Raw genomic sequence first — 57,671 nt, 5'->3', positions numbered from 1 at the left:
GGGTTTTTTATCACTTATTTTACGGTTTACAGGAAAACAAAGCATATGTAGATTCGTTTGCAAATGAGAAGTTTGGGGGAAGGCAAGGTGCCGATTAACGGTTTGCTTTATAAAGAATGGAAGCAGCGGCAGACGCTGCTGCTGCTTACAGCGGGGTTCTTATCTATATTAGGCCCTTTGGCAATTATAAATGAGTATTTTCACTATAAAGATTGTTTGGGTGCGCTTCATCAATATTCAGGTTCAGTTTGTACATTCAGCATGAATTACAGCAATCAGAATTTGATTGGGCTGCACTTCATTCCTCCGGTTATATTGGGGCTTTTTCTGACAAGAGCGGGACGGGCTGAAAACATGTTCACATTGAGTCTGCCGTATTCGAGAAGCCGGATATTCCATACTAAGTTTTTGTTGGGAGCATCCGTGTTAGCCGGCTCGCAGCTTGTTTCTTACGGATTATCTGACATATTGTTTCTTGCGCTTAAACCTGACGCTGTAGATCATTTTCACTCATTCAGCGCCGGGATGCTGGTCATCAGCTTGATGATTTATGCATTAGTGACAGCCGCCGGCACGATAACAGGCAATTTAGCAGCACAGCTGATCACAGCGTTCATGGTCTCCGTTTTTCCGATCGTTGTCTTGATCATTTACCTGTTAAATGCTGAGTTCCTTTTTGGCAGCCAGTCTGTGCAGAATATTGATTTTCCTTGGAGCGGATTTCTGATCTATTTCATGCCTGCCGCTTACATCCATACACCATGGATGTATTACACGAAACATGCCTTGCTTATATCTGCCTTAATGGGATTTTGTTTCTATCTTTTCGGCTATGTGAATTTCCTGAAAATGCCGAGTGAGCGAAGCGGACATTTTATCTTAAACAAACATACAGAACGCATGATCCAAGGGCTGGTCATGGCGCTTAGTATGCTGGGAAGTGCGGGTGTATGCGGATATGCTTATAACGGTAACGGTTCATATACCGGTTACATATTCGGCATGCTGATCGGCGCGGTGATCGGGTTTTTCATCAGTTATTACTTCATCTATAAAAAAACGAAACAAATATAAAGGGGAGTGGTGTACGTGATAGAGGTACAGCATATCGATCATTCATTTAAAATCGGCAGGAAAGGCAGAGAGAGTCAGGTTCCGGTGCTGAAAGACGTCTCTTTGACGGTTGAAAAAGGGGAAATCGCCTGTATCGTCGGGCGAAGCGGTTCCGGAAAATCGACGCTTCTGAATTTAATTTCCGGCTACATAGCGCCGACGAAGGGGCGTATCGTCATTAACGGCACTGATGTGACGGGCTTCAGTGAAAAGGAGTGGGCTCAGTTCCGCCTCGGGCATTTCGGCTTTATTTTTCAAAGCTTCCAGCTCATTCCGAGTCTGACAACCTATGAAAATGTTGAAATGCCGCTTGCCCTAAAAGGAGTTAAACCGTCTGAACGGAAGCAGAAAGTCGCGGACATGCTGAAACGGGTCGGGCTTGAGAATCATGCGAATCATTATCCGAATGAGCTGTCAGGCGGCCAGCAGCAGCGTGTCAGCATCGCAAGAGCGCTGATTTTAAATCCGTCGATCATTTTAGCAGATGAGCCGACGGGAAGCCTTGATTCGGAAACGGAGCTTGAGGTGCTTGCATTAATTCAGCAGTTGAACCGGGAGCGCGGGATTACTTTTGTCATCATCACGCATGACGATGAAGTCGCTTCGATTGCGCACTCAAAATTCCAGCTGCATGACGGCGTATTAAAAGGGGGCGTTACTGTTGAGATTTAAGGATCAGGTTCACTTTATCAGAAGAAATATGAAGAAAAACCGCCTGCGTGTTTTCATGACTGTGCTTGCAACAACGATGGCATGTGCATTTTTGGTTGTGCTGGCCTCCGTCGGATTCGGCATACAAAAAACGATAACAGACATAACTATGAGCCAGCAGATCGTAACGGAAATAAGAGTGCTCGGCCAAGAGAACGGAAAAGCCGTGAAGAAATCAGACTTGGAAAAATATAAGAATGTCAAGTCTGTCGTTGAAAGAACCGAAGTATATGAACCGAATAAAGCGTCATTGGATAACAGGACAAACGAAGGTTCAACGGTCGTGTTAACGAACATGAAAGATGAAGTAAAAGCCAATATGGAGCTTGATCAGGGAAGAGTAGCCAAATCAGAAAATGAAATTGTGGTCGGTTATGATTTCGCGAAAAACCTATGGACGAAAAAAGAAGCTGAGGCTTACAACAAGGACTTAAAGGATCATCAAGACGATGTCTCGGATGTGAAAAAGCCAAAAGGCTATACGAAGGATCTGCTGAATAAAACCATACAGCTGAGCATTTCTAAAACGAACAATGATAGCGGAAAAACGGAAGGAACCAAAACATACGACTTTAAAATTGTCGGGATTACAAAAAAACCGTCCCAAGATTGGATGGAGGACACAAATATTTTTATCAGTGATCAATTCAAAAAGGATTTTTCGAAATTCTTAGATTTTAAAGGCGGAAATGCTGAAAAAAGCATAAAAGTCTACGCTGACAAATTTGACAATGTTGAACAGTTAACAAATGATTTGAGTGATGACGGTTATCAAGTCATGTCCGTCACAACCGAGCTGCAAGGCGTCAACACGTTTTTCCTCGTCTTTAAAATCGGTCTGATCTTTGTCGGCTTTATCGCCGTCGTCATTTCTGCCATCGGTATTTTCAATACGATGACGATGGCGGTTACGGAAAGAACGCAGGAAATCGGGATTATGAAAGCGATCGGCGCAAGCCCGTCCATCATCCGCAGAATGTTCCTGATGGAAAGCGCCTATATCGGGATACTAGGTTCTGTCATTGGTATTATCATTTCTTACGGAGTGAGTTTTGCCGTCAATCTGGCTGTGCCGGTTATCTTGAAAGCGGTAGGGGGAAATACCGGAGCTGAAGATCTTCATTATACCTTCTCTTATATTCCGCTCAGCCTCGTGGTGATCGCAGTGGTCATTTGTGCGGGGGTCGCGGTGATCTCCGGTATGAATCCGGCACGGAAAGCGACAAAAACCAACGTTCTGACCGCATTAAGAAGAGAATTGTAAAGAGAAAAAACCGGCTGTACGCAACAGCCGGTTTTTCATCTATTAATCAGAAAAGGGTGAATACAAATGTTTCACATTTTGTTAATAGAAGATGATAACACTTTGTTTCACGAGATGAAAGAAAGATTAACGGGCTGGTCATTTGCGGTGCACGGAATAAAGGATTTCAGCCGGGTCATTCAGGAGTTTTCACAAATCAAGCCTGATTTGGTAATCATTGATGTACAGCTGCCGAAATTTGACGGCTTTCACTGGTGCAGAATGATACGCTCTCAATCAAACGTACCGATTCTGTTTTTGTCCTCGCGTGACCATCCGGCAGATATGGTCATGTCGATGCAGCTCGGGGCGGATGATTTTATACAGAAGCCTTTTCACTTTGATGTGTTAATCGCGAAAATCCAGGCGGTATTCCGCCGCGTGCACCAATACGGCACAGAACCGGTGCTGATGAAAAGATGGTGCGGGGCGGTCATTGACACAGAAACCGGCACAGTCAGCCATAAAAACGGTTCGGTCGAACTGACCAAAAACGAAATGCTGATTTTAAAGCTGCTGGCCGAGCAGAAAAATAAAATCGTCAGCCGCGAAGAACTCATCAGAAGCCTATGGAACGATGAACGTTTCGTCAGCGATAACACGCTGACGGTGAATGTCAACCGGCTGCGGAAAAAGCTCGATCATTTAGGTATCGGGAAAATGATTGAGACCAAAGTGGGACAGGGGTATATCGCGAAGGAGGAAGACGGTCTTTATGATTAAATCATTTCTGCTCGAAAGAAAAAGCTGGATCGCGATGTTTCTTTTTCAGCAGGCCGTACTCCTTTTCGCGGCATATATTGATCCGTCCATTCCATTTTTATCGGCGCTGTATTTTATTTATTTGTCACTTCTCGCCTTTCTCGTTTTTCTCTTGTTCCGCTATCGGAAAGAGACCGCTTTTTATAAAAGCTTAAAAGATTGGGACGCTGATTTAGATATTTCCGGTCTAAAAGCGCCCGACAGTCCGTTTGAGTTGATCATTGAAGAAAGCATTGAAGAACAGACAGAGCGATTAAGAAATAGCTCACTTCATATGCAGGCGGCGTCAGAGCATGAGAAGGATGAGCTGATGTCGTGGATTCACGAAGTCAAAACACCGCTGACAGCGATGCATCTCATGATCGAGCGCCTTGATGAACAGCCGCTGAAAGCCCCTTTGCATTATGAATGGCTGCGGATTCACCATCTCCTCGACCAGCAGCTTCATCAGAAACGATTGTCCTTTATCGAAAATGATTTATCGTTCCAGCGCATTCAGCTCCGCCCGCTCGTTTTCAAAGAAATTAAAAATCTGCAATCATGGTGTATACAAAAAGGAATCGGGTTTGACATACAGCTTGAGGCACAGGACGTTCTCAGTGACGGAAAATGGCTTTCTTTCATCATCAGACAGCTGTTAAGCAATGCCGTCAAATACAGCGAAGCGGATGATATAACCGTAAAAAGCTATGAACTAAACGGCCGGGTGCATGTGGATATCAAAGACCGCGGCATCGGCATCAAGCCTAAAGATCTTCCGCGCATTTTTGAAAAGGGGTTTACCTCCACGCGGATGAGCCGTGATCACGCGTCAACGGGAATGGGCCTGTATTTGGCTCGAAAAGCTGCGGCTCCGCTTCACATCCAGATCAGCGTGCGATCAGAGCCGAAACGAGGCACGGTTTTTATCTTGGTATTTCCGAAACAAAACGACGCCGTCAGCATGTTCAGCGTGTGACAAAAGTGTCACATGCTTTTCTCTTTTGTTCGCTTAATCAAACGAAAAAAACGGCTTTTGTTTTTAAAATGAAGATAACCAATGTAAAAGGAGAATCGTAACGTAATGATCTTAGAAGCAGGCAATATTCGAAAAAACTACGGAAATAAGCTGAATAAGCAGGAGGTGCTGAAAGGAATTGATCTTCAGATCCAAAAAGGGGAATTCGTCAGCATTATGGGCCCGTCAGGATCAGGGAAAACCACTCTTTTGAATGTGCTTTCTTCCATTGATAAAGTGAGCGCGGGCACGATCAGACTGAATGAGACGGAGATCACATCCATGAAAGAAAAACAGCTTGCCGAATTCAGAAAACGGCACCTCGGTTTTATCTTTCAGGATTATAATTTATTGGATACGCTGACCGTGAAAGAAAACATACTCCTGCCGTTATCCATTACGAAAATGCCTAAAAAAGAGGCGGACCGGCGTTTTGCCGAGACGGCAGAGGAGCTTGGCATCTATGAGTTGAGAGATAAGTATCCGAGTGAAATTTCCGGCGGACAAAAACAGCGGACGTCTGCCGCGAGAGCTGTTATTCACGAGCCGGGGATTATTTTTGCTGATGAGCCGACGGGAGCGCTTGATTCTAAAGCCGCTTCGGATTTGCTGAATAAACTCAGCCGTTTGAATCAGAAGCGCCGCGCCACCATTGTGATGGTGACGCATGATCCGGTTGCCGCCAGTTATTCCGGACGTGTGGTTTTCATTAAAGACGGCCGCGTGTATACACAGCTGAATAAAGGCGGCCAGGACAGACCGGACTTTTTTCAGGATATTATGAAAACGCAAGGTGTATTGGGCGGAGTTCAGGCATGAGCATTCATCATTTGATCTTCCAGAACCTGAAAAAGAATATGAAAAACTATTACCTTTACGTGTTTGCGCTGGTGTTCAGCGCCGCCCTTTATTTCGCGTTTGTCACGATGCAATACGATCCGGCGCTTGATGAAATGAAAAGCTCCATAAAAGGAGCGGCGGCAATTCGGGCCGCCTCTATTCTGCTTGTGGCGATCGTGTCGGTATTTCTTTTATACGCCAACACCATTTTTATCAAACGCCGCGGCCGGGAAATCGGCTTATTCCGATTAATCGGCATGACGAAAATGCACATTTTCCGCATACTCAGCACAGAAAACTTCATTTTGTATTTCGGATCGATATGGATCGGTATTTTTGCCGGCTTTTCTCTCTCGAAATTATGTATGATGATGCTGTTTCATACAGTCGGTGTGAAAGCCTCTGTCTCACTGTTTTTTTCAAGCAAGGCGCTCGTTCAGACGTTAATTGTGTTCGGGGCCATTTATGTGCTGATTATGATGATGAATTACTTATTTATTAAACGGCAAAGCATTTTGTCTTTATTTAAAACCGCGTCATCGTCAGAAAGCGGCATAAGGCGGCTCTCTTGGGTGCAGATGACAATCGGCGTCATCGGTATCGCGGCCATTATCGCCGGCTATGCCGTGTCCGCAGATTTATTCGGAGGCCATTTTACAACCATGAATGAACTGTTTTCGGCAATGGTGTTTATTCTTGGATCGGTCATTATCGGAACGTATCTGTTTTTTAAAGGTTCAGTCAGTTTTTTGGCAAACCTCATCCGGAAATCAAAAGGCGGGTATCTGAATGTCAGTGAAGTGCTGTCTTTGTCATCCATTATGTTCCGGATGAAGTCTAACGCCGTCCTGCTGACAATTATTACGACGCTGTCGGCGCTGTCCATCGGTTTGCTGTCTTTAAGCTATATATCGTACTACTCCGCGGAAAAATCGGCTGAGCAAAATACAGCGGCGGACTTTGCGTTTGATAACCAAAAGGAGGCAGACTCATTTACCGCCTTATTGAAGAAGAACGGTATTGAATATCAAGTGAAAACAATCAAGACCATTCAAGCCGGTGTCAATGTGAAGAACATCGTAAACGGCGATATGAAAAGCTTCGCACAGGACCCGTCCAGCTTGGCGCTGCCGGTTGTCAGCGAGAAAGACGCAGAAGGCGTGTCACTCTCCGACGGAGAAGCCGTGTTTACCGGATATAATGATATGATGAAAAGATTTCTCGACTTGAAAACGTCGGGTTCCATTGATATAAACGGCAAAACGGATAAAATACCGCTGGCGTATAAGGGCTTGAAGAACGACTTCATCCTGTCATATCCATTTACAAGCGGAGGGCTGCCGACCGTGATCGTCACACAGCATGTATTTGACAGGATCGAGAAAGATATCGACCCGTCCATTCAGGGAAAATCAAATCGGTTTTTCGGCATTACACTCAAACATGAAGAGGACGTCCAAAAAGCTGATGACCTGTTTCAGGCACAGCATTATTCAGACGGCGCCCTTTCACAGTTTGAAACGGCTGACACCCAAAAGAAAAATATGGGGCTGATCATGTTTATTGTCGGATTTTTAGGCTTAACTTTTCTGATCACCTCGGGCTGTATCCTTTATTTTAAACAAATGGGCGAGTGTGAGGATGAGAAGGCTGATTACACGATATTGCGGAAGCTCGGCTTCACAACGGGAGATCTGCTGAAAGGCATCCGCCGGAAGCAGGCGTATCATTTCGGCATTCCGCTCGTTCTCGGGCTGTTCCACAGCTATTTTGCCGTTCAGTCAGGATGGTTTTTGTTCGGAACGGAAGTATGGACGCCGATGATCATCGTCATGGCGCTGTACACGCTGCTGTACTCCATCTTCGGCATGCTGTCGGTGCTTTATTATAAAAAGGTCATTCGGTCCGCATTGTAAAACAAGTTGAGGAGCCCCGCACAGCGGGGCTTTTTTTTGCATGAATAGAAAAAAGCGATTTTTAAAAGAATAGACATACGTCATTTTTTCGCACGGGGGAGCCTTATGCAGAAGTATTTTCAATTGAAATCTGAAACAGGGGCTTTTCATCTTTTTTCCAAGGAACACATTTTCACGCTGCTGATCATCGGATTGCTGGGGGCGGGCGTGATCGTATTTCGGAAAAAGCTCCATCACGGCCGGCCGAATCGCGTTTTCCGATATGTGCTGTTCATTCTTCTAGCCGTGTCGCAGATCAGCTATCATATATGGCTGCTTAGCCAACATGTCTGGTCGCTGAAAACATCTCTGCCGCTGCAGCTGAGCGACCTTTCCGTCTATTTGGCGATGCTGATGGTCATGACAAAAAGCAAAAAGCTGTTCGCCTTTCTCTATTTTGCCGGCTTGGGCAGCGCCATACAAGCGATGGCCACACCTGATTTAGGGGCGTATTCTTTCCCTCATTTTCGGTACATCGTATTTTTCATCTCGCACGGCTGTGTGTTTCTAGCCTGTCTGTTTATGGCCGGAGCGGAAAAGTACAGACCGTCGGTGCGTGCGCTCTGGGTGTCATTGCTGATCGTAAATCTGTACGGGGCGTGTGTCTTTTTGATTGACCGTGTGCTGAATGCAAACTACCTCTATTTAATGAAAAAACCGAAGACCGCTTCGCTTCTAAATGTTCTCGGCCCTTGGCCGTGGTATCTTCTTTCAATGGAAGCGGCGGTTGTGCTGAGCTTTTTCATTCTGTATATTCCGTTTTGGCTTCTGAGGAAAAGAGCATAAAGCCCGCTTATGTTTGTGAAGCCGATCATTTGTAATTTTTTCAACATTCCGGCATTATTTTTTTCAGATTCTGATGTTGTAAAAAGGCGTCCGCGGCGATAAAATGAATCTGCTATGATAACGTGATCGATACGGAGCTGCAGCTTGCGGTTTCCGTTTTTTCATGGGGTTTTTTATAGAGAAAGGGGGATCGGTATGCCGCGCGCTTTGAAGATATTAATTATCGGAATGTTTATCAATGTGACGGGCGCATCTTTTTTGTGGCCGCTGAATACGATCTATATTCATAATCATTTAGGAAAATCGCTGACTGTCGCGGGGATTGTGCTGATGCTGAATTCCGGAGCCAGTGTGGCGGGGAATTTATGCGGCGGATTTTTGTTTGATAAAATCGGCGGATTCAAATCCATTATGCTGGGCATTATCATCACCTTGGCAAGTCTTCTCGGACTCGTTCTGTTTCACCAGTGGCCCGTTTATATTTGGCTGCTCATCGTTGTCGGGTTCGGTTCCGGCATCGTGTTTCCGGCCAGCTACGCCATGGCGGGAGCAGTCTGGAAAGAGGGCGGACGGAAAGCTTTTAATGCAATTTATGTAGCTCAGAACGCAGGTGTCGCGGTCGGTTCAGCACTCGGCGGAATGGTTGCGGCGTACTCGTTTACGTACGTGTTTTTAGCCAATGCTTTGCTGTATGTGCTGTTTTTCCTTATCGTATTTTTCGGGTTTCGAAATATTAAAACCGGAAATGCGGGCCAGGTCTCTGTACTGGACTACGAGCCTGTCAGCAGCAGAACGAAATTTACGGCGCTTCTTATACTGAGCGGCGGGTATGTTCTCGGGTGGATTGCCTATTCGCAGTGGTCCACAACCATTGCGTCACATACTCAAAGCATCGGTATGCCGCTTTCATTATACAGTGTGCTCTGGACCGTAAACGGAATCCTGATTGTCGCCGGACAGCCGCTTATAGGTGCTGTTCTGAAAAAATGGTCCGGTGCGTTAAAAACGCAGATGGTCATCGGCTTTTGTATTTTTATCGTCTCGTTCGGCGTGCTCCTTGGCGCCAAGCACTTTCCGATGTACCTTACCGCGATGGTGATTTTAACAATCGGAGAAATGCTTGTCTGGCCTGCCGTGCCTACTATTGCCGATCAGCTTGCGCCTAAGGGGAAAGAAGGGTTTTACCAAGGGTTCGTCAACAGTGCGGCGACGGGCGGCAGAATGATCGGGCCGCTCCTTGGCGGCGTGCTGGTTGATCAATACGGCATGAGCGTGCTGCTCTTGATCCTGATGGCGCTTCTTGTCGTCAGCATCCTAGCGACGGTGCTGTATGACAAACGTCTGAAAACCGTTAATAAACAAAACGTCCAAGTGCGTTAACGACATGAAAAATCCCGCTGTTTCGGCGGGATTTTTTGTTTATAAGACCGGAAGCACGTTGACCGCGTCCTTAACATTTAAATACGTCTTTAATGAAGTAAAGCTTGCATCAAGCTGATTCATTCTCATGGCGAGGGAAGGCTTGATCCCGGTGATGATCAATTCTGTGCCGATTAAATTAAGCAGATGATGCAATTTGAAAATCCGGTCTGCGGTCTGTTCGTTTACCTCAGCCAAACCTGATAAGTCTATAATTAAGTAATCATCTTTAGATGCGGTTAATATGTCTGTCAAAGTTGTCACGATGGAATCAAATCGTTCTTCTGTTAAATTCCCCACTAACGGCATGGCGGAGATCCCGTTTCGAATCGGAACGATCGGCGTTGACAGCGTCGCAATTTCTCCGAGGGAATCCTCAAGAAGCTTTTCGTACTCTTTCTGCTCTGTGATGTCTTTTTGAAAACCGACAAAATAGAGCTTGTCTTCAACATAAAGAGGATCAATATTGAGTTCATTCCAAAACGGGGTGCCGTCTTTTTTGACATTTTTCAGCCGCACCGTGATCTTTTCTTTATGTTTTAGGCCTTTTCTTATTTTCGCGACTTGTTTTCGGTCGGTTTCTTTTCCTTGCAGAAATCTGCAGTTCTTACCTAATATCTCTTCGGAAGAATAGCCTGTCATATCCATAAATCCCTGATTCGTATAAATGATGGGATTGTCCTCAAGAGAGGGGTCTGTAATCACCACGCCGATGCGTGCGTGATCAAGCGCCTTTTTGATAAGCTCCAGCTGCTCCAGTTTTCCGAGTACATTTGAGTCAGCCATATAAAACCCCCTTTTGGCCGTAAAGCTGTGCACTTTTTTCAGCCATTGTTTCTCCCCTTTTTAAATGAATCTACAGTAACCGTAGCATAACACATGTTCTGTTTCAAGCAGCCGCAGTTTGCAATTTGTCATTCGGGCTTGTCTTCATATACACTGAATATATAAGGGGAAGGCACATCATTGCTAAGTAAGTGACTAGGTCATTGTCACTGGGTGAAAAATGAATCTAATGCATCAAGCTTACCGATCATGTGTTCACATATAATGGAAGAAACAAGCTTTTTACTTTCCTGCTCATTCGCCGGTATGTAGATATCGAAAATCATCGTATTCGTAAGGGGGCTGGATGGCCTGAAGTCGCTTTACTAAATAAGGGCTTTAGGAAGGTGATGAAGATGCTGCATCAGGTAATTATTGCTTGTGTAATTGGAGGAATCATGGGGGTTCTCGGTCATGTGAAAAAGAGAGGCAGGCTGGAGAAACCCAGAATGACAAAGCGGTTTATCTATCTCGGTTTTTTGGAAGATGGTTTTATCGGAATGGCTGCTTCCATCTTACTTGTCTTATCCGCTAACCCCGATTCAGGAATTCAACTCGTCATCTTATCCATAATCGCAGGCTACGGCGGAGAAGCTGTTCTCAGGAGCTTTGATTTTGTCAGGGAGCAAAACAGTGATTCGGCCGAAGCAAAACCACACCAGCAAAAAAATCCTCCATCAAAATAATATCCCCGCTCATGACCCGTTCTGGGTACATTCCCATTGTATACAAACCTGCTTGCACTTATGAACAGAATTCTATAAAATACAGGTAAGATTACGGTAGCGATAAGAACAGTGAAGAGGAGCAGTAAGAAGCAGATTTTGCAGTCAGAGAGTTGACGGCCGGTGCAAGTCAATCAAGTCTGTTTCCGAACTCGCCTCAGAGTTGCAGCGGCAAAACCGCTGACGCATAACTGCGTTAAAAGTATCAAGTGAGTGCGGCTTAAAACCGCGCTAACGAGGGTGGTACCGCGGGAAACAAAAATCTCTCGTCCCTTTTTGGGATGAGGGAGTTTTTTTTAGTTTTAGAATAATCTGAATATCATCTTCCTTATCCCGTCAATACTTGGACTACATACGCCGTATTCAATCAGAAGGAGGTTTTTGCGTTGAGTTTTCAGCACGAAAAAATAGAAAAGAAATGGCAGAATTACTGGTTGGAGCATAAAACGTTCGCCGTCAGCGAAGAGAGTGACAAGCCGAAGTTTTACGCGCTTGACATGTTCCCGTATCCTTCAGGAGCCGGCCTTCATGTCGGGCATCCGGAAGGCTATACGGCAACCGACATTCTTTCACGCATGAGACGCATGCAAGGGTACAACGTGCTTCATCCGATGGGATGGGACGCGTTCGGGCTTCCCGCCGAGCAATACGCGCTTGACACGGGGAATGATCCGGCTGAGTTTACGAAACACAATATCGATAATTTCCGCCGCCAGATCCAATCGCTCGGTTTTTCATATGATTGGGATCGTGAAATCAATACGACTGATCCCGACTACTACAAGTGGACGCAGTGGATCTTCACCAAGCTGTATGAAAAAGGTCTCGCTTATGTAGACGAAGTGCCGGTCAACTGGTGCCCAGCACTCGGAACGGTGCTTGCGAACGAAGAAGTCATTGACGGCAAAAGCGAGCGGGGCGGCCATCCGGTTGAACGCCGCCCGATGAGACAATGGATGCTGAAAATCACTGCTTATGCGGACAGGCTTCTTGAAGATTTAGAAGAGCTTGACTGGCCTGAAAGCATTAAAGACATGCAGCGCAACTGGATCGGACGCTCAGAAGGCGCAAACGTCCATTTCGCGATCGACGGCACTGACGACACATTCACGGTGTTTACGACAAGACCGGACACGCTGTTCGGCGCGGCTTATGCCGTGCTGGCTCCAGAGCATGAGCTTGTGGAGGCCATCACGACGGCTGAACAAAAAGAAGCGGTAGACGCTTATATTAAAGAAGTTCAGGCGAAAAGTGACCTGGAACGGACGGATCTTGCGAAAACAAAAACGGGCGTCTTCACGGGCGCATATGCGGTAAACCCGGCAAACGGGGAAAAGCTGCCGATCTGGATAGCTGATTATGTCCTCGCTTCTTACGGAACGGGTGCTGTAATGGCCGTGCCGGCGCATGATGAACGCGATTTTGAATTCGCCAAAGTGTTCAGCCTGCCTGTCAAAGAAGTCGTAAAAGGCGGAAACACGGAAGAGGAAGCGTACACGGGAGACGGAGAACATATCAATTCCGGCTTTCTGAACGGACTGAATCAAGCGGAAGCGATTGAAAAAATGATCGCCTGGCTTGAAGAAACGAAAAACGGTGAGAAAAAAGTGACATACCGTCTGCGTGATTGGCTGTTCAGCCGCCAGCGCTATTGGGGCGAGCCGATTCCGGTCATTCATTGGGAAGACGGCACTTCAACAGCCGTTCCGGCAGAAGAGCTGCCGCTGATTCTGCCGAAAACCGATGAGATCAAACCGAGCGGAACAGGTGAATCACCGCTTGCCAACATTAAAGAGTGGGTAGAGGTCACTGATCCTGAAACGGGCAGAAAAGGCAGAAGAGAAACGAATACGATGCCGCAATGGGCGGGAAGCTGCTGGTATTTTCTTCGCTTTATCGACCCGAAAAATCCGGATCAGCTCGCTTCACCTGAGAAACTGGATAAATGGCTGCCTGTCGATATTTACATCGGAGGAGCGGAGCATGCCGTGCTTCACCTTCTGTACGCGCGTTTCTGGCATAAATTCCTCTATGATATCGGTGTCGTACCGACGAAAGAACCGTTCCAAAAGCTGTATAACCAAGGAATGATTCTCGGGGAAAATAATGAAAAAATGAGTAAATCCCGCGGAAACGTCGTTAATCCGGATGAAATTGTGGCGTCTCACGGAGCAGATACGCTCCGCCTGTACGAAATGTTTATGGGGCCGCTTGACGCCTCTATCGCCTGGTCTGAATCAGGTCTTGACGGAGCGCGCCGCTTCCTTGACCGTGTATGGCGTTTGTTTATCGAGGAAAACGGCGAGCTGACGGGCAAAGTGACAGAAGGCGCGGGCGAAACTCTTGAGCGCGTCTATCATGAAACGGTTATGAAAGTGACAGAAAACTTCGAAGCGCTTCGCTTTAATACGGGCATCTCTCAGCTGATGGTCTTCATTAATGAAGCCTACAAAGCGAATGAACTTCCGAGAGAATATGTCGAAGGCTTTGTGAAGCTGCTTTCTCCTGTTGCGCCGCATTTGGCGGAAGAACTGTGGGAAAAACTCGGCCACGAAGGTTCAATTGCATACGAAGCCTGGCCTGCTTATGACGAATCAAAACTGGTGGATGATGAAGTGGAAATCGTCGTCCAGCTGAACGGAAAAGTAAAAGCGAAATTAATGGTTCCGGCTGATGCTGATAAAGCAGCATTAGAACAGCTCGCACAAGCTGACGAAAAAGTAAAAGAGCAGCTTGAAGGAAAAACGATCCGAAAAATCATTGCCGTACCGGGCAAGCTTGTCAATATCGTGGCAAACTGACCGGACGAAGCCCCTCTCCTACTGAGAGGGGCTTTTTTATCAGGCCTCTATCATAGAAATTGCACCGCGGGCTTTGGTATACTTACACCATAAAGATGAATGGGAGTGTCACAAATTGAAAATAAATGAAATCAGCACAGCCGCACTTGAAGAAAAATTAAAAGCGGGAGAAGAGCTGTATCTGATTGATGTCAGAGAAGATGAAGAAGTAGCCGAAGGAATGATTCCGCAGGCTGTTCATATCCGCATGGGGGACATCCCAGAAAAGATGGATGCGTTAGACAAGGAAAAGGAATATGTATTTATCTGCCGTTCCGGAAAAAGAAGCATGAACGTTTGTATGTATTTACATGAGCAGGGCTTCCGTACGGTTAATGTTGAAGGCGGAATGCTGGAATGGGAAGGCGAAACAAAGCCGAAGAAATAACGTTGTGAAGTGAAAGAAGAAAAGGGATGCACGTCTTTTCTTCTTTTTTTATAGAAAAAACGGGAGGCGATCAGGTGAAACCGGTCATACGCGCTATGAAAGCAAGTGATATCAAACAGGTCCGGCAAATCGCGGAACGAAGCTGGCATCATACGTATGAAGGGATTATCCCCAGACACATTCAGGATCAGTTTCTCGAATCTGCCTATCATGATGAGATGATGGAACGCCGGCTTCGTCATTCACTGTTCCTTGTGGCAGAAGAAAAAGAGGGAAGACATCTCGGTTTTGCAAATGCCACCCCGGTTCAAAAAGACGGGAAAGCGGAGCTCGCCGCCATTTATATTGATCCGGATTGTCAGGGAAGCGGGATAGGCACGGCACTTCTTAACGAATGCATCAGACAGTCCGGCGGGATAAAAGAGCTTTATGTCCATGCAGAAAAAGAGAACCGCCCCGCCTTGTCCTTTTATCAGGCTAAAGGATTTCAATGGGTATGTGAATTTGAAGAAGACTTTAAAGGACACACCTTACAGACGGTCAAACTGGTGCTGAACATATAAAGCGTCCGGCCCCCTCAAGGGCCGGATCGCGTAGATCAATGATAAGCCGGAAGCCAGTCTTTGTGCGCTTCAAATAAGTCATCGCACAAAGATATGATGTCATTTATGGAAAGCTCGGCGTTCGTATGCGGATCAAGCATCGCCGCCTGATAGATAGCTTCCTTTTTTAAAGTGACGGCCGCTTCAATGGTTAAAAGCTGTGTGTTGATGTTCGTTCTGTTGAGCGCCGCGAGCTGTTCCGGAAGTTCGCCTGAATAGCACGGCATCATTTGATTTTTGACGGCGGCGCACGGCACTTCTGCGATCGCTTTCGCCGGCAGATTCTATCAGCCCCGTATTTAGCACATTGCCGCCGAACATAAACGGATGCCCCGTCTCCATCGCTTCTATCATTCTCGAACCATATTCTTTCGAGCGTTCATGCGTGAGGTTTTGATTGTTGGTGATGCCGTCTTTCATCGTTTCCCAATTTTTGATTTGTTCAGTGCATCTCCTCGGATATTCATCAAGCGGGATTTAGAGTTCGTCTATCAGCTCCGTCACATTTTTGCGAGCGTTTTCAATAACTATTTTCGGTTGTTTTTAGTAAAGATCAGTAAAAAATAAAAACTTGTTTATTCTCTATCATAATTCATTTCTGACGGAATAAATTGATAGGGAAAGGAGAGGATGACGTGCTGAAGATAGCTGTGTTTGATGAGGAGCATGAGAAGGATTTGCAGACTGAAGTCAATTCATTTTTAAAGGGGATTTCTGAAGAACAGCTCGTTGATATCAAATATACGGTAGCGGCAGCCTGTGATCCTGAGGGTGAGCAGCTTTATTGTTTTTCCGCTCTCATTTTATATCGGAAATAAAGAAGCCCGGACGAATGGCCGGGCTTCACTGTGCATTATGCTTTTTTGACGCGGGGACTTCTCGGCTTTTGGTATTTCTCCGCTTGTTTGATTCCTTTTCTTTCACTCGCTAATGACTTGTACAGAGACACGATCATCAGAAGGATTACGACTGAAAACGGAACCGCAGCGAGAATGGCTGTGTTTTGCAGTGCGGCAAGGCCGCCGGAATATAATAAAACTGCTGCCACGGCAGACTGGATAATGCCCCAGGTGACTTTCACCCGGTTTGAAGGGTCCAACGAGCCGTAAGTCGTCTGCATTCCAAGCACAAATGTCGCTGAATCGGCTGATGTAATAAAAAATACAGCGATCAGAACAAGCGTCAACACGGATGTCACCATTGTGAGCGGATAGTGGCTGAGAGCGCCGAACAGCATCGTATCCGTCGACAATCCGGCGACATTGAAGACGCCTTTCTGCTGGAGATCCATTGCAGATACGCCGAAAATCGCAAACCATAAAAAGGCCAATATACAAGGTGTCACTAACACACCGATTAAAAATTCCCGGATGGTCCGGCCCCTTGATACACGGGCGATAAAAATGCCGACAAACGGAGACCAGGAAATCCACCAGGCCCAATAGAAAATGGTCCAGCTGTTAATCCATTCGCGTTTTTGGGGATCATTCGGTGACAAGCGGAAGCTCATCTGCACGATATTTTGGATGTACTGCCCGATAGAATCGGTAAATGAGTTCATAATCAGCACCGTCGGGCCTGCAATGAGCATGAAAAGCATTAATATACCCGCGAGCACCATGTTGGTATTGCTTAAGTATTTAATTCCCTTGCCGATTCCGCTCCACGCAGAAATTAAGAAAAGCACGGTCACGACAACGATCAAGATCAGCTGAATGGAAAATGTCTTCGGAATGCCGAATAAATAATGCAGACCGCCGTTGATCTGAGTCGCGCCGAGCCCCAAGCTTGTCGCCACACCGACAACCGTTGCAAATACGGCGATACAGTCAATCGTCTTGCCGATCGGACCGTTCACTTTATCGCCTAAAATCGGTGTCAGTGTGCTGCTGATCAAACCGGGGGCATCTTTTCTGAATTGAAAATATGCGATACATAAAGCGACGACGGCGTATATGGCCCAAGCGTGCAGCCCCCAATGGAAAAACGTATACCGGAGCGCATCACGAAAAGCTTGGGGCGTTTCTGTTTCACCTGAGGGAGAGCTGATCGCGTAATGGCTGATCGGTTCCGCAGCCCCGTAAAATACAAGGCCGATTCCCATGCCTGCGCTGAATAGCATGGCAAACCATGATAATAAGCCGAATTCCGGTTTTTCCCCGGGTTTTCCGAGTTTTATTTTGCCGATCGGACTCACGATGAGAAAGAGACAGAAACCGACAAATATTGAAACGGCCAGCAGATAATACCAGCCGAAAGAATCCGTAACAAAACGTTGTGCCGTATCTGTCACTTGCTGCAGGCTGTCAGGTGAAATAACTCCCCATAAAACCGTAGCGGCTGTGATAACGATCACAATCCAAAAAACACTGGAGATATTCTTTTTCTTCAACCGTTCTCACCCTCTGACTATTTTTTCAATACGCCATTTGCTTTAGTATGATCGTACGATTGCAGATCATCCTTTTCTTCCTATTCCCTCAATCAGGTGAAACAAAACGCAGAAAACTCTATCATGTTTTTGGTGGGGCGCTCAGGTTAATGTGCTTAAAACCATTTTACAGCGAGTGTGAGTAACGTCCTGCATTCAAGCCGGCGAGACGGCCCGTAACAAGGGCTGACGTGATATTATAGCCTCCGGTGTAGCCGTGAATGTCAAGGATTTCCCCGCAAAAATATAAGCCCTCCATTTTTTTAGACGCCATTTGTTTCGGTTCAATCTCTTTTACGGAAACACCGCCGCCCGTGACAAACGCTTTGTCCAAAGAAAGCGTTCCGTCTGCTGAAACCGTAAATTGTTTGCAGTCTTTGACAAACGCCCTGAATTGATCCTTCGGCAGCTCCGTGAAGCTGATCTGAGGATCAAGGCCGTTCCGCTCCAGAAGGAAAAGCAGGTACCGTTCCTGCATCCATGGTCTGAGCGCGTTTTTGAGCGCTTTTTTCGGCGTGTCTTTCAGCTCCTTGTGCATCCGCTGAAACAACTCTTCCTCGGTGATACCGGGAAACAGATCAATGCGGAGCTTGACCTCTGGCTGCTTTTTCAGTTCTTTGACGACAAACTGGCTGCAGCGGAGAATGGCGGGGCCTGACAAGCCGAAATGGGTAAACAGCATGTCCATCACATGTGTGACGACAGGTTTGCCTTTTTTATTCAGGACGCTGACGGCCGTGTTTCTAAGAGACAGCCCCTGAAGGGTTTTTTGCTTAATAAACGGTTCTGACGATGTAACCGGCACTTCTGTCGGAAAGAGTTCAGTCACGGTGTGCCCGGCCGCTTCCGCCCAGGCATAGCCGTCTCCGGTGCTGCCTGTATGGGGGACTGATTTTCCGCCGACCGCGATAATGACGGCGCGTGCGTTAATGTGTTCGTCATTGTTTGTCGTAATGCCCGCTGTTCTGCCATTCTCGTACCGCACTTCTTTTATTTTTTCATTTGTGCGGATGGTGACATTCAGTTCTTTTAAACGGTTCAAAAGCGCATCGACAACGCTTTGCGCTTTGTCTGTCACCGGGAACATGCGCCCGTGGTCTTCTTCTTTCAGCTGAATGCCGAGGTTTTCAAAAAAGGCGATGATATCTTCATTATTAAATTCGGAAAATGCGCTGTATAAAAAGCGGCCGTTGCCGGGAATATGTTTGATAATCTCTTCAACAGGGAGGCGGTTGGTCACGTTGCAGCGCCCGCCGCCGGAAATCGCCAGCTTCCGTCCCAGCTTGTTTCCTTTATCAATTAATAGAACATCTGCCCCTTTTTCACCTGCGGCAATGGCAGCCATTAAACCGGACGGGCCGCCGCCGATCACAATCACGTCATAATGTTTCATATTTCATCAACAACTTTCTTTTTCGCGTATAATAGGCGGAAATGTCCGCTTCCTGCTATTATAGCGAAAGAAGGGGAATCCTTAAACGTGTTTTGTTTTTTTAGAGCTTCCCAAAAAGTTTCCCGCTGTAATTATTACCGTCTATTTGCCCAGTTGTGTTAAAATAGAAAAGTTGAATCTTCGTAGAAAATGGTGATGAGGAAACATGTCAAGCAAATTGTTAAGGGGCACGTTCGTGCTGACGCTCGGCACCTATATATCGCGGATTTTAGGGATGATTTATCTGATCCCGTTCGGAGCGATGGTCGGAGCGACGGGCGGAGCTTTGTTTCAATACGGATATAATCAATATACACTGTTTTTAAACATTGCCACGATGGGATTTCCCGCCGCGGTTTCAAAGTTTGTCTCGAAATATAATTCCAAAGGAGACTATGAGACGAGCAGGCGGATGCTGAGAGCGGGAATGTCGGTTATGCTCGTTACCGGGATGATCGCTTTTTCGATTCTTTATATTTCGGCGCCGTTTTTTGCGGAAACATCTCTCGGCGGCGCAAGTAACAACGGGCTTACGATTGACCACGTCGTTTATGTCATCCGGATGGTCAGTCTGGCACTTTTGGTCGTGCCGATTATGAGTCTTGTACGCGGTTTTTTCCAAGGCCACCAGATGATGGGGCCGACAGCCGTTTCTCAGGTTGTGGAACAGCTTGCCCGGATCATCTTCTTATTGGGCGCAACATATTTGATTTTAAGAGTGATTAACGGCGGCCTTGTCATCGCAGTCGGATATGCGACTTTCGCAGCGCTGATCGGATCATTCGGAGGGCTTGTCGTCCTTTATATTTACTGGAATAAGCGGAAGGGCGATCTTCTGGCGATGAAGCCGAACCTTGTCCCGTCAGCGAACTTAAGCTATAAAAAAATGTTTATTGAGCTTTTCAGCTATGCCGCTCCTTACGTTTTTGTCGGACTGGCGATTCCTTTGTATTCTTATATCGATACGAATACGTTTAATAAAGCGATGATTGCGGCGGGCCATAAGGACATCAGCCAGGACATGCTGGCGATTGTCACCCTCTATGTGCCGAAGCTTGTGATGATCCCGGTTTCTCTGGCGACCGCTTTCGGTCTGACGCTGATTCCGACGATTACTGAATCGTTTACGAGCAGGAATTATAAGCTTTTGAACCAGCAGATTAACCAGACGATGCAAATCATTCTGTTTTTGGTTATTCCCGCCGTTGTCGGGATGTCCGTGTTATCGGGGCCGGCCTATACGTTCTTCTACGGTTCTGAAAGCCTTCGTCCGGATATCGGACAGGATATTTTGTTCTGGTACGCGCCTGTTGCGATTTTGTTTTCTCTGTTTACAGTAAACGCCGCGATCCTGCAAGGGATTAATAAGCAGAAATTTGCGGTCGTGAGCCTTTTTATCGGCGTCATTATAAAAGTGGTGCTGAACGTGCCGCTGATCAAACTGTTTCAGGGAGACGGCGCCATATTGGCAACGGCGCTCGGTTATATTGCTTCTCTTCTGTACGGTTTTATTATGATTAAGCGCCATGCGGGCTATTCGTATACGGTGCTTATGAAGCGGGTCATTTTAATTGCGGTCTTATCCGTTGTAATGGGAGTCGCGGTCAAGCTGACTCAATGGCTGCTCAGTTTCTTCGTAACGTACCAAAGCGGCCAGCTGCATGCGGCGATTGTCGTCTTTGTCTGTGCCGCTGTCGGCGGTGCGGTGTACATGTTTGCCGCGTACCGCATCGGATTTTTGCAGAAAATGTTTGGAAACCGTCTGCCGCGGGTTTTAAGAAGAGGCAGGCATTCCGCCCATTGAGGAATAATGAACAGTCCGCTTATTGCGGGCTTTTCTTTTTAAAGGAGAGGATCAGGATGAGACTTGATAAGCTGCTTTCAAACAGCGGATTCGGCTCAAGAAAAGATGTGAAAAAAATCGTCAAGGCAGGGGCTGTCATGATTGACGGAGAGCCGGCGAAAGATGTGAAAACCCATGTCGATCCGGATAAACAGGACATCACGGTATACGGAGAGCCGGCAGACTACCGGGAATTTATTTATGTCATGATGAATAAGCCGCAAGGAGTGCTGTCCGCTACAGAAGACAGCCGCCAGCAAACGGTCGTTGATCTGCTGACGCCCGAAGAACAGAGATTCGAACCGTTTCCGGCGGGACGTCTTGATAAGGATACCGAAGGATTTCTGCTTCTGACCAATGACGGGCAGCTCGCTCATCGTCTGCTTTCTCCGAAAAAGCACGTGCCTAAAACATACGAGGTCCGGTTAATATCACCTCTGTCACCGGAAGACATCATCAATCTGGAAAAGGGCGTCGTCATTGAAGGGGGCTATAAGACGAAGCCGGCCGCCGTTGAAATCATCACTGAAAGCCCGGATGAAACGGTCATTCATTTGACCATTACAGAAGGCAAATATCATCAGGTGAAGCTGATGGCAAAGGCTGTCGGAAATGAAGTGGCTTATTTAAAACGGCTTTCGATGGGGGCTGTTTCTCTTGATCCGGAGCTTAAGCCGGGAGAGTTTCGCGAGCTGACTGAAGAAGAGCTCGCAGCGCTGAAAGATACTGAAGTGTAATCGATATCAGAAAAGCCCAAAACAAATTTGTTTTGGGCTTTTTATATAGAGGAACAAAAAACAACAAGGCAAAGACGCTGCTTTGCCTTGCAGCATGTCAGGCCGAAAAGGGCCTTATGTAATTGTTCGCTTAAGATGTAATTTTTACTTTTTTTCGTGTTGTCTCCCACTTGCCTCGGCTAGGACTATGAACAAGATCATTGTATGCTAACACATTTAAGTCTCGCTGAATGGTTCTAGGTGTAATGCCGAATTCATCAACCAGTTCCTGTGTCGTCACAAGACCTTTTTCCTGGATGAACATGTAAACTGATTTAATCCGAGTCAGCATACGATTTGTTGAAGGTTTCAAAAAACCACTCCCTATCATAAGATCGGATGGACTTGATATACCACAACTTTCGACTCTAAAACTTCGTACGAATAAGCAACAAAGGCAGACATTCTGTTTTTTTCTCTTTTAACTGCCTCCATTATACACGATATGGCGGACATGAATCTAGGAATAAGCGCAGATAATTTTTTCCAATTGAGCGCCGCCTTGGTGCATTACTATGCCCGGCCCGCTTTTATTATTATGGAAACTGAAACTTTTTTTATACGTGTTCGTATGAAAACGGGGGAGGGAGAAAGCTTGGGAGACTTATTGAATGCAAATATCCTCTGCGCCGGTTATGCTGACAGGCCGAAGGTGATCTCGAATATATCTCTGTCGGTCAGCGCGGGGGAAATCGCCGGGTTAATCGGGGCAAACGGAGCGGGGAAAAGTACGGTGATTAAGGCGATTCTCGGGCTGTGCAGGGATATAGAAGGCGGAATTGAATGGAATGATTCATCTTATGCTTACATACCGGAGCGTCCGAGTTTTTATGAAGAACTGACGCTTTGGGAGCATCTTGAACTCACAGGGTCATTGCGGGGGATAGAAGCCGGAGAGTGCCGTGAGCGGGCCGGGGAGCTGCTTGATGAATTTTCATTGACGGCGGTAAAACACGAATTGCCTTCCGGTTTTTCAAAAGGGATGCAGCAAAAATTGATGCTCATACAGGCGTTTTTGGCGAAGCCGGATATTTACATCATTGATGAGCCGTTTATCGGGCTTGATCCGATCTCAACGAAGCTGTTTACCGACATGCTGATTGCTGAGAAGGAAAGGGGCGCGGGTATTCTGATGTGCACCCATGTTTTGGATACCGCCGAAAAAATCTGCGACCGGTTTTATTTGCTGGATCAGGGCGCTCTGCTTCTTCAAGGCACGTTAGCGGAGCTTCAAGAAAATACGGGGAGCCGTTCATTGTTAGATTGCTTTTATTCAGCGGTTCGGAGCAGTCAGCGATGACCGGGCGGGCTTTGTTTTTTCAAAGGCTGTTTCATTTTTGGCGGTATCAATGGAAGGTGTTTCAGACGGTCATTGATTGGACGGTCGCGCTGTATATCGTTCTTCCTGCTGCCGCATTTGCCGTTTATCAATATGCTGAATGGCTGAACGGCAGGGGGCTTCTTAATGGAGCGGCAGGAGTATTAGGCTGGGGCTGGCTGTATGTCTTCAGTATCCTGCTGTTGTGCACCGGTTTTATTCATACCTTTTTGCTGGAAGCGGATCACGTGTTTTTGGTGCATGCAAAATATTTGATGAAAAAGCTGAAACGGTACGCGCTTTTGTATTCGATGTTCCTTTCACTTATCAAATGGGGCGTGCTTGCCGTACTGTTATTTCCCTTATGGCGCCAGTACGGTGACTGCATCTTTTCGGCATATTCAGGCATTTTTTGCTGTCTGTCCGGCTTTCATGCCGCGATATTGGCAGTGCATCGGCAAAGAAAAATCAGACGGCAGACATTCGGAAATCAGGCGGCAGGCTGGCTGAAAGCGGCGGTTCTGTTGGCGGGCGCGTGTTTCATGATCCGGTTTGCCGCCGAGTGGTACTGGCTTTGGCCGGCAGGATGTATATTGTTCATCTGCTCCGTTGTTTTGACTTGGAAAGAAGCGGAGTCTTTATCGGCTTTTGAGGAAGAAGTGCTTGAGGAGAACAGGCGCAAGCTTTCATTCGCCGCCTTTGTTTTGATGCTCAGCCATGATGTGCAGCTGCCGAATGTGAAAAAGAAAGGGCGGAGCAAGCCGTTTTTATATCCCGGCTCAAAGCACATCTTTACAAAACGGTCGGCGTATACGGCGTGGAAAGAATTGTTTTTTAAAGTGCTGATCCGAAACGGCGGTTATCTCCGGCAGTTTTACCTTTTAACCGCGGCTTTTACGGCTCTTATTCTCGTTCTTCCGCTTTTGCTGAAGCCGGCAGCCCTCATTTTATTTACACTGGTCAGCCGATATGCCGCGTCGCTTCTCTTTGACCGGATCACGGACAAACCGGTTTTAAGCGGTATCGAAAAAGACAGTGATGACTATTTCCGGGCAAGAAACAGCGTATTAACCCTCATTCAAATCATCTGTTCCGGATGGTGCCTCATTGCTGCGGTTTTTTCCGCCCTCTATATGTGAAAAATCCCTTTCCGAAAAAGGAAAGGGATTTTTTTAATGTCCGTTCAAAATAAAAAGCTGAATAAAAAACAGCACCGCAAAGATGATGACTAAAGGATGGATTTCGCGCCATTTTTTCTTAGCGAGCTTCACAAGCGGGTATGAAATGAAGCCGAGCGCGATTCCGGTTGAAATACTGGATGTCAAAGGCATCGCCAAAATGACGAGAAAGGCCGGGAATGCTTCATCAAGCTCATTCCAGCGGATATTCGACACCGCCCCCATCATCAGGCTGCCGACAATAATCAGAGCCGGTGACGTAATGGCTGACACTTCTGATAAGACGCTGACAAGCGGACTGAAAAACATGGAAACGGCAAACATAACGGCAATCGTCAGCGCCGTCAGGCCCGTTCTTCCGCCGGCGGCCACCCCTGCTGAAGATTCAACGAACGCGGTCGTCGGGCTGGTGCCGAAGATGCTTCCGACCGTCGTAGCGGTCGAATCAGCTAACAGCGCTCTTCTCGCATTCGGCAGCTGATTGTTTTTGATCAATCCCGCCTGTTCGGCGACACCGATCATGGTGCCGGTCGTGTCAAAAATCGTAACGAGAAGAAAAGAAAACACAACGGCGTACAGACCGTGGTGCACGACATCCCCGAGGGCTCCGAACGGATTTGTTATTAAAAGTCCCTCAGGCAGGTGCGGGAAGGACATGAACCCTTTTGTAAAATGAATCTGACCGGTCAAAAAGGCAATGATAGCGGTCAGCGCCATACCGATGAACAGAGCTCCGTTTACATTCAGCACCATCAGCACGATACTGATGATAAGCCCGATAAGCGTTAAAATGACGGCAGGCGAATGAAGATCGCCGAGTGCGACTAAATTAGATTTATCAGCCGTGATGATACCGGATTGGCGCAAGCCGATAAACGCGATAAATAAGCCGATGCCGGTCGTAATGCCGTATTTTAAATTGTCCGGAATGGCTTCTATTAGTTGTTTTCTTAAAGGCGTTAACGATAAAATGATAAAGATGACTCCCGCGATAAATACGGCGCTGAAAGCCGTCTGATACGAAATGCCGCTGCCTGCGCCGACGACATGAAAGGCGAGATACGCGTTTAAGCCCATGCCGGGGGCAATGGCGATTGGAAAATTCGCAGCGAGAGCCATCCATAAAGTTCCGACAATGGAAGCGATAATCGTGGCGGTGAACACCTGGTCAAACGGAATTCCCGCATTTGAAAGGATCACCGGGTTGACGACAATGATATACACCATTGTAAAGAAGGTGGTCAGTCCCGCGGTAATTTCTCTTTTTATTGTCGTTTGATGCTTGTCGAGATGAAACATAAGTACCTCCAATGACGAACATTTTTTCAAAACATCATCTATATTATTCGTTTTATGAACATTTTGCAAGTCTTTATCAAGAAAGGGGATTTGTGATGAATTGGGAAGTTGAAGTTATCCGAAACAAAGAAGATCTCGTCCGTGACACGCAGAAGTTTTTACAGATCAACAGCGTGATGGACGAATCAACAGCCGGCCCCGGCCGGCCGTTTGGAGAAGGCGTCAATGCCAGCCTGACTTCACTGCTGGAATTCGGCGAAAAAGAAGGCTTCACCGTCAAAAATCTTGACGGCTATGCGGGCCATATTGAGTGGGGAACGGGTGACGAAATTGTCGGCGTTCTGTGCCACGTCGATGTCGTTCCGCCCGGAGACGGCTGGACGAGCGATCCGTTTTCAGCCGAAATCAGGGACGGCCGGATATATGCCAGAGGCGCCATTGATGATAAAGGGCCGACAATGGCGGCGTTTTACGCGCTGAAAATCGTCAAAGACATGCAGCTGCCTTTATCCAAACGCGTGAGAATCATCATCGGAACAGATGAAGAGAGTGATTGGAGATGCGTGGACCACTATTTCAAACACGAAAAAATGCCTGACATCGGATTTGCCCCTGACGCCGATTTTCCGATCATTAACGCGGAAAAAGGAATGATAGATGCGTCACTGCGTATTGCAAAAAGAACTTCTGACAAAGACGCAAAAAACGGGCTTCTGTCATTCCGTTCAGGGCTGCGCTTGAACATGGTGCCGGATGCGGCTGAAGCGGTCATTGAAGGGGCCGGTCTGGATGCCGTGCACGCATATTTCAGCAACTGGCTGGAGCAGTCAAAAACACAAGGTGAAGCGGTTTCGGAAAACGGAAAACTGACGCTTCGGGTGTTCGGAAAATCATGCCACGCGATGGAACCGAATAATGGTATCAATGCCGGCTTAAAGCTTGCTGAATGCCTTAACGGAACGGAACTGGATGAAGCCGGAAAACACTTTGTCAAAACTGTCAGTGACTATTTTTCAAATGATACACGGGGCAAAAAGCTGAAGATTGATTGCAGGGATGACATCAGCGGAGAGCTTACATTGAATGTCGGCACCTTTACATACAAAAAGGGTGAGGGCGGAGAACTCGGCATCAACATCCGTTATCCCGTCACTTCGGACAGCCAAGCGGTTCGTGATGCCTTTATGTCCGCTGCTGAATTCCGGCTTGAAGAATTTAAAGACAGCAAACCGCACCACGTATCTGCCGATCATCCGCTCGTAAAGACGCTTCAAAAGGTTTACGAAGGACAGACGGGAAAGAAAGCGGATTTGATTTCAATCGGCGGAGGAACGTATGCGAGATCCCTTGCGGCGGGCGTGGCGTTCGGGCCGCTGTTTCCCGGCCGGCCTGACAGCGCGCATCAAAAGGATGAGTACATCGAAATTGATGACCTTCTCCGGTCAACCGCTTTATACGCCGAAGCCATTTATGAGCTTGCCAAGTGATCACAAAAAGGGACGCCGAAAGCGGCATCCCTTTTTTATCATTCAAATGACCATAAATCCGTTGATAAATAACGTTCTCCCGTATCGGCCGTCATACAGATGACGATCTGTTCGGAAGGGAGGCGTTTTGCGGTTTCAATGGCGGCAAAGCAGGCGGCGCCTGAAGACGGGCCGACGAGTATACCTTCTTCCCGGGCCAGGCGCCGGGTTGTCGTATACGCATCTTCATCAGATATTTTCATGATTTCATCGTAAACGTCCTGATTCAATATGCCGGGAATAAATCCGGGGCTTGTCCCGACCAGCTTATGAGCGCCGGGTTTTCCGCCGGACAGTACCGGCGATCCCGCGGGTTCGGCGACATGAACAATCATATCAGGGAAAAGCTCCTTCAGCGTTTCTCCGGTTCCGGTAATGGTTCCGCCCGTTCCCGCCGTTGCCACAAAAGCACCGAGCGGCCTGTTGAGCTGCTGAACGGCCTGATAGATTTCAATCGCGGTCGTTTTTCGGTGGGCGTCCGGATTGGCGCCGTTATCGAATTGCATCGGGATAAAACTTCCCGGAATCTGTTCGGCGAGTTCTTTCGCTTTTTTGATGCTGCCGGGCATTCTTTCAGCCCCCGGCGTTAATACCACCTCGGCGCCGTACGCTTTAAGCAGGTTGATGCGTTCTTTCGTCATCGTGTCAGGCATGACGAGGATTGCTCTGTAGCCGCGGGCCGCCGCGTTCATCGCCAGACCGATGCCTGTATTGCCGCTTGTCGGTTCGATGATGACAGAGCCGGGTTTTAAATGCCCGCTTTTTTCCGCTTCAATGATCATATTGTAAGCCGCTCTGTCTTTGACACTGCCGCTTGGGTTAAATGATTCTAATTTTAAATAGACTTGAGCTGCATGTTCTGGCTGAAGGCGATTGAGCTTTACGATCGGTGTGCCGCCGATCAGCTCCGCCGTGCTGTTTGCGATTTTCAAGACCGGCTCATTCCTTTCTGTATAAAACGTTCGGTACATAATATCCTATCATAATAAGCGGACAGGGTTCTCCTCTCCGCTTATCCGTTTTATAATTAACACCATAACAAAAGAGGGGGAGATCCTCATATGAAAGCTTCATTGCCGCATTATTTTATCGGCATTCCGATTCCTGCTGACATTGCTGAACCGATTTGGGAAGCAGCCAGAAAGGAGCCGGCGTTAACATTCAAAAAATGGGTGCATCCGCATGACTATCATATTACACTCATTTTTCTCGGGGCCGCGGATGAAGCCCGGCTTGCGAAACTATTGCCTTTGCTCGCAGATGCTGCGTCGAAAGCGCAGCCGTTTACCGTACAGTTTCAGCAGCTGGATGTTTTCGGCGACCGCAGACAGCCAAGAGTGCTTCACCTAGAACCTGAACAGAATGAACGGCTCTTTGATTTGCGGGAAAAAACAAAACAGGCTGTTTTGAAAGCCGGTTTTCAAGTGGAAAAACGGCCGTATCATCCTCATATGACGATGGCGCGGAAGTGGGCGGGAGACCGGCCGTTTCCGGACGATGTGCCGTTTGAAAGCGGCAGGGTGCAAAGCGCCGTCAGCCGGTTTTCCCTGTTTCAGACCCACCTTGACCGGTCGCCTAAATACGAAGAAATCGCACAGTTTCAATTGACATAAACAAATATTCGGAGTGGGGAAATTACATGGCACAGATCATTAAAATTCACGATTGCATATCAAGATATGAGCTTGATCCATATCATTATATGAACCAGTTTATCCGGCTGAAGAAAGAACGCTGGGAGACTCTCCTTGAAGCGTTTGACCGGAAAACGGAGGAAAAAGAAACAGAAACGGCTGGAGGCGGTGAAACCGGCCAAACGCCGGCCCGAAAAAAATTTTTCTTAAAAAAGAGAAAAGAAGAAAAAACGGCCGATATAAATGAAAAGAGGCACCAATGGTTTGATGAGCCGGAGGAAGAAGAGGCGCTGTTCGGAAATCTTCCGTCTCAAAAGTCTGAGCTCGCGTCTTTTTTCAAAGAACAGCTGTATGACTTTCAATTAAAATGGGCGAGCTCCACGCTTTCTCAAAAGTCTGAGCTTTCGCAGGCGGTCAAGAGGGACAGGATATTAAAAATGCTTGCTCAAAAGCTGCCCGATTCCTATTTTGTGATGTATCATCCGGTTCTTCAAATCCAGCAGGCGTCCGTCGAGCTGAGCATCATCATCATCTCCCCGCTGGAGATTTTCTGCGCTGCTTTTATGGAAGCTGAAGAGGACAGCGTATATATCGGATCAAAACATCGTTTTTGGGAAGAGAGGGGTTCCGGCAGCACGCGCCAAGTATTAAATCCGTCTCTCAGCCTGAACCGCACGGGCTCGGTCGTTTCGCAAATCGTAAAAGAAAAGCAGGCCGACATTCCCGTCAGAAAGCTTTTGCTCAGCAGAACGTCTTATTTTGATTACCCGGAGCCGCCATTTGGGCTGGATATAGCCGATAAACGGACTGCCGCAGAGTGGCTGGAAAAGCAGAGGAAAAATACGGCGCCGATCAAGCACCATCAGCTGAAGGCGGCGAAGGCACTTTTGTCTTACGGCTTAAGTCATTCACACCGGAGACAGGAATGGCTTGATTAAAACGGACGTTTGGAGGCTGTCTCTTCTTCAATGAAGCAGGTGAAAACAAACGATGAGTCAATGGTTTTTTATTATTAATCCGGTCTCAGGAGGCGGGAGGGGACGGCGTGTCTGGAAATCGGTTCAAAAAGAGCTGACCAGACGCGGTGTCAGCCACCGCTCCTTTCTGACCGGACATCCCGGGCATGCGGAAGTGCTGGCGAGACAGATTTCAACGATGCAGGATCATAAGCTGAAGCGGCTTTTTGTCATTGGCGGTGACGGCACGATGCATGAAGTCATTAACGGACTGAAAGGAATGGATCAGATTGAACTGACCTTTGTGCCCGCCGGTTCGTACAATGACTTTTCCAAAGGCCTCGGTGTTAAGAAGTCGGCGCTCCTCCATGAAATCAAAGGTCTGCACCGCCCGCTCACACGGAAATTTTTCGGGGGAAGCATCAACTTTTTTCATGACAAAGCACAATCTCTTTATTTTATTAACCACCTGTCTGTAGGGTTTGACGCCTCGGTTTCGAAGGCAGCCGCGGAGTTTCCGTTTTCGCGTGTTCTTCGGTTTCTGCGTCTCGGCTTTGTGATTTACCCGCTTGCGCATATACATACGGCCTCGGGGTTTCAGCCGTTCCGGTTTGCCTGCACGGCAGACGGCCAAAGGCATGAATTCCGCAATGTCTGGTTTGTCATTGCGGCTAATCATCCTTATTACGGAGGCGGTATGAAAGCGGCGCCTTCTGCAAATCCCCGCCAAAACGATTTTGATATTGTCATTGCGGAAAACCTGTCCTTTTTCTCGCTGTATCGTTTTTTATGGGCGATGAGCTTTGGCCGGCATATCAAAATGGACGGAGTGACGATGATAAAGGGGAAGGAATTCATTTTTGAAACAGATGGGAAAATTCCGTTTCACGCTGACGGAGAACTGGTCGGAACGACGCCGTTTCGGCTGATGCCGGGCGGAGCGCCGTTAAAAATAAAAACATAATAAAAATAAAACCCGTCAAATCTTTCTCGGCAAAGAACGGTTTGCGGCATAAATCTTCAGAATTCACAGGTGTTCTTGCTAGTTTTGCTTGACGAAGTTTGTGCTGTAGCGCTAAAATTTATAAGACGGCTATTGATTAGCATATGAGACTCTCAATAGCTGTCTTTTTTATTCTCAAGAAATTGTTTATGACAGGCTGCTCCGCCGAAAGAGAAAGGCTGGAGGCCTATTCTAAAATATTTTAAGAAATGATGGGTTGAACATTGATATGAACTGGTTGGGACAATTACTAGGTAGCGATTGGGAGATCTTCCCCGCCGGAGGAGCTACAGGAGATGCATATTATGCGAAACATAACGGCCAACAGCTTTTTTTAAAACGTAATAGCTCGCCCTTTTTAGCCGTGTTATCCGCCGAAGGCATTGTTCCGAAGCTGGTTTGGACGAAACGGATGGAAAACGGAGACGTTATTACGGCTCAGCATTGGATGACGGGCAGAGAGCTGAAGCCGAAGGATATGAGCGGACGCCCGGTGGCTGAGCTGCTCCGCAAAATCCACACATCTAAAGCCTTGCTTGACATGCTGAAAAGATTGGGGAAAGAACCGCTCGATCCGGGCGCTCTTTTGTCGCAGCTGAAGCAGGCCGTCTTTGCTGTGCGGCAATTTTCGCCGCTTATTCAGGAAGGCCTTGCTTATTTGGAAGCTCATGTGGATCAGGTGCAATTCGGTGAAAAAGTCGTTTGCCATTGTGATGTGAATCATAATAACTGGCTTTTGTCTGAAGACGACCAGCTGTATTTAATAGATTGGGACGGCGCGATGATAGCTGATCCGGCCATGGATCTCGGCCCTTTATTGTATCATTACGTCGAAGAGCCAGCGTGGGACAGCTGGCTTGGGATGTACGGCATGAAGCTCACGGAAGGGCTTCGGCTGCGGATGGCGTGGTACATGTTATCAGAGACCATCACCTTCATCGCCTGGCACAAATCAAAAGGGAACGACAAAGCGTACCATGATGCTATGGAAGAGCTTCATGCCCTGATGAAGCGGATTGTCAAGTAGTCAGGAGTACGAATCCATCTGCTCCACCCATTGGGACAAATGGTTTTGGTGCTCCTGAATATGCGTGTCGATGGAATCGGCCGTGATGCCGGACTGGCTGTAGCGGTATACATCCTCGAGCACGTTTTTTATATTTGAATCAAGCCCGGTGTTAGCCATCAGTGATTTGATGACGCGCTCGAGCTGTTCATACTCGGCAACCGTGCCGCAGCAATCCAATTGGTGGTCGGCCAGTATGTCCTTTAATAACCGGACCTGATGTTCGCTTGTTAAGCCCATGATTCATATACACATCCTTTCTGTGTCATACATTGTGCAAAGCGGTGCGGTTTTATGCATCACATGAGTGTTCCGGACCGGGGAGCCTCTTTTTTTATGCAGCCGGAGCCTTTAAAAGGCGCTTGCGGCTCTTTTTGTTTCATGGTATGTTGTTACTCGAAATTATAGATAGAGGTGTCAATCATATGAGAATGCGCCATAAACCTTGGGCGAATGATTTTCTGGCAGAAAACGCTGACATCGCCATCAGTGATCCGGCTCAGTATAAAGGGCGTTGGAACACGGTCTTTGGCAATGACAACCCGATCCATATTGAAGTCGGTACGGGAAAAGGGCAGTTCATTTCAGGAATGGCCAAGCAGAATCCGGATATCAACTATATCGGAATTGAGCTGTTTAAAAGCGTCATCGTCACTGCCGTCCAAAAAGTAAAGGACAGCGGGGCTCACAATGTCCGTTTGTTAAATATAGACGCGGAAACACTGAATGACGTATTTGAACGGGGAGAAATCCAGCGCGTATATTTAAACTTTTCTGACCCTTGGCCGAAAAACCGTCACGAAAAACGCCGTTTAACCTTTAAAGCGTTCTTGAAAAAATACGAAGAAGTCATGGGCGAAACGGGTGAGATTCATTTCAAAACCGATAACCGCGGGTTGTTTGAATACTCTTTGAAAAGTTTTTCCGAATACGGCCTGCTTCTGAAGGAAGTCAGTCTCGATCTGCACAACAGCGATCCGAAAGGCAATATTATGACAGAATACGAAGAAAAATTCTCCGCGCTCGGCCAGCCGATTTACCGGGCTGAAGTTGAATGGAGAACAAAAGACAGACTCTGATGCGGGAGTCTGTTTTTTTATGCCGCCATTTGCTACGATTACATCAGGAGGGATCAAGATGGAGACATTGAATATTGGGAATATTTCATTAACATGGCTGGACGGCGGTGTAACGCATATGGACGGAGGAGCGATGTTCGGCGTTGTCCCGAAGCCTTTATGGTCGAGAAAATACCCTGTAAACGACAAAAACCAGATTGAATTAAGAACAGACCCGATTCTGATCAGAAAAAACGGCCTGAATATTTTGGTTGACGCGGGGATCGGCAGAGGGAAATTCTCCGATAAGCAGAAAAGGAATTACGGTGTAACGCAGGAGTCCAATCTGAAAAAATCTCTGAGTGAACTCGGGCTTTCCTGTGAAGACATTCATATTGCGGCAATGACCCATCTTCATTTTGACCATGCATGCGGCCTGACGGAATACCGCGGAGAGGAGCTTGTCTCTGTTTTCCCGAACGCCCGCATTGTCACTTCTGCGACAGAGTGGCAAGAAATGAGAAACCCTAATATCAGATCGAAAAATACATATTGGAGAGAAAATTGGGAGGCTGTACAAGATCAGGTCGAAACCTTTGAGAACGCGTATGAGCTCACAGAAGGCATTACGATGCATCACACCGGCGGCCACAGTGACGGACACAGTGTCATTGTGGTAGAAGACGGAGGGGAAACGGCTGTGCATTTTGCCGACCTGATGCCGACAAACGCGCATAAAAATCCGTTATGGGTGCTGGCATATGATGACTATCCGATGACCTCCATTCCGCAAAAGCAAAAATGGCAGGCGTTCGCGGCAGAGAAAGACGCCTGGCTGATTTTCTATCACGACGCGATTTACAGGGCCGTAAAATGGGGCAAAAACGGCGAAGTGGCCGCGTCTGTCAAACGGGAGAGAAAATAAGCGGAATCAAATGATTTACCTGTATGAATTTCGGGAATAAAAGCAAACCTAAGACAAATTGCTTTGAAAGGAAGAGACAGGTGAATCAATTTCAAGTGACAACAGATGGAGAAATCAAAACAACTCTGCGCGGATTAGAAGTTCTTTCTACTCCTTTTTTAAATAAAGGGGTGGCCTTTACACAAGAGGAAAGAAAGGAACTCGGACTCGAGGGATTTCTGCCGCCGAAGGTATTGACAATCGAAGAGCAGGTGAAGCGGGCTTACGAACAGTTCAGTTCGCAGCCTGATGAGCTGAGCAAAAATGTGTACTTGACTGCTCTCCATGACCGGAATGAAACATTATTTTACAGGCTGCTAAATGATCATTTAGGCGAAATGCTGCCGATCGTATATACGCCGACAGTCGGCACCGCGATCCAGCGTTACAGCCATGAGTACAGAAAACCCCGCGGTCTGTATTTGTCGATAGATGACCCTGAGGGAATGCGCGCCGCATTTCAGCAGTTCGGAAAAAATGAAAACATTGATTTAATCGTTGCGACAGATGCCGAGGGCATTCTGGGAATCGGTGATTGGGGCGTCGGCGGCATCGCCATTTCTGTCGGAAAACTTGCGGTGTATACGGCAGCGGCCGGAATTGACCCGTCACGAGTGCTTGCGGTCGTATTGGACGCGGGGACGAATCAGGAAAGCCTCTTAAATGACCCGTTTTACGTCGGAAACCAGCATTCAAGAGTGCGCGGCGAGAAATATGACCGCTTTATTGATGAGTATGTCTCGCTTGCCCGGGAAACATTCCCGAATGCGCTGCTTCATTGGGAGGATTTCGGCACGGCTAACGCCCGCGGCATATTGAAACGGTATAAAGATAAAGTCTGTACGTTTAACGATGACATTCAAGGAACGGGCGCGGTGTCGCTTGCAGCTGTTTTAGCCTGCGCGAAAGCATCAAAAGTGCCTTTAAAAGAACATAAAGTCGTCGTCTTCGGCGCGGGAACGGCCGGTATCGGAATTGCTGAGCAGCTGCGCGAAGCAATGGTGCATGCCGGATTAAGCGAAGAAGAATCATACAGCCGCTTTTGGTGTATCGACAGAAACGGACTGTTAACGGATGACATGCAAGACTTGCGTGATTTTCAGGTTCCGTACGCCCGGTCTGCCGATGAAGTGAAAGAGTACAGCCGCAGCGGTGAAGGCGGATCAATTGATCTGGCGGAGACGGTCCGTCAGGCCAAGCCGACGATTCTGATCGGCACATCTACTGTATCAGGCGCATTTACAGAAGAAATCGTCAAAGAAATGGCATCACATGTTAAGCGGCCCGCTATTTTGCCGATGTCAAATCCGACCACATTATCAGAAGCAAAACCGGAAGACTTAATTAAATGGACGGAAGGCCGCGCGCTTGTCACGACGGGCAGTCCGTTCCCGCCTGTTGAGTATAACGGCGTTACGTACCATATCGGCCAGGCGAACAACGCGCTCGTATTCCCGGGACTCGGACTCGGCACGATTGTGACAAAGGCAAGGCTCATCACGGACAATATGTTTGTCGCCTGCGCGAATGCCATCGCCGGTATGGTGGATGTCGGCAAGCCGGGGGCGCCGATGCTCCCGAAAGTGGAAGATCTCAGAACGGTATCGGCAACTGTAGCGGTAGCCGTAGCAAAAGCAGCCATCCAGGACGGTGTAGCGGAAACGGAACCTGAGGATCTGATCCAAACGGTGCAGGACGAGATGTGGCACCCTGTATACAAACGGATTCGGCCGATGTAACCGAATAAAGCCCAAAACGCTGATGGTTTTGGGCTTTATTTTTTGCTTGTCCGAATTATGAGGCGACAGAATCAATGACATCGACAATCTGGCCTGTTTTTGCATTGACCATGACTTCATATTGCTCCAGCTCGCCGAAAGCCGAACGTGTCACGCCGGTTTTGTATACCTGGATGGTTTCTCCGTTTACCTGGTAAGGCTCAGGCTCTGTGTAAATCCACGATCCGTCTATCGGTCCGCGCTGTTTAAAAGCCGCCTTCACGATACGGAGCGCTTTTTCTGAAGAGATATAAGGTTTCATCGCATACTTTTTCACTGCGATGGCAGCGCATAATCCGACTCCTGCACCTAAGAGAAAATGACGTAGTTTCAATATGAAGCACCTCCAATTATGTCGTATTTTTATTATACAGAAGATGCCAGACGGTGTTAAGTAAAGCGGCGGTTTTACAGCCCATTCAATCTGACCGCTTGGAAAACAGTTGTTTTTCTAATAAAATAAAAGCATTACATAGAAATGAGGGGAAAATATGAATGAGGAAACGAAAACGCTTTTCCGGACGCTGACGCAGCTTCCCGGCGCACCGGGAAATGAACATCAGGTCCGCTCCTTTATGAAACGGGAGCTTGCGAAATATGCGGATGACATCGTGCAGGACAGACTCGGAAGTGTTTTCGGCGTAAGGCGCGGTGCTGAAGATGCGCCCACTGTTATGGTAGCAGGCCATATGGATGAAGTCGGATTTATGGTAACGCAGATTACTGATAACGGCATGCTGAGATTTCAGACGCTCGGCGGCTGGTGGAGCCAGGTGCTTCTGGCCCAGCGCGTCGAGGTTCAGACGGATAACGGACCTGTCATCGGCGTCATCTCAAGCATCCCGCCCCACATTTTAACGGATGCCCAGCGCGCAAAGCCGATGGAGATCAAAAATATGATGATTGATATCGGTGCAGATGACAGAGAGGACGCGGTCAAAATGGGGATCAGACCGGGTCAGCAGGTCGTGCCGGTCTGCCCGTTCACCCCGATGGCCAACGAGAAGAAAATATTGTCCAAAGCGTGGGATAACCGCTACGGCTGCGGATTAAGCATTGAATTATTAAAAGAGCTGCACGGAAAAGAGCTGCCGAACAACCTGTACGCCGGGGCCACCGTTCAGGAGGAAGTCGGCCTGAGAGGGGCGCAGACAGCGGCCAACATGATTCAGCCTGATCTCTTCTATGCGCTTGATGCCAGCCCGGCAAATGATATGAGCGGCGATAAGGAGCTGTTCGGCCGTCTCGGCGAGGGAGTGCTGCTCCGCATCCTCGACAGAACGACGGTCATGCACCGCGGGATGAGAGAGTTCGTCCTTGATATGGCGGAAACGCACAATATCCCTTATCAATATTTCGCTTCCGGCGGGGGAACGGATGCCGGGCGGGTTCACATATCAAACAGCGGGGTTCCGTCAGCCGTCATCGGCATTTGTTCAAGATACATTCATACAAATGCCGCCATCATCCATGTCGATGATTATGCCGCGGCGAAAGAAATGCTCATTAAGCTGGTCATGGCGAGTGACAAGCAGACGGTTGAAACGATCAGAGAAAATGTGTGAAAAAATAAGCAGGCCCGCATAAGGCGGCCTGCTTATTCTGTTTCAAATAAATAAGAGAGTGCTTTCATCGCCTGATTGACGGTTTCCACCGTAATATTGGCTTTGCCGGAAAGCTCTTTCAGCGGATGGTGCAGCTCTTTCGGACGGATCAGAATGAGCGGCTTGCCTTTTGCGATGGCATAAGAAGCATCCATCGCGGTATTCCACTGTTTATATTTCTCGCCAAACAGGGCGATTACAAAATCGGCTTTTTCCATCAGCACCTCTGTACGGAAATTGTTGATATCAGAGGCTCTGGCGTCCTTTAAAACAGAATCAGGCTGCTCGCCCATAATCTCTTCTCCGATATTGTCTGAGCGCTCATGGTTTTCCATCGGTCCGACAAACGTAATCGGCAGGTGCAGCGCTTTTGCTTTGTTCTTGATCTCGTTCCGCCAATCGCTGTGGATTTCACCGGCTAAATATACGACAAACTGCATCTTTTGCTCCTCCTTATTCCATATTCAGATTTTCGTACGGCTATAAGCAAAATGGTAAACGAAACTTGCTTGATAATGCAAATGAAATATGATAATGATATTGCATATAGTTGGTCTTGCTGTAAACAGTCTGGTATGATCCAATTGGACAAACATCAGCATACAAAAAAACTCAAAATCCAGATGGAGGAATGACAATGAAAAAGATTGAAAGCACGGAAGAATTGCAAAAAGCGGTACAGGACGATTGGGCGGTATTTATGTTTTCTGCGGATTGGTGCCCGGACTGCCGCTTTGTGGAGCCGTTTCTCCCTGAGCTGGAAGCGGACTTTCCTGAATTCACTTATTACTACGTAGACCGCGATCAATTTATCGATACATGTGCGGAATGGGAAATCTACGGCATTCCGAGTTTTGTGGTATTTAACGGAGGAAAAGAAGTAAACCGCTTCGTCAGCAAAGACCGCAAAACAAAAGAAGAAATCGAGCAATTTTTAACCGATTCCCTTGCTAAAGCATAAAGGAGGCCACGGGCTTTGAAGATGACGTCGAGGAAGCTGTCGGATCTATTAAAACAGCGCCTGCAGCACGAGAACCGATCCTTCTTTTTTGACAGAGAAAAAGACACCCTCCGTGTTGAGGATCAAACGACCAAAAAAGGCATCACATTAGAACTTCCGCCGATCATCGCCAAGTGGGAGACGAAAAAAGAAGAAGCGATCGACGAGATCGTCTACTATGTGTCTGAAGCGATGGAGGCGATGGGAGGAAGCGGACAGGAGATGTCCGGAAAGGAAGCCGGAATTTATCCGGTGATCCGCTCCACGTCATTTCCTGATCAAACGGGCGACGGCATTCCGCTCGTGTATGATGACCATACTGCCGAAACGAGAATCTACTACGCGCTTGACCTCGGCAAGACGTACCGCTTAATTGACAGCCGGATGCTTGAGAAAGAAAACTGGACAAAAGAACGGATCAGGGAAACGGCATCATTCAATCTCCGCTCGCTCCCTTCGGTCGTAAAGCAGGATACGGTTGCGGGCAATTATTTTTATTTTTTCAGAGCGAATGACGGCTATGACGCCAGCCGGATTCTCAATGATTCGATTCTTCATGACTACAAACAGGCCGCTGAAGGCGAATTAGCGATTTCTGTCCCGCATCAGGATGTATTAATACTTGCTGACATTCGAAATGAATCGGGTTATGATATTTTAGGGCAAATGTCCATGAGCTTCTTTGCAAGCGGCACGGTGCCGATTACGGCCCTTTCATTTCTCTATAATGAAGGCAGACTGGAACCTGTGTTTATCATGGCGAAAAGCCGGCCGAAAAAGGATTAGAAAGGATTTTTCTTATGAACGCTTTTTACAATAAAGAAGGTGTGGGAGATACGCTTCTGATCTCTCTTAAAGATGCAGCACGTGAAGAAATCGGCTATGAAAGAGAAGGCGATGTCGTCAGAATCTTTAACAAAGAAACAAAAGAAACGACGGGCTTTAATATTTTTAACGTGTCTTCTTATTTACAGATTGAGGACAATGGCCCTGTCGCTTTGTCTGAGACATTCGTTCAGGACGTGAATGAAATACTGAACAGAAACGGTGTTTCAGAAACGCTGACGGTTGACCTTTCTCCGAAATTTGTTGTCGGTCACGTTGAATCGAAAGAAAAACATCCGAATGCGGATAAACTGAATATCTGCCAAGTGAATGTGGGAGAGGAAACCCTTCAAATCGTTTGCGGCGCGCCGAACGTAGACAAAGGACAAAAAGTCGTCGTCGCTAAAGTCGGCGCGGTGATGCCGAGCGGGCTTGTCATTAAAGATGCTGAATTAAGAGGCGTTCCGTCAAGCGGCATGATCTGCTCCGCGAAAGAACTCGCTTTGCCGGATGCACCGTCGGAAAAAGGCATTCTCGTTCTTGAAGACAGCCGCCAGGCCGGCGAAGCATTTCAATTCTAACTCCCATAAATAAGCGCACAGAATCGAATGATGTGAGAGAAAGCCGTTAAGCAGGCCTGCTTAACGGCTTTCTTCAGTTGGGAGCTTAATCTTTTCTGAGCCGCCCGGCAGTGGTATACTAAATATCGTCCCAGACTACTAATAAGGGAGTTAGAGAGTGATTAAACATGAGTTGGCTGAATAAATTTTTTGACTTATTTTTAGGTGAAAAAGAAGAAGAGCATGAACATGAACCGAACACACATGCCCAAATCCCGAAACAGCAGATACCGGATCAGCCAGAAGGCAAATTAACGCGCATGGAAGATCCTAAAATATATTACGAATATCCGAAAGGGAATTTCCGCTTTCCCGTCGTTCCGGACGGCTATAAGCGAACGGAACAAAGACAGCAGGAAAGGCATGAACGCCGCCGCCAGCCGTCCCGGGGATATGCCGCCGCGACGGAGCATACGGAGCGGGAGCGGAAACAGCATACATATGAAGAGCCGGAGCCGGTGAAAAAGCCCTTTAAACCGTCATCCATTCCTTCACCGGTCTACGGTTTTCAATCTCAGCACAGCATTAAAAAAGCGCCTAATCCGCAAAAACAGCGTGAAGAGAGCGTGACATTGCTGTCAGAGGAGCAATTTGTTCCGCCAAAGTCCGGTCAGGAAACGGAAAAAGAGCCCGCATTCACAGCATCCGCCATGACAAAACAGACGGACACCCGGCTGGACCCGTCTGTGAAACCGGAAGAATTCCAGGCCGCCAAACAAGAGCAGCCGCACACTGAGGCTGAGAATGCAAAAGAGCAAGTGTACAGAGCATCAGAACCGCGCCAGGCTAAAGACCTGCAGCAGCCGGAAAGCACGGAACCTGCCGGCTATACAGATCAACAAGAGCTGGAACAAACCGAGCCGCAGCCTTTAAATGAGACTGAGTATGAAGCGCCCCGGCCGTCTGAACACACAGAAGAACAAGCGCCGCAGCAGGAGGAGTATCAGCAGCCTGAGACGGAAGCCGCTCAAACTTTTGAAACCGCTGGGGAACCAGTATATACATACTCAGAACCCGGGTATGAAGAGGAAGAGCAGCCGCAGTCTGAAGCCCGGCCTGAATCGCCTGAGGCTGACGCGGAACAAACAGCAGATGAACAGCCTGAGTTCAACGAAGCCCCTCAGCATTCTGAACCGGAGCCTGAATCTGCAGTCATCGAGCCGGCCGAAGCCCCGGCCCCGCCTGCCGAAGAAAAAACGAAGAATTACGAACAGCCTGTAAAAACGGCGGAGCGGCCGAAAGAGCGCAGTGTTCCGTTTAATGTCATGATGCTCAAAAGCGATAAACACAAGCAGACGAAGACACCAGAGGGCGGAGCGGGCTATGTTTTCCCGAATCTGTCGCTTCTGGACGTACCGCCGGCTCAAAGACATGACGACCAATCATGGATTGAAGAACAGCGTGAGCTTTTAAACGTTACACTGAAAAACTTTAATGTGCGCGCCCAAGTCGTTCATGTCACACAAGGCCCGTCCGTCACAAGATTTGAAGTGCATCCTGAGCCGGGAGTGAAAGTAAACAAAATTACAAACTTAGCAGATGATATAAAGCTGAGTTTATCTGCCAAGGATATTCGCATTGAGGCGCCGATCCCCGGCAAAAACACGATCGGCATTGAAGTTCCGAACCGCGTAAGCAAGGTCGTTGATTTACGGCAGATGATCAGAAGCGCCGCTTTCAGGACGAATCCGTCTCCGCTTACAGCCGCGCTCGGTGTCGATATTTCCGGCAATCCGGTCGTCATTGATTTGAAAAAAATGCCGCACGGCTTGATTGCGGGTGCGACAGGATCGGGAAAAAGCGTCTGCATCAATACCATTTTGGTCAGTCTGCTTTATAAGGCAGATCCGAGCGAGGTCAAAGTGCTTTTGATTGATCCGAAAATGGTCGAGCTTGCGCCTTATAACCAAATTCCGCATTTAGTCAGCCCCGTCATCACGGACGCCAAAGCCGCAACCGCGGCGTTAAAATGGGTTGTGGAAGAGATGGAACGGCGGTATGAACTGTTTGCTCATTCAGGTGTGAGAGATATCGGCCGTTTTAATGAATTAACGGCCGATCATAAGACAGGCGAAAAGCTCCCGTACCTCGTAGTGGTTATTGATGAGCTTGCCGATTTAATGATGGTCGCGCCGAACGATGTGGAAGAAAGCATTGCCAGAATCGCGCAGAAAGCGAGAGCCTGCGGCATTCATCTCCTCGTCGCGACACAGCGTCCGTCTGTCGATGTCATTACCGGCATGATCAAGGCGAACATCCCGACGAGGATCGCATTCTCCGTCTCAAGTCAGGTCGATTCCAGAACGATTATCGACATGGCGGGGGCGGAAAAGCTGCTCGGAAAAGGCGACATGCTGTACTGGGAAAACGGTACCGGTAAACCGGTGCGTCTGCAGGGCAACTTTGTCTCAGACAGCGAGATCGACCGCGTCGTCTCTCACGTCAGAAAGCAGCTCCCGCCTTCTTATTTGTTTGAACAGGAAGAACTGATCAGGCAGGGAACCGCCCTCAAGGAAGAGGACGAGCTGTTTCCTGAGGCGTGCCAATTTGTCGTGGAGCAAAACAGCGCCAGCACCTCCAGCCTTCAAAGAAGGTTCAGGATCGGCTATAACCGTGCGGCGAGGCTGATTGACATGATGGAAGCTGAAGGCATGATCTCAGAAGCAAAGGGCAGCAAACCCCGCGAAGTGCTGATTACGGCTGCTGACATTACTCAAGAATAAGAATATCGTTCATTTTTCTCACAAACATGGTATGATAATGGATGGACCATCAAACAGCATCACTGTCACGCGCTGAAATATCATGCGGCAGGTTTAATCAAAAAGAAAGTTACAGATACTGACGATAATGTAAAAATAAATGGAAGCGCCGCTGTGCAGGCTTTTCGCCCGCGGCGGTCGCAAAATGAAATGAGCGTCATATACTGGGGAACAGATAGACGTTTGTTGGAGGTACGATTATGACTGTTTATCATTTTGTTGGAATAAAAGGGACAGGTATGAGCCCGCTTGCTCAAATCCTGCATGATACAGGGTATCAGGTGCAGGGATCGGATATCGAGAAGCAGATTTTTACTCAGGCTGCCCTTGAAAAAAGAAATATCCCGATCTATCCGTTCAGCCCCGATAACATCAAACCGGGCTTAACGGTAATCGCCGGAAACGCATTCCCTGATTCTCATCCGGAAATCGCAAAGGCGCTCGCTGAAGGAATTCCTGTTATCAGATATCATAAATTTTTAGCTGAATATATGAAAAAATATACAAGTGTCGCGGTTACGGGCGCACACGGCAAGACGTCCACTACGGGTCTCTTGGCACACGTGATGCAGCAGGCGAAGCCGACTTCGTTTCTTATCGGAGACGGGACGGGCAGAGGAAATGAAAGCAGCGAATACTTTGTATTTGAAGCCTGCGAGTACCGCCGTCATTTCTTAAGCTATCAGCCTGATTATGCGATCATGACGAATATTGATTTTGATCACCCTGATTATTTCGCCAACATTGACGATGTGTTTGATGCTTTCCAAAACATGGCGCTTCAAGTCAACAAAGGCATCATTGCCTGCGGTGATGACGAGTATCTGCCGAAAATTCACGCCAATGTGCCTGTTGTTTATTACGGCACGGGAGAAGAAAACGATTTTCAAGCGAGAAACATCGTAAAAAATACGGAAGGCACGACATTTGACGTCTTTGTCCGCAATACGTTTTACGATACGTTCTACATCCCGGCATACGGCCATCACAATGTCCTCAATTCATTAGCGGTCATTGCGCTTTGCCACTATGAAGAGATCGACGTGAACATGATTAAACGCGGACTTGAATCATTCGGCGGCGTCAAACGCAGATTCAATGAAAAAGTGATCGGCAGCCAGGTGCTGATAGACGACTACGCCCACCATCCGACTGAAATTAAAGTCACCATTGAGGCGGCGCGCCAAAAATATCCGGAACGTGAAATCATCGCGGTATTCCAGCCGCATACGTTTACACGGACGCAATCATTCCTTGATGAATTTGCAGAAAGCTTGAGCGCGGCCGATCGCGTGTATCTGTGCGACATTTTCGGATCTGCCCGCGAGAACGTCGGCAAACTCACCATCACGGATCTGCAGGAAAAAATCGATAACGCAGAACTCATTGAAGAGAATGACACATCCGTGTTAAAAGCGCATAAAGACGCAGTGCTGATCTTTATGGGCGCCGGAGACATTCAAAAATATATGAGGGCCTATGAAAACGTCATAGCGTAACAAAAAAGCAGTGGGGCTCTCACTGCTTTTTTGTGCGTGCGCAAAGGGATTTACCGATAAACGGAGAAATAGTATACATACAGCCCCTTTCATATATGTTTATCATTTTAATAATTGGGTATATACCATTATATCCTGCAATAAGGAGGTATTAGATGATTATCATTCTTTACTTAAGCGTCGCACTCATTGCCGTAGCATTTCTTATCCTCGTCATTTATCTGTCCAAAACATTAAAGTCCGTGCAGATGACTTTAACAAACGTAGCGTCGACTTTAGACGGCCTTGAAGGGCAGATGAAGGGCATTACCGCAGAGACAACCGAGCTGTTACATAAGACAAACCGTCTCGCGGAAGACATTCAGGAAAAATCAGAGAAATTAAATACGGTTGTCCATGCTGTGCAGGAAGTGGGAACTTCCGTCCAGCAGTTTAATACATCCATAAAGCAGGCAGCCGGTTCCGTTTCGGCCTCTGTCAGAGAGAACCAGGATAAGATCAGTCAGGTTGTCACCTGGAGCCAGGCCGCTATGGAAATATGGGACAAGTGGAAGCAAAAGAAAAAAACATCGCTTTAATCATAAGAAAAATCCACTAAGGAGGAATCATAATGAGCAAAGATGGAATCAATAGTAAGGATTTTTTAATCGGAACGCTGATCGGGGGAATTATCGGCGCGACAACGGCTTTGTTTCTGGCGCCTAAATCAGGCAAGGAGCTGCGCGACGATCTCGGCAGCCAGGCTTCCGCATTGAAGGATAAGACGGACAGAATGACGGCCGACGCGAAAGAAAAAGGCTCTCAATATGTCAGCATCGCCAAGGACAAAACATCTAACATCACCCAGCTGGTAGCTGATCAGTCAGGCCAGATTATGAATAAAGTGAAGGATTTAAAAGACCGTTCTAAGAGCACACTAACCGAGAAAGCCGAAGAGACGAGAAGCGAAATGCAGGACACGGCCCAAAGCATCAAAGCCGAAGCGGAAGATGCAGGGGAAAAAGCCGGTCAGGCAAATCGCTGATCTTCAATAAGGAGAGATAACAGACATGACAAAGCAGCTGATATCGTCAGAAGAAGAGTTCAAAAATGCCGCTGAGAAAGAAAGCACGTTCGTGTTTTTGAAACACAGCACAACCTGCCCGATCAGCCAAGCGGCGTTTCAGGAGTTTGACGCGTTTGCATCAGAGCATTCAGAAGTGCCTTCTTATTACCTGCAGGTGCAGGACAGCCGGCCGCTTTCAAACTATATCGCCGAGACATACGGCGTGAAACATGAAAGCCCGCAAGTATTCGTCATTACAAACGGCGTAGTGAAATGGCATGCGTCTCATTCCCAAATCACAAAAAACGCAATAGAGCAGCACCTTTCATAATTTACTGACCGCCGGATGATACCGGCGGTTTTTTTTTGAAAAAAACTATTGATCATTTCAGCCATATCATGTAGGATATCAATATACACTACTTCAACGCATAAAAGCTTAAAAGCGTTTTGGTGATAAAGTAAAATGTGAAGAAATTTATTGTTTCATATTCCTATTTTCGCATAACTGTAGTAAGATGCATGTTAACCATTAAAATAAAACATAGCATAGAAGGGATGAAAAAGATGAGCAACAAGGAATTAGAGAGCCTAAGACAGCAGGCAGACGCACTAAACTTACAAATCCTTAAATTAATCAATGAACGCGGAGCCGTTGTAAAAGAAATCGGTAAAGCCAAAGAAGCACAGGGTGTCAACCGATTTGACCCCGTCAGAGAGCGTACAATGCTTAACCGCATTATTGAAAGCAATGACGGCCCGTTTGAAAACTCAACAATCCAGCATATTTTCAAAGAAATTTTCAAAGCCGGCCTTGAGCTTCAAGAAGAGGATCACAGCAAAGCGTTGCTCGTCTCCCGGAAGAAAAAAGCAGAAGATACGATCGTTGACATTAAAGGCGAAAAAGTCGGTGACGGCGATCAGAGATTCATCGTCGGTCCTTGTGCCGTAGAAAGCTATGAGCAGGTTGCGGAAGTAGCGGCCGCTGCGAAAAAACAAGGCATTAAAATCCTGCGCGGAGGTGCGTTCAAACCCCGCACAAGCCCGTATGATTTCCAAGGTCTCGGCGTAGAAGGCCTGCAAATCCTCAAACGCGTCGCTGATGAATATGACCTCGCGGTGATCAGTGAAATCGTTACGCCTGCCCACATTGAGCAAGCGATTGATTACATTGACGTCATTCAGATCGGCGCACGTAACATGCAAAACTTTGAATTACTGAAAGCCGCCGGTTCGGTTAAAAAGCCGGTATTGCTAAAACGCGGTCTTGCCGCAACGATTTCAGAGTTCATCAATGCAGCTGAATACATCATGTCACAAGGAAACGACCAAATCATTCTTTGTGAGCGCGGAATCAGAACGTACGAAACAGCAACGAGAAACACGCTTGACATTTCTGCCGTGCCGATTTTGAAACAGGAAACTCACTTGCCGGTGTTTGTTGACGTCACACATTCAACAGGCCGCCGCGATCTCCTGCTTCCGACAGCAAAAGCAGCGCTTGCGATCGGCGCTGACGGCGTGATGGCCGAAGTTCACCCTGATCCTTCCGTTGCCCTTTCAGACTCTGCGCAGCAGATGGATATACCTGAATTCGAGAAATGGCTGAACGAATTAAAGCCGATGGTGAAAGTAAAAGCATAATAAAGTGTTCCGTTCTTTAAGGGCCGCCTCGTGCGGCCCTTTTTCGTTTCTTCATTTTATTTAATTATAAAATGGAAGTGAACGTTTTCATCACTGGGAAAAACGTGTATAATTTCATGAGAAGTATTTAAATTTGATGAATAATGAAAAATAATGTACACTACTGACTTACGCTTACAACCATAAACGACAGAATGCGAAAACGCACGACATTTCTTTACATAAAGTGTTTATGCTATAGATAAGGATAAGTGTATCCAGTAAAAGGAGTGGTTTCAGTGAGCAACATTACGATATACGACGTGGCCAGAGAAGCAAATGTCAGCATGGCGACTGTTTCCCGCGTCGTAAACGGCAATCCGAATGTAAAACCGACGACCAGAAAAAAAGTATTGGAAGCCATTGACCGGCTCGGCTACCGCCCGAACGCGGTGGCAAGAGGACTGGCAAGCAAAAAAACGACAACGGTCGGCGTCATCATCCCTGATATCTCAAGCATTTTCTACTCGGAACTTGCCCGGGGAATTGAAGATATCGCGACGATGTACAAATATAATATTATTTTAAGCAACTCGGACCAAAACCTCGAGAAGGAACTGCACCTGTTAAACACGATGCTCGGCAAACAAGTGGACGGTATCGTATTTATGGGCGGAAACATTACGGACGAGCATGTCGAAGAATTTAAGCGCTCTCCTGTGCCGATCGTATTGGCGGCATCAGTGGAAGAACAGGGTGAGACGCCTTCTGTCGCCATTGATTATGAACAGGCGATTTATGATGCCGTTAAGCTTTTCATTGAGAAAGGGCATCGCGACATCGCATTTGTCTCCGGACCGATGGCAGAGCCGATCAACGGCTCGAAAAAACTGCAAGGGTACAGACGGGCGCTTGAAGAAGCGGGCATCCCGTTTAATGAGCAGTTCGTAGCGGAAGGCGATTACACCTATGATTCCGGAATGGAGGCGCTTCAAAGCTTAATGGGCCTTGAGCGGAAGCCGACGGCAATCCTTTCTGCAACGGATGAAATGGCGCTCGGCATTATTCATGCGGCTCAGGATCAAGGTCTGTCGATTCCTGACGATCTTGATATTATCGGTTTTGACAATACGAGATTGAGCTTGATGGTCCGCCCTCAGCTTTCCACAGTCGTGCAGCCTACTTACGATATCGGAGCCGTGGCGATGAGGCTTTTGACAAAACTGATGAACAAAGAGCCGGTTGAAGAGCATATCGTTGAGCTGCCTCACCGCATCGAATTAAGACAATCAACAAAGTCATAAAAAAACGGAAAAGCAAGCTTCACTCTGAGGAGTGGAATCTTGCTTTTTTACTTGAGTAAGGAGAAGATATGAAACGTTTTGATTATCTGACACCCGTTGGATTTATGTTAGGATGTATTATTGTCGCAATCGGAATTCTCTCAGGAACGGGGCTTGCGGGAATCAGTTCATTTTTAGATCTGACTTCTTTTTTAATCGTCACAGGCGGCCTTGCCGCGGCGGTCTTTATCAGCTTTCCGCCTCGGGATTTAAAGAAAACCCCTTCTGTTTTAAAACAGGTATTTTCCCGTCAGGATGACAATGTGAAGGACCTTGTCAGAGTATTCGTCAGCCTTGCGGAGCAGGCGCGAAGACAGGGGCTGCTGTCTCTGGAGGACCGGGCGCGCGAGATTAAGGATCCGTTTTTGAAAAAAGGTCTATTGCTTGCGATTGACGGCTGGGACGAAGAAACGATCCGGCTGGTGATGGATTCTGAGATCGCCGCGATGGAAGAACGACACAGAAAAGGAAGACGCGTTTTTGAAAAAGCTGGTGATTTCGCGCCCGCCTGGGGAATGATCGGGACGCTTGTCGGACTCGTGCTCATGCTTAAAAATTTAAATGACCCGCATACCCTCGGGCCGAACATGGCTGTTGCGCTATTGACGACGCTGTACGGCGCGCTGCTTGCCAATCTCGTGTTTATCCCTATCGCGGCAAAGCTTGAAGAAAAAACGGAAAGTGAAATTTTCATCAAACAGGTTATGATCGAAGGGGTTGTCGGCATCCAATCGGGAAAAAATCCCCGCAACCTCGAAAGTCAGCTCGTCGTTTTCAGCTCAAGAGAAGACTGGCGTAAAGAGCAGCCTGCGAACAAGAAAAAGGGCGCTGTCCATGAAGCTTAGAAGAGAGCGTTTTGAAAGAAGAAACAAACCGGAACATTCCGGCGGTTCACCAAGATGGATGGTGACGTTCGCTGACTTGATCACGCTCATTCTTGTGTTCTTTATATTGCTTTTTTCCATGTCGCAAATAGACGCGGAAAAATTTCAATCAGCCGTTTCATCGATTCATACAAACGGCAGCGGAGGTGAACTGGCGTCATCAGACAAAGCAAATGAAAATAAAGAACAAGATTTGCTGCTGCAGAACGTGAAAACATACATAAAATCGCACCATTTGAGTTCCAAATTAACGGCGAAGCGCGATGAGCGCGGAGTGGTTCTTGTGCTGCAGGAGGCCGTTCTGTTTCAGACAGGAAAAGCGGATGTGCTGAAAAACGCCGAACCAGTCCTGCATCAGATCGCAGTGCTTTTGAAAACAATTCCGAATGACATTCAAGTGGAAGGCCATACGGACAGCCGCCGGATTTCCACCTATCAATTCCCGTCGAACTGGGAGCTGTCGTCTGCAAGAGCGGCGAGTGTGATCCGGTATTTTACCGCGAAAGAAGACTTTTCCGCCAAACGGTTTATTTCAGTCGGATACGCGGATACAAAACCTGTGAAGGACAACAAAAGCCCCGGTCATATGAATGAAAACCGCCGTGTGGAAATTGTCATAAAAAAAACGACCTCTTCGTAAGGGTCGTTTTTTTTATTTTGTTTTATACCGCTGTTCAGACCGGATGGCAAAAAGCGCTTTTTCCACGGTTTGGGCGTTTTTTTCTGATATTTCTTCTTTTCGGGGAATCGGAGGATATAATTGTTCAGGGTCACTCCAAAACGCGGGCAGGGTATAGGGCGAGTGTTTCTGCCATTTATGAATCCACTCCTGCGGTATGCGCTCCCCGGGATCAATCCCTTTCATCTCAAGCCATATACGGCTCCATGCTCTCGGAACCACTCGCCAAATATCGTATCCGCCTCCGCCGACCGCGATCCATCTGCCGCTGCAATGTTGATGGGCTAATGAGTGAGCAAGCCGGGGAATCTCCTGATAGATGGAGATGGTAGTGGACAGGTGTGTCAATGGGTCGTAATAATGGGCGTCCGCTCCGTTCTGTGTCAGGATTACATCCGGCTTAAAAAAAGCCGCGATTTCTGAAGCGGCCGTTTTGTAAGCGTGAAGAAAGGAATCGTCCTCTGTGAAAGCGTCCAGCGGAATGTTAAAAGAATAGCCGTAGCCTTGCCCGCTTCCTTTTTCCAGCACTTGTCCCGTCCCGGGAAATAAATAACGCCCGGTTTCGTGAAATGAAACTGTGCAGACATCTGACCTGTCGTAAAACGTAAATTGAACGCCGTCGCCGTGATGAGCGTCGGTATCAATGTATAACACCTTTGCCCCGTAGTTTTTCTGAATGTATTGGATGGCCACGGCGCTGTCATTATAAATACAAAAGCCCGATGCCCTGCCGCGGAAGCCGTGGTGAAGGCCCCCGCCTAAATTGCAGGCATGCCTCGCCTGTCCCGTCATGACATAATCTGCCGCTGTTAAAGTGCCGCCCACCAGAAGCGACGCGGCTTCATGCATGCCGGCAAAAACAGGGGTGTCTTCCGTTCCGAGCCCGTAGCTTTCTCCTTCTGCGGCAGGAAGCCGGCCCGCCCCCGCTAGTTCAACCGCCTGTATGTAATCCTCTGTATGAACGAGTGCCAGCTCTTCTTTAGAGGCCATGCGCGGAGCGGCGATATCTCCCTCTTCAAACGCGTCCGCCGCCTGAAGCAGCTCGTATGTCAAAAGCACGCGCTGCTGATTGAACGGGTGATCCTGGTGAAATTGATACGTCTGATAAGAAGGCGAGTAAACAAAAACGCTGTCTCTCATGACTGATCCCTCAATTGTTTCGGCCACAAGACATTGTACCCGGCTTCATGAACGCTGCGGATAAAAGGGAGCGGATTCATCGTCTTCACCCGGAAGACGAGTATATTTGTCCCGGCGGAATCATGGGGATAGACGAGCACGCTCAAGATTTGCAGCTGAAGATCGCGGCACATACAGCTGAGATCAGCAAGGCTTTTGGTCATATCCGTCACCAGAATTTCCACCTGTGATCCCGGCTGGGCTGCGCCTGTCAGGCTGACAAAGGTCCGGAGTACATCGGTTTTGGTTAAAATGCCCGTCAGCTTATGATTTACCGTAATCGGCAGACATCCGATGCCATGCTCATAGAAAGAAGCCGATATTTCCTCTACGAAATCAAGCGGATGGGCGCAGATGACATTCCGTTTCATAATGGTTTCCACTTTGTTTGTCAGAAACGCGACGCGGTCTTCTTGTTTAAAGCTGCCCGGGCCCGCCTGTTTAATGTCTCTGTCTGTGACGATGCCGGCAACGTGCAGTTCTTCGTCGATGACAGGGAGATGGCGGATATGATATGCCTTCATTTTATGTACGGCTGTTTCTATGGAGTCGTTTTTTGTGACGGTGATGACGTCCCGTTTCATGATTTGTTCTGCAATCATCTTTTTATCCCCTTTGTATGTCAGTCAATACATAAATCGCTGATAAAAACGAAGTCTGTCGAACTGTTCAATTGACGCCTGACTGACGTGCCTGCCGATGCGGGCCATCAGACAATTGGCCGGATGAGAGCTGATTTCCGGTTCATCCGTTGCAAACCAGACAAGACCTCCGGCATTCATCATCTTTTCCATGATCTTTCTGTACTCCCACACGTCTTTTTTCATCCCTTTTAAATCCCAATGCCAGTAATATTCTGTCGTCATGATGATGTACCGTTCCATCTGTTCATCCATCATGCTGACAGTCAGCAAAGTTTTTCCGACAGAACAGCCTCTGTAGCCGGGAGCGACCTCGATCGCCCCGAGTTCAAGGAGATCTTCCATATTTCCGTCAGACCACCGTTCAAGCGGATCAGGATATAAATACGTCACATAGCCGATAATCGTCTCTCCGTCCCTGGCGATGATGATCCGCCCTTCGGGAAGCCCGGCTATTTCGACTAACGCTTTGTGCTGTTCATGAGGAAGGCGAAAGGCTGTCAGGCCTTCATGAAACTCATACTGTGCTAAGTCCTCTGGAGGAACAGGCCCTTCTATCAAAAGAGGGCCTGCTGCTGTCTGAATAGATGAAGAATGGTACGTTTTATGATGTTTCACTGATTCACCGCCTGTCGGTTCTTAATAAAAACACATCTCCTTTAAGCATAACAAAATATAAAGCGTTTTCAATAGTACAGCAATTTATATTTTAAAAATTGAGAAAACTGTGAACATCTACTATAATTAGTCTATAGATAAGCAAAGGGGGATGTTGCATGAATTTGAAAACGTTGCCAGCGGAAAAGGGGAATTATCATCTGCAAAATTATGAGGAAACATACCGCAGCTTCGATTGGAAAGAAGTAGAGACGGAGTTTTCCTGGCATCAGACCGGAAAGCTGAATGCCGCGTACGAAGCGATTGACCGTCATGCCGAATCATTTCGCAAAAACAAAGTAGCGCTGTATTACAAGGACGCAAACCGGGAAGAAAAATACACGTTTAAAGAAATGATGGAGGAATCGAACCGGGCGGGAAATGTGCTGAGACGGTATGGAAACGTAGAAAAAGGGGACCGCGTTTTCATTTTCATGCCGCGTTCGCCGGAGCTTTATTTTATCATGCTCGGCGCAATTAAAATCGGTGCGATTGCCGGCCCTTTATTTGAAGCGTTTATGGAAGGCGCCGTCAAAGACCGCCTGTTGAACAGCCAGGCCAAGGTTGTCGTAACAACACCTGAACTGGCTGAACGGATTCCGGCGGACAGCCTGCCCGACCTGGAGCATATCTTCATTGTCGGCGGCAGCAAAGAAGCCGGAGATAAAATCATTCATTATGATAAAGCGGCTGAGGGAGAAAGCACGAGACTTGATATTGAATGGATGGACAGAAGAGACGGCTACCTGCTTCACTATACATCAGGATCAACAGGAACGCCTAAAGGCGTGCTTCATGTTCATGAAGCCATGATTCAGCAATACCAGACCGGCAAGTGGGTGCTTGATCTTAAAGAGGACGATATATATTGGTGCACGGCGGACCCGGGCTGGGTGACCGGGACGGTGTACGGGATTTTTGCGCCGTGGCTGAACGGAGCGGCGAATGTGATCGTCGGCGGCAGATTCAGTCCGGAAAACTGGTACGGCACGATTGAAAAGCTCGGTGTCAGCGTCTGGTACAGCGCTCCGACGGCTTTCAGAATGCTTATGGGCGCCGGAGATGAAATGGCGTCCAAATTTGATCTTACTTCACTTCGTCACGTCTTGAGTGTCGGAGAACCTTTAAACCCGGAGGTCATTAAGTGGGGACATAAAGTATTCGGCAAGCGCATCCACGATACGTGGTGGATGACGGAAACAGGCGGGCAGCTTATCTGCAATTATCCGTGCATGGAGATCAAGCCGGGTTCAATGGGGAAACCGATTCCGGGAGTGGAAGCGGCGATCGTTGACAATCAAGGGAATGAGCTTCCGCCGTACCGAATGGGGAACCTCGCCATTAAAAAGGGCTGGCCGTCCATGATGGATTCCATTTGGAATAACAAAGAAAAATATGAATCTTATTTCATGCCGGGCGGCTGGTATGTTTCCGGAGATTCAGCTTATATGGATGAAGACGGTTATTTTTGGTTCCAAGGCAGAGTCGATGATGTCATCATGACATCCGGCGAGCGCGTCGGCCCGTTTGAAGTCGAAAGCAAACTTGTGGAACATCCGGCGATTGCCGAAGCCGGTGTTATCGGAAAGCCGGACCCTGTCCGGGGAGAAATTATTAAAGCATTTATCGCGCTTAGAGAAGGGCATGAGCCATCCGATCAGCTGAAGGAGGACATTCGCCTTTTTGTAAAACAAGGGCTGGCCGCCCATGCCGCACCGCGGGAAATTGAATTCAAAGATAAACTTCCAAAAACACGGAGCGGAAAAATCATGAGACGTGTGCTGAAGGCGTGGGAGCTGGACCTGCCGGCAGGCGACCTGTCCACAATGGAAGATTAAAGAGACGGCGTTGACATGACATCTTATTTATGTTAAAAATGAGTAAGCTTCATACGAAAAGGTTTTGATTGAGACAAGTAGGATATCTGATTGTTCCAGAGAGCTGATGGCCGGTGAAAATCAGCACATAGGATATGCCGAATACACTCATGAACCGCTTTTGCGAACAAAGCCCTTCCAAGGCTTTCAGTAGTGGAAGAACGGACACGGTCCGTTATCAAAAAGAGTGATAAAAGCTTTTTTATGCTTTTATTAGTAGGGTGGTACCGCGATTATATCGTCCCTTCGTTTTAAACGAAGGGGCGTTTTTTATTTCCATAAACAAAGGAGCAGACAAAATGACTAATTTATTAGAAGATTTATCATTCCGCGGCTTAATCCAGCAAATGACGGATGAAGAAGGACTGAATAAACAGCTGAACGAAGAAAAAATCCGTTTATACTCAGGGTTCGACCCGACGGCGGACAGCCTGCACATCGGTCACCTTCTGCCGATATTGACACTGCGCCGTTTCCAGCTTGCAGGCCACCATCCGATTGCGCTTGTAGGCGGAGCGACGGGGCTGATCGGCGATCCGAGCGGTAAAAAAGCGGAGCGTACGTTAAATACTCAGGATATCGTTGTCGAATGGTCGCAAAAAATTAAAAATCAGCTTTCCCGATTTTTAGATTTCGATGCAGGAGAAAACCCAGCCGTCATAGCGAACAACTTTGACTGGATCGGAAAAATGAGCATCATTGATTTTCTCCGCGACGTCGGAAAGAACTTCGGAATCAACTACATGCTTGCGAAAGATACTGTAAGCTCAAGAATTGAAACCGGAATTTCTTACACGGAATTCAGCTACATGATCCTGCAATCCTACGATTTTCTGAATCTGTACAGAGAAAAGAACTGCAAACTCCAAATCGGAGGCAGTGACCAGTGGGGCAACATTACGGCAGGTCTTGAACTGATCAGAAAATCGGAGGAAGAAGGGGCGAAAGCGTTCGGTCTTACCATTCCGCTCGTCACAAAAGCTGACGGCACGAAATTCGGCAAAACAGAAGGTGGCGCGATTTGGCTTGATAAAGAAAAAACATCGCCGTATGAATTCTACCAATTCTGGATCAATACAGATGACCGTGATGTCGTCAAATATTTAAAATACTTTACTTTCTTATCAAAAGAGGAAATTGAAGCTTATGCTGAAAAAGCAGAAACGGCTCCAGAGAAAAGGGAAGCGCAGAAACGCCTTGCTGAAGAAGTGACTGTACTTGTACACGGCCGTGAAGCGTTTGAGCAGGCCGTTCATATTTCTCAGGCGCTGTTCAGCGGCAATATTAAAGAGCTTTCCGCTCAAGACGTCAAGGTAGGTTTTAAGGACGTGCCTTCACTTGAAAAAGACCGCTCTGAAGAACTGTCTTTAGTAGACGTGCTTGTGGAATCTAAGTTGTCGCCTTCAAAACGGCAGGCCCGCGAAGACATTCAAAACGGGGCTGTTTACATTAACGGAGAGCGCCAGACGGAGATCGGTCATCTGCTGACGGCGGAAGACCGCATCGAAGATCAATTTACCGTACTGCGCCGCGGAAAGAAAAAATACTTCTTGATCACATACTGAAAATAAAGAGCAGTCCGGCCGCTCAATGCGGCAGGCTGCTTTTTTATGTTTTACGAATACTGCACCGGGAAATGAGTACAGTACGTAGTATAAGAAAAACAGGGAAGGGGCGCTGCGCCGTGAATTTCATGTTTACCATTGCGAAAGAAAGATTGCAGCGGGATCATTGGGAACAGCAGCAAAGTATGAACGCCGAAGTCAAAGCCGAAGAAACTGAGGCGGAAGAAGAAAATCCGACCTCATAAAACAAAAGCCTCCATCCCTTGGGAATGGAGGCTTTTGTTTGTCACCATATCAGTCTGACGGCGGCCATCAGCACGACGCCTGTAATGACCGTGATGGATAAGCTTTTCGTCCGCATCGCGCAAAGCAATGTCGGGATGAGGACGATCATTGCTTTCCAATCAAAGGTCAAAGTGCTGTTTGTTTTTACGATCATGCTTTCCGTTACCAAGGCGGTCAAAATGCAAAGCGGAATAAAGGAGAGCCACTTTAAAGCCAATTCCGGCATCTGAATGTTCCGGACAAATATAAACGGAACAATGCGCGGCACAAGCGTAACAATCATGCAGCCGAGTATAATCCAGATCATTTGCGTGCTGATGCTCATTTGTCCGTCACCACCCCGATTGTTGCCACAATTACGGTTGAGACGATGACCGCGATGTGTGACGGGACGAAATACGATAACAAGATCATAAAAATGATCATATAGAGAATAAGGGAGAGGCTGTGTTTCAGCTTTTCCGACGCGGACGACTGCAATTGCAGCACCAAAAGCGCCGCAAACATAGCGGGCAAAGCAAAGTCCAGACCGAGAGCGTAAGGATCAGATATCCATTGTCCGAGAAGCCCGCCCATCACACAAGAAATAACCCAGCACGCATAGGCGGTTATATTGAGGCCGTTCATCCACTTATCGTACAGCCTGCCGTTCTGAACCGCCTTGTTCACCGCTACTCCGAAAGATTCGTCAGTAAGCAAAGCACCGAAGCCGATATTTTTCACCAAAGAGTATTTTGTGAAATAAGGCGCGATGGTCAGGCTCAGGAGCAGGTGCCGCAGATTGACGATGAACGTCGTTAAAATAATGGCAGAAATCGGACTCCCGGAAACAAGGAGTGAGCAAATAATAAATTGGGCGGCGCCGGCATAGACCAGCAAGGATAACAAACAAATTTCAAGAATACTGAGGTGTGAAGCAACGCCAACAATGCCAAAAGCAAAACCGACACTCATATAGCCCAGCAGTGTAGGCACACAATCCCGCACCCCCTGTAAAAACGTATCGTTCATTTCCCGGGAAACGGCTGTTTTTTGCACTTCTGTGTTAATCATTTTTATACTCCTTCCTTAGAGATTATAATGATAACGACTAATGAAAAAATCAAAGAAAATACGGTTCACATTTAAATGAACCGATTTCCGGTGACGACATGAAATAAAGAATGGTTTTGTTTCATCAGACCTTCAACTTTTTCAGCTCCGACTTCTTTCACAAGCTCCGCAAACATCAGGTCATGCCTCATATATTCCATGGCCACGAGAACGAGAGCGGGATCTTCTGTTTTAATGGCCCAGGCATTCGTCTGCGGGGAAAAATTGGCGATTAAGACTTCTTTATTATCCCGTGCTGCTATCGTTAATCTTCCGCCCATGCGTTTTTCCGCCACTTCAGGAGACATATTATGATGTGTCGTATTTCCGAGCTTTACTTCCGGAGGGCCGAACACAATCGAAAAGACGGGCAATTTTTCGGCGGCGCGTTTGTTAACGGCCTCTTGAATAAAGGGAATCTGCTGTTCCCAGACAGACAGCCACAACTCTTCCTCGGCTTTTTCAATCATATCCTTCAATTCATTGATGACATGATCATTTGTGCTGATGCGGCGGATGACATTCATCTCCTGCTCGCTTTCAAGCGCCAATAATTTCTCTTCAAGATAGCCGAAGGAGCTCTCGAAGTCATGCCGCAGCCGGTCGATTAATTCCTTTCCGGCCAGCGGGGCATATGTAACCGGATCAGACGGCACAATATGGACAGCGCCTTTATCAACTAATTTCCCCAATACTTCATAGATCATTGAGCGGGGAACGCCTGACCTTTTACTGATTTCATACCCGGTAACAGGCGAGTGTTTCAATAAGCCGATATATGCTTTGCATTCGTATTGAGAAAATCCGAATTTCTGCAGTTCTTTCAGAACATCCTCCATAAACATCCTCCATAGTGGTTATTCATGAAACTACTATAATGTAAGCGGTTGTATGTTGTCAATGGGACTTGAGTGCTGAAAGAACAATTCGCCTGTGTTTCCGCTTTCCAACTTATTTTGGGGC

Annotated in this window: 57 protein-coding genes, 2 pseudogenes and 2 other annotated features (1 of these 61 running past the window's edge); of the genes and pseudogenes, 43 read left to right on the top strand and 16 right to left on the bottom strand. The window is 47.5% G+C overall.

The window, feature by feature from the left end; translation table 11 throughout:
• The 10 genes and pseudogenes from ABDB98_RS13920 to ABDB98_RS13875 form a co-directional block, all read left to right on the top strand.
• Positions 1–51, top strand: partial view of an ABC transporter permease subunit gene (locus tag ABDB98_RS13920; protein ID WP_438420436.1) — the 3' end only. It extends 936 nt beyond the left edge of the window; the window shows 51 of its 987 coding nt (coding positions 937–987); its start codon lies off the left edge, out of view; it ends in the stop codon at positions 49–51.
• Between the two features lie 36 nt (positions 52–87).
• A complete protein-coding gene (locus ABDB98_RS13915; protein WP_438420435.1) occupies positions 88–1,074 on the top strand; it encodes an ABC transporter permease in 987 nt (328 codons plus the stop codon).
• Positions 1,075–1,089: 15 nt separating this feature from the next.
• Positions 1,090–1,785 (top strand): ABC transporter ATP-binding protein, encoded by a 696-nt coding sequence (locus tag ABDB98_RS13910; protein ID WP_060964501.1) that lies wholly within the window; start codon positions 1,090–1,092, stop codon positions 1,783–1,785.
• A complete protein-coding gene (locus ABDB98_RS13905) occupies positions 1,775–3,088 on the top strand; it encodes an ABC transporter permease (RefSeq protein ID WP_060964502.1) in 1,314 nt (437 codons plus the stop codon). The genes ABDB98_RS13910 and ABDB98_RS13905 overlap by 11 nt, the downstream gene beginning before the upstream one ends.
• Positions 3,089–3,154: 66 nt before the next feature.
• The gene (locus tag ABDB98_RS13900; protein ID WP_438420434.1) at positions 3,155–3,850 is read left to right on the top strand and encodes a response regulator transcription factor; all 696 of its coding nucleotides are present in this window, start codon (positions 3,155–3,157) and stop codon (positions 3,848–3,850) included.
• Positions 3,843–4,847 carry a sensor histidine kinase gene (locus tag ABDB98_RS13895; RefSeq protein ID WP_438420433.1) on the top strand — a complete coding sequence of 335 codons (1,005 nt, stop codon included), beginning with the start codon at positions 3,843–3,845 and terminating at the stop codon, positions 4,845–4,847. The genes ABDB98_RS13900 and ABDB98_RS13895 overlap by 8 nt, the downstream gene beginning before the upstream one ends.
• A gap of 105 nt (positions 4,848–4,952) precedes the next feature.
• Positions 4,953–5,709 (top strand): annotated as a pseudogene (locus ABDB98_RS13890) (ABC transporter ATP-binding protein); the annotation flags it as partial.
• The gene (locus ABDB98_RS13885) at positions 5,702–7,642 is read left to right on the top strand and encodes an ABC transporter permease (protein ID WP_438420432.1); all 1,941 of its coding nucleotides are present in this window, start codon (positions 5,702–5,704) and stop codon (positions 7,640–7,642) included. The pseudogene ABDB98_RS13890 and the gene ABDB98_RS13885, both read left to right, overlap by 8 nt.
• Positions 7,643–7,747: 105 nt before the next feature.
• On the top strand, positions 7,748–8,467 hold the full coding sequence (locus ABDB98_RS13880; protein WP_438420431.1) for a YwaF family protein: 720 nt from the start codon (positions 7,748–7,750) through the stop codon (positions 8,465–8,467).
• 195 nt (positions 8,468–8,662) lie between these two features.
• On the top strand, positions 8,663–9,847 hold the full coding sequence (locus tag ABDB98_RS13875; protein ID WP_438420430.1) for an MDR family MFS transporter: 1,185 nt from the start codon (positions 8,663–8,665) through the stop codon (positions 9,845–9,847).
• A 39-nt stretch (positions 9,848–9,886) separates the two neighbouring features.
• Here ABDB98_RS13875 and ABDB98_RS13870 read toward each other — a convergent pair whose 3' ends face one another.
• Positions 9,887–10,672: a PAS domain-containing protein gene (locus ABDB98_RS13870; RefSeq protein ID WP_438420429.1), complete on the bottom strand. Its 786-nt coding sequence runs from the start codon at positions 10,670–10,672 to the stop codon at positions 9,887–9,889.
• 389 nt (positions 10,673–11,061) lie between these two features.
• Here ABDB98_RS13870 and ABDB98_RS13865 point away from each other — a divergent pair, with 389 nt between their 5' ends.
• The 4 genes from ABDB98_RS13865 (at position 11,062) to ABDB98_RS13850 (ending at position 15,227) form a co-directional block, all read left to right on the top strand.
• On the top strand, positions 11,062–11,397 hold the full coding sequence (locus ABDB98_RS13865) for a DUF4257 domain-containing protein (protein WP_076982551.1): 336 nt from the start codon (positions 11,062–11,064) through the stop codon (positions 11,395–11,397).
• A 102-nt stretch (positions 11,398–11,499) separates the two neighbouring features.
• Positions 11,500–11,713 (top strand) — a binding site (T-box leader).
• A gap of 109 nt (positions 11,714–11,822) precedes the next feature.
• Complete coding sequence (gene leuS / locus ABDB98_RS13860; protein WP_060964509.1) at positions 11,823–14,237, top strand: leucine--tRNA ligase; 2,415 nt, start codon at positions 11,823–11,825, stop codon at positions 14,235–14,237.
• Positions 14,238–14,352: 115 nt separating this feature from the next.
• Positions 14,353–14,664, top strand: coding sequence for a rhodanese-like domain-containing protein (locus tag ABDB98_RS13855; RefSeq protein WP_438420428.1), 312 nt, complete (start codon positions 14,353–14,355; stop codon positions 14,662–14,664).
• A 26-nt stretch (positions 14,665–14,690) separates the two neighbouring features.
• Entirely contained in the window at positions 14,691–15,227 is a 537-nt protein-coding gene (locus ABDB98_RS13850) for a GNAT family N-acetyltransferase (protein WP_438420426.1), read from the top strand.
• A 35-nt stretch (positions 15,228–15,262) separates the two neighbouring features.
• On the opposite strand, the pseudogene ABDB98_RS13845 reads toward ABDB98_RS13850, so the two are convergent.
• Positions 15,263–15,779 (bottom strand): annotated as a pseudogene (locus tag ABDB98_RS13845) (alpha-glucosidase/alpha-galactosidase); the annotation flags it as partial.
• Positions 15,780–15,901: 122 nt separating this feature from the next.
• Here ABDB98_RS13845 and ABDB98_RS13840 point away from each other — a divergent pair.
• Positions 15,902–16,084, top strand: a complete 183-nt coding sequence (locus tag ABDB98_RS13840; protein WP_013353238.1) for a sporulation protein Cse60 — start codon at positions 15,902–15,904, stop codon at positions 16,082–16,084.
• Positions 16,085–16,119: 35 nt separating this feature from the next.
• Here the strand turns inward: ABDB98_RS13840 and opuD are convergent, their stop codons facing one another.
• Positions 16,120–17,658 carry a glycine betaine transporter OpuD gene (gene opuD, locus ABDB98_RS13835; RefSeq protein WP_438420424.1) on the bottom strand — a complete coding sequence of 513 codons (1,539 nt, stop codon included), beginning with the start codon at positions 17,656–17,658 and terminating at the stop codon, positions 16,120–16,122.
• Positions 17,659–17,824: 166 nt separating this feature from the next.
• Positions 17,825–19,090 (bottom strand): NAD(P)/FAD-dependent oxidoreductase, encoded by a 1,266-nt coding sequence (locus tag ABDB98_RS13830; RefSeq protein WP_438420423.1) that lies wholly within the window; start codon positions 19,088–19,090, stop codon positions 17,825–17,827.
• Between the two features lie 205 nt (positions 19,091–19,295).
• Here ABDB98_RS13830 and ABDB98_RS13825 point away from each other — a divergent pair, with 205 nt between their 5' ends.
• Positions 19,296–20,933 carry a putative polysaccharide biosynthesis protein gene (locus ABDB98_RS13825; protein WP_016938523.1) on the top strand — a complete coding sequence of 546 codons (1,638 nt, stop codon included), beginning with the start codon at positions 19,296–19,298 and terminating at the stop codon, positions 20,931–20,933.
• Between the two features lie 56 nt (positions 20,934–20,989).
• The gene (locus ABDB98_RS13820) at positions 20,990–21,709 is read left to right on the top strand and encodes a pseudouridine synthase (protein WP_438420422.1); all 720 of its coding nucleotides are present in this window, start codon (positions 20,990–20,992) and stop codon (positions 21,707–21,709) included.
• Positions 21,710–21,839: 130 nt separating this feature from the next.
• Here the strand turns inward: ABDB98_RS13820 and ABDB98_RS13815 are convergent, their stop codons facing one another.
• Positions 21,840–22,061, bottom strand: coding sequence for a DeoR family transcriptional regulator (locus ABDB98_RS13815; RefSeq protein WP_003152337.1), 222 nt, complete (start codon positions 22,059–22,061; stop codon positions 21,840–21,842).
• Positions 22,062–22,343: 282 nt separating this feature from the next.
• Between ABDB98_RS13815 and ABDB98_RS13810 the strand changes: the two genes are divergently transcribed.
• Both ABDB98_RS13810 and ABDB98_RS13805 read left to right on the top strand, forming a co-directional pair.
• Positions 22,344–23,048: an ABC transporter ATP-binding protein gene (locus ABDB98_RS13810; protein ID WP_438420421.1), complete on the top strand. Its 705-nt coding sequence runs from the start codon at positions 22,344–22,346 to the stop codon at positions 23,046–23,048.
• Entirely contained in the window at positions 23,045–24,205 is a 1,161-nt protein-coding gene (locus tag ABDB98_RS13805) for an ABC transporter permease (RefSeq protein WP_438420420.1), read from the top strand. Before ABDB98_RS13810 ends, ABDB98_RS13805 begins: the two co-directional genes overlap by 4 nt.
• A gap of 33 nt (positions 24,206–24,238) precedes the next feature.
• On the opposite strand, the gene ABDB98_RS13800 is transcribed toward ABDB98_RS13805, so the two are convergent.
• The gene (locus ABDB98_RS13800) at positions 24,239–25,543 is read right to left on the bottom strand and encodes an NCS2 family permease (RefSeq protein WP_438420419.1); all 1,305 of its coding nucleotides are present in this window, start codon (positions 25,541–25,543) and stop codon (positions 24,239–24,241) included.
• 95 nt (positions 25,544–25,638) lie between these two features.
• Between ABDB98_RS13800 and pepV the strand changes: the two genes are divergently transcribed.
• Positions 25,639–27,030, top strand: coding sequence for a dipeptidase PepV (pepV, locus tag ABDB98_RS13795; RefSeq protein ID WP_438420418.1), 1,392 nt, complete (start codon positions 25,639–25,641; stop codon positions 27,028–27,030).
• A gap of 38 nt (positions 27,031–27,068) precedes the next feature.
• Here the strand turns inward: pepV and cysK are convergent, their stop codons facing one another.
• Positions 27,069–28,040 (bottom strand): cysteine synthase A, encoded by a 972-nt coding sequence (cysK, locus tag ABDB98_RS13790; RefSeq protein ID WP_095241479.1) that lies wholly within the window; start codon positions 28,038–28,040, stop codon positions 27,069–27,071.
• A gap of 90 nt (positions 28,041–28,130) precedes the next feature.
• Between cysK and thpR the strand changes: the two genes are divergently transcribed.
• From thpR to ABDB98_RS13770, 4 genes are all read left to right on the top strand, one after another.
• A complete protein-coding gene (gene thpR, locus ABDB98_RS13785; protein WP_438420417.1) occupies positions 28,131–28,682 on the top strand; it encodes an RNA 2',3'-cyclic phosphodiesterase in 552 nt (183 codons plus the stop codon).
• Positions 28,683–28,708: 26 nt separating this feature from the next.
• A complete protein-coding gene (locus ABDB98_RS13780; protein WP_438420416.1) occupies positions 28,709–29,641 on the top strand; it encodes a hypothetical protein in 933 nt (310 codons plus the stop codon).
• Positions 29,642–29,693: 52 nt separating this feature from the next.
• Positions 29,694–30,623, top strand: a complete 930-nt coding sequence (locus ABDB98_RS13775; protein WP_438420415.1) for a YegS/Rv2252/BmrU family lipid kinase — start codon at positions 29,694–29,696, stop codon at positions 30,621–30,623.
• 268 nt (positions 30,624–30,891) lie between these two features.
• Positions 30,892–31,689, top strand: a complete 798-nt coding sequence (locus ABDB98_RS13770; protein WP_060965121.1) for a phosphotransferase family protein — start codon at positions 30,892–30,894, stop codon at positions 31,687–31,689.
• On the opposite strand, the gene ABDB98_RS13765 is transcribed toward ABDB98_RS13770, so the two are convergent.
• Positions 31,690–31,968 (bottom strand): YtzH-like family protein, encoded by a 279-nt coding sequence (locus ABDB98_RS13765; protein ID WP_003152357.1) that lies wholly within the window; start codon positions 31,966–31,968, stop codon positions 31,690–31,692.
• 185 nt (positions 31,969–32,153) lie between these two features.
• On the opposite strand from ABDB98_RS13765, the gene trmB reads away from it, so the two are divergent.
• The 3 genes from trmB (at position 32,154) to ABDB98_RS13750 (ending at position 35,489) form a co-directional block, all read left to right on the top strand.
• Positions 32,154–32,807 carry a tRNA (guanosine(46)-N7)-methyltransferase TrmB gene (trmB, locus tag ABDB98_RS13760; RefSeq protein WP_438420414.1) on the top strand — a complete coding sequence of 218 codons (654 nt, stop codon included), beginning with the start codon at positions 32,154–32,156 and terminating at the stop codon, positions 32,805–32,807.
• Positions 32,808–32,865: 58 nt separating this feature from the next.
• Positions 32,866–33,711 (top strand): YtnP family quorum-quenching lactonase, encoded by an 846-nt coding sequence (locus ABDB98_RS13755; RefSeq protein ID WP_438420413.1) that lies wholly within the window; start codon positions 32,866–32,868, stop codon positions 33,709–33,711.
• An 80-nt stretch (positions 33,712–33,791) separates the two neighbouring features.
• Positions 33,792–35,489, top strand: a complete 1,698-nt coding sequence (locus tag ABDB98_RS13750; RefSeq protein WP_438420412.1) for an NAD-dependent malic enzyme — start codon at positions 33,792–33,794, stop codon at positions 35,487–35,489.
• 55 nt (positions 35,490–35,544) lie between these two features.
• On the opposite strand, the gene ABDB98_RS13745 is transcribed toward ABDB98_RS13750, so the two are convergent.
• Positions 35,545–35,862, bottom strand: a complete 318-nt coding sequence (locus ABDB98_RS13745; protein ID WP_003152366.1) for a PepSY domain-containing protein — start codon at positions 35,860–35,862, stop codon at positions 35,545–35,547.
• A 157-nt stretch (positions 35,863–36,019) separates the two neighbouring features.
• On the opposite strand from ABDB98_RS13745, the gene ABDB98_RS13740 reads away from it, so the two are divergent.
• Positions 36,020–37,093: a M42 family metallopeptidase gene (locus tag ABDB98_RS13740; protein WP_099744786.1), complete on the top strand. Its 1,074-nt coding sequence runs from the start codon at positions 36,020–36,022 to the stop codon at positions 37,091–37,093.
• Positions 37,094–37,125: 32 nt separating this feature from the next.
• On the opposite strand, the gene ABDB98_RS13735 is transcribed toward ABDB98_RS13740, so the two are convergent.
• Entirely contained in the window at positions 37,126–37,572 is a 447-nt protein-coding gene (locus ABDB98_RS13735; RefSeq protein ID WP_016938538.1) for a YtoQ family protein, read from the bottom strand.
• 197 nt (positions 37,573–37,769) lie between these two features.
• On the opposite strand from ABDB98_RS13735, the gene ABDB98_RS13730 reads away from it, so the two are divergent.
• The 12 genes from ABDB98_RS13730 (at position 37,770) to motS (ending at position 49,373) form a co-directional block, all read left to right on the top strand.
• Positions 37,770–38,093 (top strand): thioredoxin family protein, encoded by a 324-nt coding sequence (locus tag ABDB98_RS13730; protein WP_003152373.1) that lies wholly within the window; start codon positions 37,770–37,772, stop codon positions 38,091–38,093.
• Between the two features lie 15 nt (positions 38,094–38,108).
• A complete protein-coding gene (locus ABDB98_RS13725; RefSeq protein ID WP_438420411.1) occupies positions 38,109–38,918 on the top strand; it encodes a DUF1444 domain-containing protein in 810 nt (269 codons plus the stop codon).
• Between the two features lie 14 nt (positions 38,919–38,932).
• Positions 38,933–39,538: a YtpR family tRNA-binding protein gene (gene ytpR, locus ABDB98_RS13720; RefSeq protein ID WP_438420410.1), complete on the top strand. Its 606-nt coding sequence runs from the start codon at positions 38,933–38,935 to the stop codon at positions 39,536–39,538.
• 167 nt (positions 39,539–39,705) lie between these two features.
• A complete protein-coding gene (locus tag ABDB98_RS13715) occupies positions 39,706–42,300 on the top strand; it encodes a DNA translocase FtsK (protein WP_438420408.1) in 2,595 nt (864 codons plus the stop codon).
• Positions 42,301–42,539: 239 nt separating this feature from the next.
• Positions 42,540–43,838 (top strand): UDP-N-acetylmuramate--L-alanine ligase, encoded by a 1,299-nt coding sequence (murC, locus tag ABDB98_RS13710; protein WP_016938542.1) that lies wholly within the window; start codon positions 42,540–42,542, stop codon positions 43,836–43,838.
• A 155-nt stretch (positions 43,839–43,993) separates the two neighbouring features.
• Complete coding sequence (locus ABDB98_RS13705; protein ID WP_016938543.1) at positions 43,994–44,416, top strand: DUF948 domain-containing protein; 423 nt, start codon at positions 43,994–43,996, stop codon at positions 44,414–44,416.
• A 32-nt stretch (positions 44,417–44,448) separates the two neighbouring features.
• Positions 44,449–44,862, top strand: coding sequence for a YtxH domain-containing protein (locus ABDB98_RS13700; protein ID WP_003152380.1), 414 nt, complete (start codon positions 44,449–44,451; stop codon positions 44,860–44,862).
• Between the two features lie 25 nt (positions 44,863–44,887).
• Positions 44,888–45,214, top strand: a complete 327-nt coding sequence (gene ytxJ / locus ABDB98_RS13695) for a bacillithiol system redox-active protein YtxJ (protein WP_438420407.1) — start codon at positions 44,888–44,890, stop codon at positions 45,212–45,214.
• Between the two features lie 236 nt (positions 45,215–45,450).
• Positions 45,451–46,527 (top strand): bifunctional 3-deoxy-7-phosphoheptulonate synthase/chorismate mutase, encoded by a 1,077-nt coding sequence (locus tag ABDB98_RS13690; protein WP_016938546.1) that lies wholly within the window; start codon positions 45,451–45,453, stop codon positions 46,525–46,527.
• 278 nt (positions 46,528–46,805) lie between these two features.
• Positions 46,806–47,810, top strand: a complete 1,005-nt coding sequence (ccpA, locus tag ABDB98_RS13685; protein WP_438420406.1) for a catabolite control protein A — start codon at positions 46,806–46,808, stop codon at positions 47,808–47,810.
• A 68-nt stretch (positions 47,811–47,878) separates the two neighbouring features.
• Complete coding sequence (motP, locus tag ABDB98_RS13680; RefSeq protein ID WP_016938548.1) at positions 47,879–48,694, top strand: flagellar motor protein MotP; 816 nt, start codon at positions 47,879–47,881, stop codon at positions 48,692–48,694.
• Positions 48,684–49,373: a flagellar motor protein MotS gene (gene motS / locus ABDB98_RS13675; RefSeq protein ID WP_438420405.1), complete on the top strand. Its 690-nt coding sequence runs from the start codon at positions 48,684–48,686 to the stop codon at positions 49,371–49,373. The genes motP and motS overlap by 11 nt, the downstream gene beginning before the upstream one ends.
• Before the next feature lie 12 nt (positions 49,374–49,385).
• Here the strand turns inward: motS and ABDB98_RS13670 are convergent, their stop codons facing one another.
• Genes ABDB98_RS13670 through ABDB98_RS13660 form a run of 3 tightly spaced genes read right to left on the bottom strand, consistent with a single transcriptional unit; the run spans position 49,386 to position 51,850 of the window.
• The gene (locus ABDB98_RS13670; RefSeq protein ID WP_016938550.1) at positions 49,386–50,552 is read right to left on the bottom strand and encodes an acetoin utilization protein AcuC; all 1,167 of its coding nucleotides are present in this window, start codon (positions 50,550–50,552) and stop codon (positions 49,386–49,388) included.
• Complete coding sequence (locus ABDB98_RS13665; protein WP_438420404.1) at positions 50,549–51,193, bottom strand: acetoin utilization AcuB family protein; 645 nt, start codon at positions 51,191–51,193, stop codon at positions 50,549–50,551. Before ABDB98_RS13665 ends, ABDB98_RS13670 begins: the two co-directional genes overlap by 4 nt.
• 24 nt (positions 51,194–51,217) lie before the next feature.
• Entirely contained in the window at positions 51,218–51,850 is a 633-nt protein-coding gene (locus tag ABDB98_RS13660) for a GNAT family N-acetyltransferase (protein ID WP_060964537.1), read from the bottom strand.
• A 158-nt stretch (positions 51,851–52,008) separates the two neighbouring features.
• Here ABDB98_RS13660 and acsA point away from each other — a divergent pair, with 158 nt between their 5' ends.
• The 3 genes from acsA to sr7p all read left to right on the top strand — a co-directional run bounded on the left by acsA (position 52,009) and on the right by sr7p (position 55,576).
• Entirely contained in the window at positions 52,009–53,727 is a 1,719-nt protein-coding gene (gene acsA, locus ABDB98_RS13655; protein ID WP_438420403.1) for an acetate--CoA ligase, read from the top strand.
• A gap of 55 nt (positions 53,728–53,782) precedes the next feature.
• Positions 53,783–54,015, top strand: a binding site (T-box leader).
• 50 nt (positions 54,016–54,065) lie between these two features.
• Complete coding sequence (tyrS, locus tag ABDB98_RS13650; RefSeq protein WP_438420402.1) at positions 54,066–55,331, top strand: tyrosine--tRNA ligase; 1,266 nt, start codon at positions 54,066–54,068, stop codon at positions 55,329–55,331.
• 119 nt (positions 55,332–55,450) lie between these two features.
• Complete coding sequence (gene sr7p, locus ABDB98_RS13645; RefSeq protein ID WP_016938555.1) at positions 55,451–55,576, top strand: small protein SR7P; 126 nt, start codon at positions 55,451–55,453, stop codon at positions 55,574–55,576.
• Positions 55,577–55,617: 41 nt separating this feature from the next.
• Here sr7p and ABDB98_RS13640 read toward each other — a convergent pair whose 3' ends face one another.
• From ABDB98_RS13640 to ABDB98_RS13630, 3 genes are all read right to left on the bottom strand, one after another.
• A complete protein-coding gene (locus ABDB98_RS13640; RefSeq protein WP_016938556.1) occupies positions 55,618–55,941 on the bottom strand; it encodes an AzlD domain-containing protein in 324 nt (107 codons plus the stop codon).
• A complete protein-coding gene (locus ABDB98_RS13635; protein WP_438420401.1) occupies positions 55,938–56,669 on the bottom strand; it encodes an AzlC family ABC transporter permease in 732 nt (243 codons plus the stop codon). Before ABDB98_RS13635 ends, ABDB98_RS13640 begins: the two co-directional genes overlap by 4 nt.
• Before the next feature lie 71 nt (positions 56,670–56,740).
• Positions 56,741–57,547, bottom strand: coding sequence for a TrmB family transcriptional regulator (locus tag ABDB98_RS13630; protein WP_016938558.1), 807 nt, complete (start codon positions 57,545–57,547; stop codon positions 56,741–56,743).
• Between the last annotated feature and the right edge of the window lie 124 nt (positions 57,548–57,671).

The organism is Bacillus siamensis, assembly GCF_051628075.1.
GTDB classification, from domain to species: Bacteria; Bacillota; Bacilli; order Bacillales; family Bacillaceae; genus Bacillus; species Bacillus siamensis.
This window is presented reverse-complemented; position numbering and strand designations above follow the sequence as displayed.

What these genes read in the sequence shown, in the direction of transcription:
- ABDB98_RS13900 (WP_438420434.1), top strand. Translation starts at nt 3,155, where the DNA reads ATGTTTCACATTTTGTTAATAGAAGATGATAACACTTTGTTTCACGAG.
- ABDB98_RS13895 (WP_438420433.1), top strand. Translation starts at nt 3,843, where the DNA reads ATGATTAAATCATTTCTGCTCGAAAGAAAAAGCTGGATCGCGATGTTT.
- ABDB98_RS13885 (WP_438420432.1), top strand. Translation starts at nt 5,702, where the DNA reads ATGAGCATTCATCATTTGATCTTCCAGAACCTGAAAAAGAATATGAAA.
- ABDB98_RS13880 (WP_438420431.1), top strand. Translation starts at nt 7,748, where the DNA reads ATGCAGAAGTATTTTCAATTGAAATCTGAAACAGGGGCTTTTCATCTT.
- ABDB98_RS13875 (WP_438420430.1), top strand. Translation starts at nt 8,663, where the DNA reads ATGCCGCGCGCTTTGAAGATATTAATTATCGGAATGTTTATCAATGTG.
- ABDB98_RS13870 (WP_438420429.1), bottom strand. Translation starts at nt 10,672, where the DNA reads ATGGCTGACTCAAATGTACTCGGAAAACTGGAGCAGCTGGAGCTTATC.
- ABDB98_RS13865 (WP_076982551.1), top strand. Translation starts at nt 11,062, where the DNA reads ATGAAGATGCTGCATCAGGTAATTATTGCTTGTGTAATTGGAGGAATC.
- ABDB98_RS13850 (WP_438420426.1), top strand. Translation starts at nt 14,691, where the DNA reads ATGCACGTCTTTTCTTCTTTTTTTATAGAAAAAACGGGAGGCGATCAG.
- ABDB98_RS13830 (WP_438420423.1), bottom strand. Translation starts at nt 19,090, where the DNA reads ATGAAACATTATGACGTGATTGTGATCGGCGGCGGCCCGTCCGGTTTA.
- ABDB98_RS13825 (WP_016938523.1), top strand. Translation starts at nt 19,296, where the DNA reads ATGTCAAGCAAATTGTTAAGGGGCACGTTCGTGCTGACGCTCGGCACC.
- ABDB98_RS13820 (WP_438420422.1), top strand. Translation starts at nt 20,990, where the DNA reads ATGAGACTTGATAAGCTGCTTTCAAACAGCGGATTCGGCTCAAGAAAA.
- ABDB98_RS13805 (WP_438420420.1), top strand. Translation starts at nt 23,045, where the DNA reads ATGACCGGGCGGGCTTTGTTTTTTCAAAGGCTGTTTCATTTTTGGCGG.
- ABDB98_RS13800 (WP_438420419.1), bottom strand. Translation starts at nt 25,543, where the DNA reads ATGTTTCATCTCGACAAGCATCAAACGACAATAAAAAGAGAAATTACC.
- pepV (WP_438420418.1), top strand. Translation starts at nt 25,639, where the DNA reads ATGAATTGGGAAGTTGAAGTTATCCGAAACAAAGAAGATCTCGTCCGT.
- cysK (WP_095241479.1), bottom strand. Translation starts at nt 28,040, where the DNA reads ATGTACCGAACGTTTTATACAGAAAGGAATGAGCCGGTCTTGAAAATC.
- thpR (WP_438420417.1), top strand. Translation starts at nt 28,131, where the DNA reads ATGAAAGCTTCATTGCCGCATTATTTTATCGGCATTCCGATTCCTGCT.
- ABDB98_RS13780 (WP_438420416.1), top strand. Translation starts at nt 28,709, where the DNA reads ATGGCACAGATCATTAAAATTCACGATTGCATATCAAGATATGAGCTT.
- ABDB98_RS13775 (WP_438420415.1), top strand. Translation starts at nt 29,694, where the DNA reads ATGAGTCAATGGTTTTTTATTATTAATCCGGTCTCAGGAGGCGGGAGG.
- ABDB98_RS13770 (WP_060965121.1), top strand. Translation starts at nt 30,892, where the DNA reads ATGAACTGGTTGGGACAATTACTAGGTAGCGATTGGGAGATCTTCCCC.
- ABDB98_RS13765 (WP_003152357.1), bottom strand. Translation starts at nt 31,968, where the DNA reads ATGGGCTTAACAAGCGAACATCAGGTCCGGTTATTAAAGGACATACTG.
- trmB (WP_438420414.1), top strand. Translation starts at nt 32,154, where the DNA reads ATGAGAATGCGCCATAAACCTTGGGCGAATGATTTTCTGGCAGAAAAC.
- ABDB98_RS13755 (WP_438420413.1), top strand. Translation starts at nt 32,866, where the DNA reads ATGGAGACATTGAATATTGGGAATATTTCATTAACATGGCTGGACGGC.
- ABDB98_RS13740 (WP_099744786.1), top strand. Translation starts at nt 36,020, where the DNA reads ATGAATGAGGAAACGAAAACGCTTTTCCGGACGCTGACGCAGCTTCCC.
- ABDB98_RS13735 (WP_016938538.1), bottom strand. Translation starts at nt 37,572, where the DNA reads ATGCAGTTTGTCGTATATTTAGCCGGTGAAATCCACAGCGATTGGCGG.
- ABDB98_RS13730 (WP_003152373.1), top strand. Translation starts at nt 37,770, where the DNA reads ATGAAAAAGATTGAAAGCACGGAAGAATTGCAAAAAGCGGTACAGGAC.
- ytpR (WP_438420410.1), top strand. Translation starts at nt 38,933, where the DNA reads ATGAACGCTTTTTACAATAAAGAAGGTGTGGGAGATACGCTTCTGATC.
- ABDB98_RS13715 (WP_438420408.1), top strand. Translation starts at nt 39,706, where the DNA reads ATGAGTTGGCTGAATAAATTTTTTGACTTATTTTTAGGTGAAAAAGAA.
- murC (WP_016938542.1), top strand. Translation starts at nt 42,540, where the DNA reads ATGACTGTTTATCATTTTGTTGGAATAAAAGGGACAGGTATGAGCCCG.
- ABDB98_RS13705 (WP_016938543.1), top strand. Translation starts at nt 43,994, where the DNA reads ATGATTATCATTCTTTACTTAAGCGTCGCACTCATTGCCGTAGCATTT.
- ABDB98_RS13700 (WP_003152380.1), top strand. Translation starts at nt 44,449, where the DNA reads ATGAGCAAAGATGGAATCAATAGTAAGGATTTTTTAATCGGAACGCTG.
- ytxJ (WP_438420407.1), top strand. Translation starts at nt 44,888, where the DNA reads ATGACAAAGCAGCTGATATCGTCAGAAGAAGAGTTCAAAAATGCCGCT.
- ABDB98_RS13690 (WP_016938546.1), top strand. Translation starts at nt 45,451, where the DNA reads ATGAGCAACAAGGAATTAGAGAGCCTAAGACAGCAGGCAGACGCACTA.
- motP (WP_016938548.1), top strand. Translation starts at nt 47,879, where the DNA reads ATGAAACGTTTTGATTATCTGACACCCGTTGGATTTATGTTAGGATGT.
- motS (WP_438420405.1), top strand. Translation starts at nt 48,684, where the DNA reads ATGAAGCTTAGAAGAGAGCGTTTTGAAAGAAGAAACAAACCGGAACAT.
- ABDB98_RS13670 (WP_016938550.1), bottom strand. Translation starts at nt 50,552, where the DNA reads ATGAGAGACAGCGTTTTTGTTTACTCGCCTTCTTATCAGACGTATCAA.
- ABDB98_RS13665 (WP_438420404.1), bottom strand. Translation starts at nt 51,193, where the DNA reads ATGATTGCAGAACAAATCATGAAACGGGACGTCATCACCGTCACAAAA.
- acsA (WP_438420403.1), top strand. Translation starts at nt 52,009, where the DNA reads ATGAATTTGAAAACGTTGCCAGCGGAAAAGGGGAATTATCATCTGCAA.
- tyrS (WP_438420402.1), top strand. Translation starts at nt 54,066, where the DNA reads ATGACTAATTTATTAGAAGATTTATCATTCCGCGGCTTAATCCAGCAA.
- ABDB98_RS13640 (WP_016938556.1), bottom strand. Translation starts at nt 55,941, where the DNA reads ATGAGCATCAGCACGCAAATGATCTGGATTATACTCGGCTGCATGATT.
- ABDB98_RS13635 (WP_438420401.1), bottom strand. Translation starts at nt 56,669, where the DNA reads ATGATTAACACAGAAGTGCAAAAAACAGCCGTTTCCCGGGAAATGAAC.
- ABDB98_RS13630 (WP_016938558.1), bottom strand. Translation starts at nt 57,547, where the DNA reads ATGGAGGATGTTCTGAAAGAACTGCAGAAATTCGGATTTTCTCAATAC.